This window comes from Methylobacterium radiodurans, assembly GCF_003173735.1.
GTDB lineage: Bacteria > Pseudomonadota > Alphaproteobacteria > Rhizobiales > Beijerinckiaceae > Methylobacterium > Methylobacterium radiodurans.
This window is the reverse complement of record NZ_CP029551.1, coordinates 5112767-5170437: the sequence shown is the minus strand read 5'-3', so window position 1 is coordinate 5170437 and position 57671 is coordinate 5112767. Positions and strand designations below refer to the sequence as shown.

Here is a 57671-nt window from a genome sequence, read left to right as displayed (position 1 = left end):
GACAAAAGTCGAAGATGGCCGCGCTGCCCTCGCTACGTCACCCAATTGGAAGCGGAACGATTAGCCTCCGACCTCCCGACCGGACTTCGCCAAGCCGAGAGTACTTAATAGTTGCATGCGCGACGGCTTTTCCCCTTCTGCGTGCATTGCGGCGTAGACCGACGCGCCGTCCCCGCACCGGATGTGGATAGTTCCCGCGAAGCTGCGGGCTGCATGCATCCGGCACGGCGCAGGAGCGTTGCCGCTCGCCACACCCACATCCTCTCACCAGACGGAACTCTCTCGATGAACCGCCACGTCCTGCTCACGGCGCTGCTGCTCGCCGGTTCGCCCGCCCTGGCCCAGGCCCCCAACGCCGTGCCGGCGGCACCGGCGACCCTGAACGACGATCTCAAGGCGAAGTTCGTGGCGCAGGCGCCCGAGGATGTCGTCGCCTCGAAGCTCATCGGCACCAGCATCCGCAACGGCGCGAACGATACGATCGGCTCGGTCGCCGACGTGGTGTTCGACGAGAAGCGCGCGATCAAGTCCTACGTGGTCAGCGTCGGCGGCTTCCTCGGGCTCAATGCGAAGTACGTGGCAGTGGCCCCCGAGACCCTGCGGCTGACCCGCAAGGAGGGCGGCGCGCTCGACGCCGTCATCGAGACCGACAAGGACCAGCTGCGCGCCGCGCCGGAATACGTCTATCTCGGATCGGAGCCGAAGAAGTAACGCGGTCGGTTCCGCGGGCGGCCGCGCGCACCCGTGGTCGGACGGGCGCCGGGGATCTGCGCGGCCCTGAGATGGAAAAAACGCCGATACTGGTACGTCCGTCTCATAACGCCGGACCGACCTCAACCCACATCAGGGAAACGCGGGCCGGCATGAATTTGCGCGGCCCGCCACCGTTCCGAGGTTGTGCCGGGTTCTTCGCCCAATCAGGGCCCGGCACGGCCGCGAGGCCGGGCGCATGTGTCACTCCGGGCACGCGTCCGGCCCGTTGCCCTTTTCCGTCGCGACACAGAGGAAAGCCCATGGCCGGCGCACATCTGCCGGATGCTCCGGCGAACCTGCCCGACCCCGCGGATGCGCCGCCCGACCCGCAGCCCCGTCCCGCCGAACGGCCGCTCGGCCCGGACGAGCCTTCGGCACCTGTCGACATCCCGGCCGAGCAGCCGGTGCCGGGCATCGGTCCGGACGCGCCGCCGGGCGACCCCGCGGGCTCCGACCTCCGTGACTGATCCGGGCCACGTCCGAATGAGGCCGCACGACGGGACGGTCTCTCTCGCCGAGCGAGCGCTTGATGAGGCAATCGAGGCCGGCCTCACCCCCGCCGAGCTGCGTGCACTGCTGCGCGGCCGCACGGTCGTCGACCTCATCCCGCCGCTGCCGGGCGAGAGCCCTGCGGCCTACGCGGACCGGGCCACGAGCGAGCTTCTGGTCCGCTACCTCGCCGGAGACGCGGGCGAAGTCCCGCCTTCGGACTGACTGACGACGCAAACTTGAGGAGACTATGATCCGCCTTCCCGAACTGGCGCTTGCGCCGGCCCTCTTGCTCGTTGCCGTCCCGGCGCAGGCGATCGCCGCGCCGCTCGAGAACCGGTTCGACGGGACATGGTCCGTTGTGGCGATGACGGAGACCGGGAGCTGCCGCGGCCCCTACCACTACCCCATCGTCATCCGTGGCGGGACCGTGGACGAGGCAAGCGGCAACGCTGCCGACGCGTCGGGCCGGGCCGGTTCCGACGGCCGCATCGCCGGCACCATCCGGCAGGGACCCGCCACGATCGCCGTCAGTGGACGCCTCCGCGGCTCTGCCGGCAAGGGACGGTGGATCCTCGACGGCCTCGCCTCCTGCGCGGGTCGCTGGACCGCCCGGAGAACCGGCTGAGCGGCTGGACCGGCCCGAATTGGCCAACAGATCCCGTGCCGCCGGGCGTTCGGGAACCCGTATGGTGCCCTTATATCGCGACGACGTAAACCGCACGCGCGCGTCTCGTGGAATTTTACTATTAAAGATGCGCCAAGACGGTCGGGAAAATCAGTATCTTTACAGTACAGAAAACATTAAAATTTCGTCATCCTGAAACGGTATCGGACCGCTGGCGTTTCATGACCTCATCCACATGGAGGAAGAGGATGCGAATGAAACTCGCAGGCGCGGCCCTTCTCGCGCTCGGTACCCTGGCGGGCACGGCGAATGTCGCGGAGGCCGCACAGGGATGCGGACCCGGCTTCCATCGCGGCTATTATGGCTGGTGCCGCCCGCATTGGCGGCCCTACGCCTATCGGCCGGCCTACTACGCGCGCCCGGTCGTCTACGGCTACGGCTGGCGCCGTCCATGGGGCTGGCGACATGCGGGCTGGCATCACCGCCACTGGGGCTGGCGGCATGCCGGCTGGCACCGCCGCTGGTGACGTTTCAGGGGTCGGCGCGCGAGCGCCGGCCCATCCGGTTCGGTGACCGAATCCTGATGGGCCTTCCGCATGCCGCGTTCTCAGATGAGCCGCAGGCGCTGCAGGATCCGTGCGAGACGCGGCCTAAGGGGAAGCGACGCACGATAAAGGAACTCGGCGACCCGCAGCATGGGTTGGCCGCTCGCGAAGCGAAACGTGATCAGGCGCCCGAGCCAGCGCCAGCCCGGCAGGAGCGTCCATAACCGAGCGAAGGCCGCGGCACCGGAGATGAGTTGCCCATCGCGATCGCGCAGGTGGAAACGCCGAAGCGCAGCCTCCTGCGAGAGATCGGGGCCCAGTTGCTCCACGGTATCGCATCGGGAGACATCCACGAACGCGATCCGTTCCGCGCCCCTGCTGCGGCGATAATGGTCGATCTCGGCCCGACATAGCGGGCAAGCACCATCGAAGTAGACCGTGGATTCGTTTCCGCACTCCGAGTGCTCAGGTCCGCGCCCGTCCAGTTCTGATCTCACGGGCGGCCCGATACGGTGCTCGTGGGCTGGACCGTTCTGCTGTCGGCGCGTGCTTGGTCGCGTGTCGGGCCCGTCCGCATGAAGAGCGCGACGATGACCACGCCGACCGCCGCCACACCGGCCACGTAGAGCATGAAGTGCTTGTTGGTCGCGCGCATCCGTTCGTGTGCCTGTTCCTAGCGCCCCAGCCTCGCAACCGGTGCAAGCCACGGGAACGGCGTCGTTAAGCGCACGATCCGCACAGTCACGATCACGTTCGCGTGGATATAGAGCTGTCGCGTAATCTTCTCACGTGCGACGAGGTGCCCTGTGCAGTTTTGCCGCCGGGATACGCTGAAGACCCGCCGGATCGTCGCAGGCGAGAACCGCGAAGTGCGAGCCGCGTTGAGCGTCGTTCGCCGATTCTACGCGGGCCATCTGGCGTCGCCACGATCGCGGGTGATTGAAGCCATACGCGAGCGAGAGCGCGACGCGAACGGAAACGACGAGCCGAGCATGCCCCTCTTTCGCTCCGAAACCCCACCGCCGCCGGCCAACCTCGATTTCGGCCAACCGCCACCGTCGGATGAGCCGACCTCGGCCCAGCTCAAGGCCGACATCGACAGCGGCCTGACCGGAGACAAGGCTCCGCACGGCGATGTGGGCGCGGCGCCGCTCGGGACATGCGAAGAGGCCGGTGGCGCGGCGCCCAGTGTCCGCGATCTGCGCATCGCGCGTCGTACCGCGGCGGCCCCGCCACGGGTGCGGAGCGCTGCCGACCCGCACGGCCAGCGATGGTTCGTCGTACCGCTTTTCCTCTCCGTGACGACCGCCATCGGCGGCGCGATCTGTCTCGGCCTCCTGTACCTGTAGGCACTGGGCTCGGAGATCAGGGCGAAGGATGCGGCTCGAACCGATGACGCGGCGCCGGTCGTTCGAAGAGATCGCCCTTCGATAGGGCGGCGCGTGTCGCGAGTGGCATTCGCAGGACCAGACAGGCGGAAAGGACTAGAATTTTCGGCTGTTTCTGTACGTTGATACAACCTGAGTTTGTATTCGCCGACGCTTCCCCAAATGCCACAGACGCAGCAATTTAGTTGCGCGTCATTGACCTGCAACATCCTTGCTGCGCTACGGTGCAGGTTCCCTATGACCTGCCCTGCCACGTGCCGTGTCGACCCAAGAAGCTGACCGCCTCGCCGCTCTTCGGGCCCTCGCCCTGACGGGCACGGCACCGGAGCCCCACTACGACGCCGTTTGCAGGACGGCGAGGGCGCTGTTCGGCGTGCCGATCAGCCTCGTCTCGATCGTCGACGAGCACGAACAATGGTTCAAGGCCAAGTGCGGCCTGAGCGTAGATGGCACCTCACGCGCGGTGTCATTCTGTGCTCACGCCATTCTCTCGGACGACGTGCTCGTCGTGGAGGACGCCGGCCTCGACCCGGGCTTTGCGGAAAATCCGCTGGTCACCGGGGATCCGCATATTCGCTTCTATGCCGGCGCTCCCCTGATCCTCAAGCCGGGCCTTCGGGTGGGCACGCTGTGTCTCATCGACACGCGGCCGCGGCTTTTCTCCGCCGAGGAGCGCCGGCGCCTGCAGGATCTCGCCCTGATCGTCGTCGCGCACCTGCAGTTGCACGCGGCGTCCCGGGCGAACGCGGCGCTGGCATTCGAGCGCCAGCGTGCCGAGACCGCGCTCAACCACATGCGTCAGGCGCTGGTCATGCTCGCCGCGGACCAGACCATCCTGTTCTTCAACGCCCGCGCGCCGGAACTTCTGGACCTGCCCGCCTCCGTGCTCCGTCCCGGCGCGGCGTTCGCCGACATCCGGGCCTTCCAGCGCGCGCGGGGCGACTTCGCCCTAGTCGACGCTCAGATCAACGAGCGGGTGTCGGGCGGTGACCTGAACCGCCTGCCGCCTGTCTACGAGTGGCCGCGGCCCGACGGGAAGATTCTGGAGGTGCGGGGCTCGCCCCTGCCGGACGGTCAGTTCGTCTACACCTTCACCGATGTGACCGCCCGCAATGAGGCTCAGGCGGCGCTCCGGACGAGCGAGGCCAACTATCGCCTCCTCGTCGACGGGGTCGGTGACCACGCCATCTACATGCTCAGCCCCTGCGGGCAGGTGAGAAACTGGAGCCTGGGGGCGCAGCGCATCACGGGCTACAGTGCCGAGGAGATCCTCGGCCAGCACGTCTCGCGCTTCTATCCCGAGCAGGATCGGTGCGCCGGCCTCCCGGAGGGCGCGCTTCGGACGGCGGAGCGGTTGGGCGTGTTCCGCGACGAGGGCTGGCGGCTCAGGAAGGGCGGCGAGCGCTTCTGGGCCAGCGTCGTGATCCAACCCGTCCGCGACGCCGGCGGCACGCTCCTCGGCTTCACGGAGATCACCCGCGACGCGACGCAGCAGCACGCGGCCGAGCACGCCCTGCGGACCAGCGAGGCCCGCTACCGCCTGCTCGCCGAGAACACGTCCGACGTGATCATCCAGAGCGATCTCGACACGACGCGCCGCTACATCTCGCCCGCCGTCGCGGCGGTCCTCGGCTACACCCCCGACACCCTCGTCGGCACCAAGCCGCTTGATTTCGTGCATCCCGACGACATCCCCGCCTATCAGGCAGTGCTCGGGGACATCACCGAGGAACGCTCCGAGCGCGTCGTAACTCAGCAGCGCTACCGCCACCGCGACGGTTTCTGGGTCTGGATCGAGGTGTCCTTCGCACTCACCCGCGATCCCGTGAGCGGCCAGGCGACCGGCTACGTAGCGACCTTGCGCGACATCAGCGCCCGCCGGGCGGCCGAGCAGGCGGCGGCCGAGAGCGAGGCGCGCTACCGCGAGTTGAAGGACGCCGCCCACGACGCCATCCTGGCGCAGCTCGCCGAGGGCGTGATCGTCACCGACACGGCCGGCCGCATCACCCTCGTCAACGATGCTTCCGCGGCCATCCACGGCGTGGCGCGGCTCGACGTCGAGCCCGCCGCCTACAGCGACACCTACCACCTCTTCACCGAGGACGGCCTGCCCTATCCCTCGCAGGACCTTCCGCTGGCCCGGGCGGTGGGCGGCGAGACGGTGGAGGATGCCCGCTGGCGGGTCCAGCGCCCGGACGGCACGGAGGTTCTGGCGATCGGAAACGCCCGTCCCTTACGCGGACACGGGGGGCGGCAGATCGGCGCCGTCCTGACCCTGCGAGACGACACCGCCCGCGACGCGGCCGAACGGTCGCTGCGGGCGAGCGAGGCGGAGCTGCGCGACCTCAACGCGACCCTCAGCGAGCGGGTCGCCGCGCGCACCCGCGAGGCGGAGGCGGCGCGGTGCGAAGCCGAGCGGGCGAGCGCGGCCAAGACCGAGTTTCTGGCCTCGATGAGCCACGAGATCCGCACGCCGCTCAACGGCGTCATCGGTTTCAACGACCTCCTGCTCGACGAGCCCGGACTGCCGCCGGCCGCGCGCCGTTACGCCGAGCGGATCCAGTCGGCCGGCGCGACGCTGCTCACGGTCGTCAACGACATCCTGGACTTCTCCAAGATCGAGGCGGGACAGATCGAGCTCGTGCGAGCGCCGTTCCCGCTCTGCCGGCTTATCGAGGAGACTGCGGCGATCGTCCGGCAGGCGGCCGAGCGGAAGGGATTGTCCCTGCGCGTCGCCGTACCGCCCGTGCCGCTCCGGCTCATCGGGGATGAGACGCGCCTGCGGCAGGTCCTGCTCAACCTGCTCAACAACGCGGTGAAGTTCACGGCGGCCGGCGGCGTCGTGGTGGAGGCCGCAGAGGTCGCAACGACTGCGCGGCCGGACGGTGCCCACCGGATCCGGGTCGCGGTACGCGACACCGGACGTGGCATTTCGGTGGACGTCCAGCCCCGCCTGTTCCAGCGCTTCCAGCAGGCCGACGCCTGCGTGCAGCGGGACTTCGGCGGAACCGGGCTCGGACTCGCGATATCGAAGCAGCTGGTCGAGCTGATGGGCGGCACGATCGGCGTCGAGAGTCGGCCCGGTGCCGGGTCCACGTTCTGGTTCGAGGTCGATCTGCCGGCCGCCCCTGAGGCGCGCAGCGGCTCATCGACTGAGAGCTCGCCGCCGGGGCCGGGGGCGCGGCGCCTGCTCCTCGTGGACGACGTTCCGATGAACCAGGAACTGGCGCGCGCTGTGCTGACGATCGGCGGCCACAGCGTGGACGTCGTGGGGAGCGGCGCCGAGGCCGTCAGAGCCGTGCAGGCGGCCTCCTACGACCTCGTGCTGATGGACGTGCAGATGCCGGGCATGGACGGGATGACGGCCACGCGCCTGATCCGCAGCCTCGCCCATCCGGCCGCCTCCGTTCCGATCGTCGCCATGACGGCCAATGTCCTGCCGCACCAGATCGAGGCCGTGCGGGCGGCCGGCATGCAGGGCCATGTCGGCAAGCCGTTCCAGCGCGCCGAGCTGCTCGCGGTCATCGCCGCGCACACCGCGGATACGCCGGGTCCGGCCGCCGCGAGCGAGCCCGGATTTGACCGCCAGGCCTTCGCCGAGGTCAGGGAGATGATGGGAGCGAAGGGCGCGAACCGCCTGCTGACTTGGCTCGCCCGCGAGCTTCGCGACCGGCTGGGCGCCGACGGTGCGGTGCCGGACCGCGCGCGCCTCGCCCGCGAGGCCCACGCCCTCGCGTCCGCAAGCGGCCTCCTCGGGTTCGCGGCCCTGTCAGATCTCTGCCGCGAGGTCGAGGCCGCCTGCGATTCCGGGAACGACTACGACCCGCTCGTTCCACGCCTCTACGGGCTCAGGCAAGCCTGCCTGCGCACGATCGAGGAGCTGCTCGCGGCCTGACCGCGCGGCTCGAGGGCGGTTGCCGCGATACCGGAGCCGGCCGCTTCCCGCGGTCGGCTCCGGTATCGCCCGCGCCGATCGGCTCAGGCGTGAATCCGCGCAGTCGCGTCGTGGGGTTCGGCCCGAAGGCGCCTTTCGGCTTCCTGCGCCGTCGATGCGGCACGTGTCCGGACCTGGTCGAGCAGGCCGACGAACGCGTGCTGCCCCACTCGGTTCACATCCGCCTCGGTGCAGGCTTCCAGAGCCCGGCAATCGGCCTCCATCGCCGTGAAGCCGAGCGAGCCTGCGGGCGAGATGAGGCTGTGCGCCTCGAAGCGCAGCTCGTCCCGCCCCTTGGCCGTCGCGGCCGAGGCGGAGAAGCTTGCCCGCAGTTCCTGCACCAGGGTCGCGAGGAGCGCGGCGGCGCGGGCCTCTCCGACCCCCTTGACGATGGCGCCGTAGGCCGCCTCGTCGAAGGTGTCCTGGTGCTCGGCTCGGGCAGGGCCCTCGACCGGCCCGGCCGCGGCGCCCCCGGGCAGCCACCGATCGATCATGGCGTAGAGCTCGGACCGGTTGAACGGCTTGCCGACATGGTCGTCCATGCCGGCCTCGTGGAACATCCGAACTTGGTCCGGCAGGACATTGGCCGTCATGGCGATGATCGGCAGGCGCGCGCCGGACGTCCCCAGGCTGCGGATCAGGCGCGTGGCCGTCATCCCGTCCATGCCCGGCATCTGCACGTCCATCAGCACGAGGTCGTACCGGCCCTCATCGACGGCCGTGACAGCGGCCGCGCCGTCGCTCACGATGTCCACCGCATGGCCGGCGGCCTCCAGGACGGCGCGCGCCAGTTCCTGGTTGATCTCGACATCCTCCACGAGCAGCAGGTGCCCCCGTTTACGCGCGGCGGCGGGATCGGGTGCCGCGGAGAGCCTCGGCTGGACCGCGGCCTGCGGCAGGGGCAGCGTGAACCAGAAGGTCGAACCGAGCCCGTCCTCAGAGCTGAAGCCGACCTCGCCGCCCATGAGGTCGACCAGCCGCTTGCAGATCGCCAGACCCAGGCCGCTCCCGCCGAAATCCCGCTGAATGGTCCCGTCGACCTGGCTGAACCGCTCGAACAGGCGATGCTGCTTGGCCTTCGGGATGCCGATGCCGGTATCCTGGACCGAGAAGCGCAGGCAGTCGTCCGAGAGACCGCCGCCCGCGCGCCGGACCGCGAGCGTTACCGTGCCGGCGCGGGTGAACTTCACGGCGTTGTTGAGCAGGTTGAGCAGGACCTGTCGCAGCCGCCCCTGGTCTCCGACCACGAGGGCGGGCAGGCCGGCCTCCATCTCCACGGCGAGGGCGAGCCCCTTCTGCTCGGCGACGACGCCAACCATCGCGGCGGCTCCGTCGATCAGCCGGGGCAGGTCGAACGTTTCGGGGTGGAGCTCGATGGCCCCGGCCTCGATGCGCGAGAAGTCGAGGATGTCGTTGACGACTGTGAGAAGGGCCGAACCGGCCGCCCGGATGCGCCGCACGTGCTGCCGGGCCGGCTCGGGCAATCCGCGCTCTTCCAGGAGCAGGTCGGCGTAGCCGATGACGCCGTTGAGCGGCGTGCGGATCTCGTGGCTCATCGCGGCCAGGAAATCCGTTTTCGCCGCGCTCGCTCGCTCGGCCGAGAGCTTCGCCTCCTCAAGGGCTCGGGCCTGTTCGCGCCGCTCCGAGATGTCCCGGAAGCTCGCCACGATCGTGGGTGCGTCGGGCCCCGCCCCGGGAATGCGCCGGAAAATCCCCTCGACCCAGACCCAGCCCCGCTCTTTGTGCCGCGCGCGGTACTCGAGGCTCGCCTCGTCGCGGGCATCCCGCGAGAGGCTGCGCGTCGCCGCGAACAGCCTCGGGAGGTCGTCCGGGTGCACGTAGTCCCGCAGGGACAGGGCGGCGAGTTCGTCCGGCGTGAGGCCGAGCAGGCGCTCGGAAGCCGGCGAGATGTAGGATCGGCGCCCGTCGTCGTGACCGAGCATGATCAGCTCGCTCGTGTTCTCGGCCAGCAGGCGGAAGCGCGCCTCGCTCTCGATCGCGGCGCGCTCGGTCCGGCGCAACTCGGTCACGTCCATGATCGTGCCGAAGACCGCTGTGGTGGTGCCGGCGGCATCCGTTTCGCACAGGCCCCTGCACACGACGTCGCGCTGCCCGTCCTCGGCGTGGACGATGCGGGCCGAGAGGGCGAAGCTCGCGCCCGTCTCAATAGCCGCCGCGATGCAGCGCGCGACCTCCTCCCGGTCGTCCGGATGATAGCAGGCGATGGCCTCATCGAGCGGCGGCTCGCCCGCTTCCGGCTTCCGGCCGTGGATCGCGAAGACCTCCTCGGACCAGAACAGACCGTTGCCGGGCAGATCGATGCGCCAGTGGCCGATATGCGCGATCTGCACCGCCAGGGTGAGCAGTCGGTTGGCCTCACGCGCCTTCGCCTCGGCAGCGCTCGCGGCCGCTTCCTTCACGGCGAGTGTGCTGCCCTGCCGCCGCGCCTTCTCGAGACCGCGCGCGAGGGCGAGCAGCGTGAGGCAGAGCGCCAGCGTGACGCCGGCCCCGGCGAGATACGCCCGGCGGCGCTCGGCGACGAGCGGCGCCATGGTCTCCTCCAGCGACTTGCCGACGTTCACGACCAGCGGGAGCGCGCCGACCCTGCGGTATCCGTAGGCTCGGCGCACGCCGTCGTAGGGGCTCGTGAAATCGAATGTGCCGGCCTCGCGCTCCGCCAGCTGGTCGAAGAGATCGCCCCTCTGGGCGAGGTCGCGCGTGTTGATCTCGTACATGCCCGGGACCTGCGGGGCCCGCGCGCGCAGGCCGCCATCCTGCCCGATGAGCGCGATGCTGCCCTTCTCCCCAACATCGACGGCCCGGAACTGGTCCGTCAGGTAGTCCGGGCTGATCGAGGTCACGATCACGCCCGCGAAGCCGCCGTCGCGGTCGTTGAGTCGGCGCGCGGTCTGCATCACGTGGCGGCCGGTGATGCGCCCCAGCAGGGTGCGGTCGATATAGAGGCCGCGCTCCGCGCTGGCCTGCAGGGCGAGGAAGTAATCGCGGTCGCGGACATTGAAGCGCGGCATGCCCGGCACCCGGGGCGTCCGCGACGCGACGAGTTCGCCGTTCCGGTCAAACAGTGAGATCTGATGCGCGACGCCCTGAAGAGAGGTCGAGCGTTGCAGCCACGCGGCGAAGTCGAAACCGTCCGGATCGCGCGTGAAGTCGTCGGCGATGAAGCGCATGACCTGATCGACGCCGACCAGCAGGCGCTCGACGTGCTTCTCGACGCCGATGGACAGGTTCGCGACGTCGTGATGGACCTGCTCGCGCACCGCGGTCTCGCGCAGGTGCAGGTGGTAGAGCAGCCCGCCCCACACGAGGCTGACGAGGACGAGCCCGACCGCGAGGACGAGCCCCTGCAGCCGGTCCGTGCCCCGGTCCCGCGAGCCCGCGGCAGGCACCGCCGCCTGTCGAGAAAGCCTGACCATCAGGCGTCTCGATCGCACGGCGGCGCGACACCCGCGGCAGGTCTCCGGATGCTCATCGGCTCGCCGCTCGCAGGATGCATGGGAATAGCTCGGTTGACGTCTCGCGCCCGCCGGCCGGGCCAGGGCGCCCTCGCGGTACGCAGTAAGCGCTCGCGTGCGGATGAGATCTCTGGATTACAGCATCGAAGCCCGGTCCAGCGATATGATCAGCGCGATCCGGATCCTGCAGGTTCGGATCGGGTGAGAGGTGCGCGAATCGCCGCGCTGAAAATCAGTCGAAATCTTCCGGTTCAGTGCTCGTCCCGGATCGGCTCCTTGCCGCGTACAGTCGCGCAAAGCCTTTAATCGCGGGTAAGCGCGACGCTTGCGCACCTTTTTGTGATGCCCATGCCCGCGGCGGGGGGAGGATGCGGCCGCGCCATCGACGGGGGCCCGCGAGCTGCCGCTTCCCGAGTCAACCGCCTCGGACGATCGCGGCGTTGATTTATGCACAGCCGCGTCGTTGTCGCCGGGATTCACAAAGCGTGCGCCATCCGCCACGGTGCCCACATGATCCACACGCCGCCCGCCGGCCCGTGAGCACGTCCCGTCCGCTCCGTTCGCACCAGCGCGCCCTTCAGGCGCTCGTCGCGGCCATCGCCCGCGGCGAGGCGACGGGTGTCAGCGACGTCCTGGCCGCCGTCACGCCCGGTGGCGGCAAGTCGCTGCTGCCGGTGATCGCCGCAGCCGAACTGATCGCGGCAGGTCGGATCGACCGCGTCGTCTGGGTCGTGCCGCGCGATTCGCTCCGCCTCCAGGCGGAGGAGGCCTTCGCCGACCCGACCTGGCGCGCGAGCCTCCGGCACGATCTCAGCGTGCGCGCCGCCGACAACGAGCCGGACCCGGCGCGAGGTCTCGGCGGTTACGTCACGACCTATCAGGCGGTCGCCGCCGCGCCGGCCCTCCACCTCGCAGAGGCGCGGGCGCACCGCACGCTGCTCGTGGTGGACGAGGTCCACCATCTGCCCGTGCCGAACGCCGCCCGCGGCGGGGACGGAGACCACACCGACGCGGAGGCCGAGGCCGGCGCCTGGAGCCGGGCCATGCTGCCGTTGTTCCGGGCCGCGACCCTGCGCCTCTTCCTCTCCGGCACCCTGGACCGGGCCGACGGGCGCCGCATCCTCGGGCTTCCCTATCGCCCGGCGCGCGCGGGCAGCGGGCCGGAGGTCGACCTCGAAGCGCCGGGCCTGGCGGTCATCGGCTACTCACGGGTGCAGGCGCTCGCCGAGCGCGCGGTGCTCCCGGTGAATTTCGGCGCTCTCGACGGCGAGGCGAGCTGGCTGGAAGCGGGGCAGGCGGCGGGCGCCGCCCCCCGGGTCGGCCCGCACCGGATCGGCGGAGGTGTGCGCGTCACCACGCGGCCGGCACTGTTCACGGCGCTGCGCACGGGCTTCGCCCGCGACCTCCTCGGCGAGGCCTTCCACGCCACCCGCCGACTCCGGGCCCGGCGCCGAGCCGAGCGCGGCCTGGGGCCGTCCGAGCCGGCGCTCGGCCTCGGTAAGCTCCTGGTGGTCGCCCCCGACCAGGAGAGTGCCCGGCGCTACCAGGCGATGATCCAGGGCTGGATGCCGGCCGACCAGGCCGAGCGGGACGTGCGGATCGCCACCTCCTCGGCGCAGGACGCCCACGCGGCGCTCGCGGCCTTTCGGCTGCTGCCCGAACCCGCCATCCTCGTGACCGTGGCGATGGCCTACGAGGGCCTCGACGCGCCCGAGGTCGCTGTGGTGGCGGCCCTCACTCATATCCGATCCCGGCCCTGGCTGGAGCAGATGCTGGCCCGCGCCACGCGCGTCGATCCGAATGCGGGCGCCTACGAGAGCCAGCAGGCGCTGGTCTTTCACCCCGACGACCCGCTCTTCGCGAAGTTCCGGGCGGAGCTGGAGACCGAGCAGGGCAGCGCCCCGCGCCCGCGCGAGACGCCGCGCCTCACCGCCGTGACGCCGGAGCCTGTGCGCTGGCGTGATGACACGCCGCGCGGCATCACCCCGCTGGAGAGCAACGCCCTCGGCATCCGCTATGCCATGCTGCGCCCCCGCACCCCGGCGCCGGACGCGCCCGTCCGGCAGGCCGCGCCCGCACCGCAGGGGCCGCCTTCCCTGACGGAGCGCGCCCTGCGCCAGCGCCTCGCCGCCCAAGTCGTGGCGCAGGCGGTCGAGGACGAGGCGGCTTGGCGCGCGCCCCGCGGCGGCAACCTAGCCCACCGATACAACGCCGTCCTGAAACGGGTGACCGGCAAGGACCGCGCCTCCATGACGCTCGCGGAATTGGAGGCCGCCCTGGCTTGGCTGGAGCGCAACCGGCTCTCCGACCACGCCCACCTGCTCGACGGGGATGCCCGTTACGCCTGGTCGGTCCGACAGCGCCGCCGCGGCTGGTCCCCGGCAGGTCGCCGGGCGGAGGGGTGAGGGATATCGCCTCCTTGGATAGGAGCGCGTCGTCGAAGCCCGATCGGCACTGCGTGCCGTTCTGCAACCTCCTGTCCCCCACCATGAGCGCCGGGACCCGCGCCTCTCGGGGCATTTGGTCCGCTCAGGCCGGCACCCGCACCGTCGCCCGTAGGCCGCCCAGCGGGCTGTCGTGGAGCGAGACGTCGCCGCCATGCGCCCGGGCGATGTCCCGCGCGATGGCGAGGCCGAGCCCCGAACCGCCCGCGTCCTGGCGCGCGTCGTCCAGCCGCACGAAGGGCTTGAACACCTCCTCGCGGCTCTCCGGCGGGATACCGGGCCCGTCGTCGTCGATGGAGACCAGGAAGCTGCGCCCCTCGCGCCTGCCTGAGATCGCCACCGTCTCGCCGTAGCGGGCGGCGTTGGCCGCGAGGTTGAACAGGCAGCGCCGGAAGGCGTCGGGCCGCACCGTCGCGGTCGGCGGCCCGTCGAGATCCACCCGGTCAACGTGGGCGCCGAGCCGCTCAAGGTCGGTGCGCAGATCCTCAAGCATCGCCCGCATGTCGGTCGGTGCCGCCGCTTCCGCCGAATCGCCCCGGGCGAAGGCGAGATAGCCCTCCAGCATCCGGCTCATCTCGTCCACGTCCCGCTGCAGGTCGTCGATCTCGGGCGTCTGCTCGATCAGCGCCAGCGAGAGCCGGAAGCGCGTGATGATGGTGCGCAGGTCGTGGCTCACCCCGTTGAGCATCGTGGTGCGCTGCTCCATTGCCCGCTCGATGCGCCGCTTCATCTCGATGAAGGCGTGGCCGGCCTGCCGGACCTCGCGCGCGCCGCGGGGCCGGAACTCGATCTCGCGGCCCTTGCCGAAGCCCTCCGCCACCGCCGCGAGCCTGAGGATTGGCTTGATCTGGTTGCGCAGGAACAGGATCGCGACGCCGAGCAGCACCATCGAGGAGCCGCCCATCCAGACCAGGAAGATGTGCGAGTTCGAGGCGTAGGCCTGGCTGCGCCGCGCGGTGATCCGCATCACCCCCTCGGGGATCGCCACGCGGATCTCGATGAGGTTCGAGCGCCCCACCGTGTCGATCCAGAAGGGGCGCCCGATCTGCCGCTTGATCTCGTCCGACAGGGCCTCGTCGAGGATGGAGAAGAACGGGCGCGGTCCGGCGGGCGGGATCCTGGCCCCCTTGAGGATGTCGAGGTCGAGGCTCAGGCGCTCGCCCGCGATCCGCGCGAGCGTCTCGGCGTCCTTGTCCTGCGGGTAGCTCTCGTAGATGTCGATGAGTGCCGCGATGTCGGAGGTGACCGCCGAGGACAGGCGCTTCGTCACGAGCTGCCAGTGGCGCTCCATGAAGGTGTAGGCGATCACCGATTGCAGCAGCACCACGGGCGCGATGATGATGATCAGCGAGCGCGCGTAGAGGCCCTTCGGCAGGGCATCGCCGATCGCCCGCGCGATCCGCTTCCAAGCGGTGCGCAGGGCGGCGAGCGGCGCCGTGACCCGAGGGGGACGGTGCGGCTCGGCGAGGTGCGTGGTCTCTGTCCCGTCCATCGGCGTGGGGTCGGCCCGGTGAGGTTGCCCTTATGGCACCGCGCGGCGGCGCGACCAAGGAAGGCGGCGGAACGGGCGCCGCGCTTGTCGCGGCGCACGCTTCGGTCTAACGCTCGCGGCCCCGAACACCGGCGCGGGCCGCCGGTGACGGCGCGGCGCTCACGCCCCATCTCACCGCTTCGGGTCCAGGCGACATGGTTGCACACAGCCGGGCGGCTACGGCCCCCACCAAGATCCCGGGCGCGCGGGTCCTCGTGATCGAGGCGCGCTTCTACGACGACCTCGCGGACGCGTTGCTGGCGGGGGCCACCCAGGCGATCGCGGCGGCGGAGGCGGAGGCGACGGTCGTCACCGTGCCGGGCGCGCTGGAGATCCCGGCGACCGCCGCGATCCTGCTCGACGTGGCCGAGCGGCGCGGGCGGCCCTACGACGCCGTCGTGGCCCTCGGCTGCGTCATCCGCGGCGAGACCGGGCACTACGATATCGTGGCGGGCGAGAGCTCGCGCGGGCTGATGGACCTGTCGATCACCCGCGGGCTGCCGCTGGGCAACGGCATCCTGACGGTCGAGAACGACGCGCAGGCCTGGGCCCGCGCCCGGGTCTCCGAGATGAACAAGGGCGGCGGCGCGGCCGAGGCCGCGCTCGCCGTCCTCGCCCTGAAACGCGCCGCCGAGGGAGAGTGAGGCCGTGACGAAGATTGAAGGGCGCGCCGGCGCGCGGCTCGCCGTGGTGCAGGCCCTCTACGACATGGACATCTCCGGCAAGGGCGTGCTCGACGCGCTGGCGGAGTTCGAGGCCCACTGGATCGGCCGCGAGATCGACGGGGTCGCCCATCCGCCGGCCGAGACCGCCTTCTTCCGCGACTTGCTGCGCGGCGCGGTGGAGGAGCAGCGCGCCATCGATCCGCAGATCGACCAGGCGCTGACGCAGGGCTGGCCGCTCCGCCGGATCGAGGCGGTGCTGCGCGCGATCCTGCGCGCCGGCACCTACGAGCTGATGTTCCGCCGCGACGTGCCCGCCCGCGCCGCGATCTCGCAGTACGTGGACGTGGCCCACAGCTTCTACACCGGCGACGAGCCCGGCCTCGTCAACGCGGTGCTCGACCGGATCGCCCGCCAGACCCGGGCCGACGAACTGGCCCAGCAGAAGCGCGGGTGAGCGGGGACGGCCCCCGCCTCTCCGAGGAGGGGCTGATCGCGCGCCATTTCGCGCCGCTGGCGGGTCCCGGCGCGGACGGCCTGCGGGACGACGCCGCGAGCCTCTCGCCCACCCCCGGCCACGATCTCGTCGTCACGGTCGACGCCGTGGTGGCTGGCGTGCACTACTTCCCCGACGACCCGCCGGCCTCGGTCGCCGCCAAGGCGCTCGGCGTCAACCTCTCGGACCTTGCCGCCAAGGGCGCCGCCCCGCGCGGCTTCCTGCTGACCCTGGCGCTCGCCCCCGACTGGACGGAGGACTGGCTTGCCGCCTTCGCGCGCGGTCTCGGCGAGGCCGCGGCGCTGCATGGCTGCCCGCTTCTCGGCGGGGACACCGTGCGGGCGGCGGGGCCAACGCTGATCAGCGTCACCGCCTTCGGCGAGGTGCCGGCGGGCGGCATCGTCCGGCGCGGCACAGCCCGGGCCGGTGACCTGATCTGCGTCAGCGGCACGATCGGCGACGCGGCCATCGGCCTCCGGCTGCGCCTCGAATCGAAGACGGCTTGGGCCCGCGCGCTCCGGCCCGAGGACCGGGCGCACCTCGCCGACCGCTACCTGCATCCGCGTCCCCGTCTGGCTCTGGCCTCCGCGATCCGGCGCTTCGCCACCGCCGCCATGGACGTCTCGGACGGACTGGCCGGCGACCTCGCCAAGATGCTGCCGGGGCTGATGGGCAGGATCGAGACCGCGGCCGTGCCGCTCTCGGCGGCGGCCTGCGCCGCGATCCGGCTGGAGCCGGCCCTCATGGAGCCGGCGCTGACCGGCGGGGACGATTACGAGATTCTCTGCACGGTGGCGCCCGACGATCTCGACGCCTTCCGGGCGCAGGCCGCGGCGGCCGGGGTGCCGGTTACCTCGATCGGCACCGTCGCCGCGGGGGAGGGCGCGCCGGTGTTTCGCGGACCGGACGGGGCCGAGCGCCGCTTCCCGCGCGGGTCCTTCAGCCACTTCTGAGTCCGAACCTGGGGCCGCCCGAGACGGGCGGCCCCTTCGGGATCACACCGGCACCCACTTGAGACCGCCGCCTCCACGGGGGAGGCAGATTCCGGGTGAGGGGGGACGCTCTCACAGGTCGCCGCAGGTCACCGACGCGCGGGCCGTCCCGCCCTCCGCGATCAACGTGCCTGAGCCGAGAGGCAGGGAGGCCGGTCTCGGCTCTCCTCAGACGGTTGCGAATAGATCCAAGCTTTCGCAGCGCAAAAGACCGCCCGTCTGCTCGACGCAGCGCAGCAAAGTCATGTGTTATCTGCCAAAAGTCAGTTTGCTCTGTGCCGCGAAGTTTGGCAAGCATGGCGGGCATCTCTGGGAAGGAATGCCCGTACTGCAGCGAACGTCCCCGAAACACGTCCAGAGCACACGTCCCGTGGCCGGACCCGGCCAAGCTCCACGATCACAAGCCCACGCCAGGCATCGAATTCAAGGACGGTAGAATGACACCATTGCTGCTGATCATCCTGGGCGGGCTCTGCGCCGTCGCCTACGGAATCGTCACGATCACCGACGTCATGAAGCGCGATCCCGGCACCCAGCGGATGCAGGAGATCGCGGGCGCCATCGCGGAGGGCGCTCAGGCCTATCTGCGGCGGCAATACGCGACGATCGGCGTCGTCGGAATCGTGCTCTTCGTGGTGCTCGCCGTCTTCCTGGGGATCAAGGTGGCGGTCGGGTTCCTGATCGGCGCGGTGCTCTCGGGCGTCGCAGGGTTCATCGGCATGAACGTCTCGGTGCGTGCCAACGTCCGCACCGCGCAGGCGGCCTCGACCTCGCTCGGCGGCGGCTTGGAGGTGGCGTTCAAGTCGGGCGCCGTCACCGGCATGCTGGTGGCCGGCCTCGCGCTGCTGGGCGTCGCGCTCTACTATCTCTACCTGACCCGCGGGGCGGGGCTCGCGCCCTCCAGCCGCGAGGTGATCGATGCGCTGGTGGCGCTCGGCTTCGGCGCCTCGCTGATCTCGATCTTCGCGCGTCTCGGCGGCGGCATCTTCACCAAGGGTGCCGATGTCGGCGGCGATCTCGTCGGCAAGGTCGAGGCCGGCATTCCCGAGGACGATCCGCGCAACCCCGCCACCATCGCCGACAACGTGGGCGACAATGTCGGCGACTGCGCCGGCATGGCGGCCGACCTGTTCGAGACCTACGCGGTGACCGTCGTCGCCACCATGGTGCTCGCCGCGATCTTCTTCTCCGGGCCGACGGGCAGCGGCGGCGCGGTGCTTGAGGCCATGATGCTCTATCCCCTCGCCATCGGTGCGGCCTGCATCATCACGTCGATCGCCGGCACCTATGCGGTGCGGCTCGGCTCGAACCAGTCGATCATGGGCGCGCTCTACAAGGGCCTGATCACCGCGGGCGTCCTCTCGGTCGCGGCCATCGCGATCGTGAACTTCACGCTCCTGGGCGGCTTCTCGACGCGCTTCACCACCTCGACCGGGCAGAGCTTCACCTCGGCCGGCTTGTTCGGCTGCGCGGTGATCGGCCTCGTGATCACGGCGCTGATCGTGGTGATCACCGAGTACTACACCGGCACGAACTTCCGGCCGGTGAAGTCGATCGCCGACGCGTCCGTCACCGGTCACGGCACCAACGTGATTCAGGGTCTGGCGATCTCGCTTGAATCGACCGCGTTGCCAGCCATCGTCATCGTGGCCGGCATCATCGCCACCTACGCGCTGGCGGGCCTCTTCGGCATCGCCATCGCGGTGACCGCGATGCTGGCGCTCGCGGGCTTCATCGTGGCGCTCGACGCCTTCGGGCCGGTCACCGACAACGCGGGCGGCATCGCCGAGATGGCGGGCTTGCCGCCGGACGTGCGCAAGTCGACCGACGCCCTCGACGCGGTCGGCAATACGACGAAAGCGGTGACCAAGGGCTACGCCATCGGCTCGGCCGGCCTCGGCGCGCTGGTCCTGTTCGCGGCCTACACCTCGGACCTGAACTACTTCATCGCCAATGCCAGCGACACGCAGTACCGCTTCTTCAAGGGCGTGGTCGTCGATTTCTCGCTCTCGAATCCCTACGTCGTGGTGGGCCTGCTGCTCGGCGGTCTGATCCCCTACCTGTTCGGCGGCATCGCCATGACGGCGGTCGGCCGCGCGGCCGGCGCGGTGGTCGAGGAGGTGCGGCGGCAGTTCCGCGAGAAGCCCGGCATCATGCAGGGGACCGACCGGCCCGATTACGGCCGCGCCGTCGACATGCTGACCCGTGCAGCGATCCGCGAGATGATCGTGCCCTCGCTGCTGCCGGTGCTCTCGCCGGTGGTGCTGTTCTTCGTGATCCAGGCGATCGCCGGACGCTCGCAGGCTTTCGCCACGGTGGGCGCGATGCTCCTCGGCGTCATCATCACCGGCCTCTACGTCGCGGTCTCGATGACCTCGGGCGGCGGCGCCTGGGACAATGCCAAGAAGTACATCGAGGACGGCCACCACGGTGGCAAGGGCTCGGACGCACACAAGGCGGCGGTGACAGGCGACACGGTCGGCGACCCCTACAAGGACACGGCCGGACCCGCCGTGAACCCGGCGATCAAGATCACCAACATCATCGCTCTACTGCTGCTGGCCGTGCTGGCGCATAGCTGAGCTGCACCATCGACGGAGCAGGCGGGCCGGCCCCTGGGCCGGCCCGACCCGTGTGCGGTGCCGCACTGGCCGTGCCGGATCGATCGCCCATGTGAACGATCATCTGCAGATCGCAGCTCACGCACGGGATTAGAATGCCCTCACTGCTCGACCCGATTCGCATCGGTGCCATCGAGGCGCCGAACCGCATCTTCATGGCCCCGCTGACCCGCGGGCGCGCCGACCGGGCGCATGTCCCGACCCCGCTGATGGCCGAGTATTATGCCCAGCGAGGAAGCGCAGGCCTGATCCTCACGGAGGCGACCGGCATCAGCCAGGAGGGGCTTGGCTGGCCCTTCGCACCGGGCATCTGGTCCGATGAGCAGGCGGAGGCCTGGAAGCCGGTAGTGAAGGCGGTGCACGACCAGGGTGGGCGCATCGTCTGCCAGCTCTGGCATATGGGCCGTCTGGTCCATCCGGACTTTCTCGGCGGCGAGAAGCCGGTCTCGTCCTCCGCCACCACGGCGCCGGATCAGGCCCACACCTACGCCGGCAAGAAGCCCTACGCGGAGGCGCGTGCGTTGGAGATCGACGAGATCCCGCGCCTGCTCGCCGACTACGAGCGCGCCACCCGCAACGCGCTGGCGGCCGGCTTCGACGGCGTGCAGATCCACGCGGCGAACGGCTACCTGATCGACGAGTTCCTGCGCGATGGCCCGAACCGGCGCACCGACGCCTATGGCGGCCCGATTGAGAACCGGATCCGTCTCCTGCGCGAGGTGACGGAGGCCGTCGCCAAGGTCGCGGGCGCCGACCGCACCGGCGTGCGCCTCTCGCCGAACGGCGAGATTCAGGGCGTCAACGAATCCGACCCGCACGCCCTGTTCGGTGCCGCGGCCGCGGCCCTCGACCAGATCGGCATCGCCTTCCTGGAAATGCGCGAGCCGGGTCCGAACGGCACCTTCGGCAAGGCCGACGTGCCGCCCGTCGCGCCTGTGATTCGAGAGCGCTTCCGCAACCCGCTGATCCTGAACTCCGACTACGACGGCCGCAGCGGGCAGGCCGCGCTCGATTCGGGCGTCTGCGACGCGATCGCCTTCGGCCGCACCTTCATCGCCAATCCGGACCTGCCCGCCCGCATCGCTGCGGACGCGCCGCTCCAGAAGGACGACGCCAAGACCTGGTACAGCCAAGGGCCGGAGGGCTACGTCGACTATCCGACGCTTACCCAGAAGGCGGCCTGAGGCACCCCGAGACGTCAGCTTGAGCTTGGCCGGCGGGGTGGCGCGTGCTTCAAGGTGCGCGCCGCCCGAAATCTCGCACCCGCCGTGACGCCAAGCTCAATCCCGACCCGCGCGGCCCCGCCGGGCCGCTGGCACCTCGTCGTCCTCGACTTCGACGGGACGCTCGCCGACAGCTTCGACTGGTTCTGCGGCGTCCTCGACGGTGTCGCGGACTGTTACGGCTTCCGCCGGGTCCTGCCCGAGGAGGCCGACACGCTGCGCGGCATGAGCGCGGCGGCAATCGTGCGGCACCTCGATGTGCCGCTCTGGAAGCTGCCGCTGATCAGCCGACACATGCACGCCCTGATGGCCCGGGACATCGCGGCGATCCGCCCGTTCCCGGGCGTTCCGGAGATGCTGGCCGCTCTCGCGGCGGACGGGCGGGCGCTGGCCGTGCTCAGCTCGAACAGCCGGGCTAACGTCGAGCGCGTGCTGGGCCCCGAGAGTGCGGGCCGCGTCGCGCACTATGCCTGCGGCGCCTCGGTGTTCGGCAAGGCCGGGCGGCTGCGCAAGCTCCTGCGGCGCGCGGGCGTGGCGGCCGCGGAAACCCTCTGCATCGGCGACGAGCTGCGCGACCTGGAGGCTGCCCGCGCGGTCGGCTGCGCCTTCGGGGCTGTCGGCTGGGGCTACACCACGGCCGAGGCGCTCCGTGCCGCCGGGCCGGATCTGCTGTTCATGCGGCCAGCGGAAATCCGGGCCGCTATCGCCAGCCGTTCTGTTATCGCCGGCTGAGTTCGCTCCGGCCGTCGAGCACGGCCGGAGCAACGCGGCGCCTATCTCGAGTACGCGTAGATGGCGGCGGCGGAGGAGACTGGCCCGGTGACGGTTGAGAAGACGCCCAGCACCTTCTGCAGCTCGGTGAAGGGTGCGTTGGAGACGTAGATCAGGTCGCGGTTGCGCATGCGGAAGGCCTGGGTGGTGAACAGGCTGTTGGGGTCGCGCATGTTGATCCGGTAGACCACCGGCACCAGCGGCGTGGCGAGCAGCCGCGAGCCTGGATTGAGCTTGCGCACCACGGCGGCCGGCTCGAAGCGGAACACGAAGGTGCCTTCCGGGTCCGCCTGGAAGTCGGACAGGCCGCGCGACTTGGCCAGCGCCTGCGCCAGGGTGATGCCGTCGGCGCCGAACGGGACCTCGGTGGCGCTGCCGAGCGCGCCCACTGCCAGGAAGGTCTGCGGATCGCGCACGAGGGTGAGCGTGTCGCCCGGGCGCAGGTAGATGTTCTCGCGCGGGTTCGAGACGATCGTGGTCAGCGGCACGGTGGCGGTGGTCTGCCCGCGCGAGAGGCGCACGAAGGTCTCGTTGACGGCCGAGCGCACGCCGCCGGCGGTGGCGATGATGTCGAGCAGGCGGTCGCCGCGGGTGGAGAGCGGGATGCGGGCGCCCGCCGCGCCCTCGCCGGTGACGGTGACGGCCTGCGAGACCGGCTTGGCGACGGTGACCAGCACCTGGGGCTGGATGGCCTTGCCGGCGAGTTCGTTCTCGATGAGCGCCTGCACGTCCTGGGGCCGGCGGCCGAGCACCTGGATGCGGCCGGCATAGGGCACCGAGATGGCGCCGTCGCGGGTGACGGTCTGCTCGGGGATCAGCGCGGACTTGGATCCGGCGGAGAAGCGGTCGGCGACGAGCGGGCCGGAGAACAGGCCGCCGGAGCCGGCCTCCCAGATCGAGACGGCGACGCTGTCGCCCACGCCGATGACCGGCTCGACCGAGGGGCGGTGGTCGCCGAAGGAGGCGAGCAGGCTGTCGAGCGGGCGGGTGCGCAGCGCCTCGACCACGGCGGGCGTGATGTCGATGATCTCGTAGCGCGCAAACAGTCCGTCCGACGTCTCGACCTCCGCGCCGGCCACGACCGCGCGCGCGGTCGGTCCCGCCGCGGGCAGGACCGAGCAGCCGGCCAGGAAGCCGGAGGATCCAGCCACGAGGCCGGCCGTCAGCGCGGCGAGCGCTGCTTTACGCACCATTACACACTCCCATCCGGGTCCCCGGCCACGGGCCGGCCGTCGGTCTGGCATCGAACGTTGCTCCCACATGGCCGATATCGCTTTAACGGAGCGTTCAGCCACACGGCGTCAGTCCGAGCGTTGCCAGTCATGTCGCCGAGTGTCGGCATCGGCCTGCATTACGTCACCAGAGTGGCACGGTCACGCTTGAGCGGGGCTCGACGCGGAGGGCGGCGTCGGATCGGTGTGAAGCGTGGCTCGCAGGTGACGGCCTAGGGCGTCGGCCGTGCGGTCGATCCGCCTCGGCTCGGAGGCCGGGCCGCCGAACCGGAACAGGGCGTAGTCGGTGCTCGTCTCGCCGAAGCCGGGCCGGCAGGTCGGCAGGGCAGGGGCGTGATCCCCGAACACGCAGAGCGTCGCCCGCTCGTCCGCGAGACCTGCGACGAGTTCCTCGACCATCCGGCCCGTATTGGCGACGTGGTGGAGGTACTGCGCCAGCGGGTCGTCCACCCCCGGCAGCCGGCCGGGTTTCCAGGGCCCGTGATTCTCCATGGTCACGCTGAACAGGAAGAGCGGCCCGCGCCGCGCCCGCACCTCCGCGAGGATGCGCCGGCCGAGCGCCACGTCGCTTACGTAGGGTCCGACGCGCTGCGCGTCGGCGAAGTCCTCGCCCATCACGAGGCGGCGGAAGCCGAAACGCTGCATCACCCGGGCGCGCTGGAAGAAGTCGCGGTGGAAGGGGTGGACGAAGAGCGTCTCGTAGCCGTTCGCCGCGGCGCGTCGGGGCAGGCTTTCCGGCTCTTCGCCGCCATTCGCGAGATAGGGGTCGTAGACGCCGAAGCCGAGGTCGGACGGTTCGGAGCCGGTGAGGACGGCGTGCTCACTGCGCATCGTGTAGGCGCCGTGCGCCGGCACGCGCAGGCGGCCGTACTCGGCCGCGCGGGACCGGATCAGCTCCAGGGCGGGCAGCGGCGGGCCGCCCAGCCGCTCTGGATCGATGAACGATTCGAGTTGGATGACGATCACTACCGGATCACCAGGCGCAGCCGCCCCGGCCGGCATCGCGGCGCGGGCGGGCTCGGCGCGGCGGCGCAGCGCGTAGGCCATGAGCGTCGCCGGCAGGCCGATGCGGGCGATGTCCGAATCGAGGTCCGGCCTCGGGAAGCGCTGGGCGAGAGCCCGGGCGAGGGGGCCCCGCGCCGCCGCGGCGGCGAGCGCCAGCAGGGCGAGCGGCAACGCCAGGATCGCGGCGAGGCTCAGCCACAGGCTGGCGGGCAGCAGGCTCGGCTCCAACCAGTACCAGAGCCCGACACCCGCGACGGCGACGAGGGCCGGACCGGCGACGCGCGGGCTCGTCACAGGCGGGATGTAGTAGAGCTGGGGGTGGCGCGGCACCTGCGGCAGCAGGGCGAAATCGCTGAAGACCAGCGGCTCGCCGATCACCGCCCGCTTGGCCCGGCTGATCAGCACGAGCGCCGCGACGGTGGTCACGGTGCTGCTGGCAGCCAGCCAGGGGCGCCAGGAGAAGCTGAACCAGAACAGGGTGAGCAACGCGTAGGCGCCGAGCCGCAGGACGATGTCGCCCGGGCGCCGACCGAAGGGCGCTCGCGCGGCGCCACCCCAGGCCTCGATCGCGGAGGAGAGCGCGAGGGCGCAGGCCATGGGCGCGAGGAAGCCCGTGAGCAAGCTCATGCGTCCGGTCCCTGGCCCTGGCGGATGCCCCGGCGGGCGCGCAGGAGCCGGACGATCGGGTTGAGCAGCCCGTAGCGCGCCCGCATGGTCAGGTGCGCGAGGCGGGAGAGGGCGAGCGCGCTGCGCGGCGCCGTCTCGCGGGCGGCGCTGAGCCGGTCGAGGAGCTGCTCCGGCTCGCAGGGCTTCATCGCCACAGGGTCGAGATAGCGCGGGTAGAGGATGAGCGCCCCGGCGACGAGCTCGTCGAGTGCGAGGCGCCGGCCCCTGTCGGCCCCGGGTGCGAGATCCTCGCTGAGGCCCCAGCCCGAGTAGAACGGGCGTCCGTGCGTCGCCACGGTGAGCCCGCGGATCAGCGCCTCGAAACCGGCGAGCGAGGTCATGGTCTCGACGTGCTGCACGCGGTCGAGCAGGTCCACGATGCTGATCCCGGAGACGACCCGGTCGGCGAGCGCTAGTGCCTCCGCCTCCGGGATCGCGCCGGGCCGGAAACCGGCTTCGACGTCGGGATGAGGCTTGTAGAGCAGGAAGGCGTCGGGGTTGCGCGCGCGCGCGGCCGCCAGCAGGGCCCGGTTCGAGCGCACATTCGGCGAGCCGTACTGCACCGAGGCGTCGTCCTCGACCTGCCCCGGCACCAGCACGACACGGCGATCGCTGGGCCAATCGGCCGTGCCGGCATCGAGCCCGACATTGTACTTGCTGAGGCGCCGCGCCACGACCTCTTCGCGCAGGCGCCGCGCCCGGGCGACCAGCGGCGCGGGGAACTCCGCCGTCTTCAGGATCAAAGCGAGCCGGCTGTCGCGGCGGGGATCGTAGTAGATGCCGGCATCGTCCACGACGATCGAGGCGCCCGGCCGCAGGCTCGCGCCGAGCCCGACCGAGCGCAGGAAGCCGTCCTCGATCCGGGCGAGCGGCAGCCCGGCCTCGGCGCAGGCCGCTTCCAGAGCCTCCGGCGCCCGGGTCGCCCAGGCCTGCACCTGACCACCGTGGCGCCGTCCGGCCGCGACCGCATCCGCCGCATTCATGGTGTGGATCGGCGGCCCTGCGGGCCCGGCGGCGAAGACGTCGAGCGCCGGGCGCTTCCACTTCGAGATGCCGACATAGACGACGCGCCGGTGGTTCTCGGCGAAGCGGGCGGCCAGCCACGCGACCTTCTCGGCGCAGTCCTCGGGCGAGACCGGACGCCGCGTCCAGGGATCGAAATGGTGCACCCGCTCGCCCTCCGGATGCCGGATGCGCAGCGAGGCGAGGCCGGTCGCGGGGGTGTCGTAGGGACTCAGCAACGGGCCGGGCCCGACCACGAGCACGTTCAGCCCGAATCTCCCGACCATTCTGGCGGACAGCGAGCCGCCACCCCACACGGCGGCCAGCGCGCTGGGCCGCCCGAACCGGACGCAGGTGCCGCCGGTCGCCGCCTCGATCTCGGCGCGAAGGAGGTGGATCGTCGGTCCGATGGCGAAGAAGTCAGTCGATGCGGCGGCCATGTCCTCCGCCCTGTTCGGGCTCCATATCCGGTCCTGCCCAGGTCGAATGCTCGAGGGCTCGCCCGCCTGTAGCGCATTTTCAAGCGCGCGGGGCTGATCCTACGCGAAACGTGGGCAGCGGGGACAAGCCCCGGCCCGGCGGGAGCGGACATACCGCCGCCGTGATTGCTGCTTAACCCCGCTGAACCGGAGCAGTACCCCGCGTTGCGGCGCGGTCACAGCCCACAGGATTCACAGGAAGCGCCCCCGGCAGCGGATTGCTGAGAACCGGGCGTCGTGCAACCCCATGGTCGACTGCCGGAAATTCCTCACGGTTTCCGGCGCGGTGAAGGACGGAAGCGCCTCAGAATGCTGCAGTCTCGCCCAGATACCGCGACCACCGAGACCGCCGCCAGGCTTCCGCCGCGGCCAGAGGTTCGAGCAGCCTCTCTCGACATGCTGACCCGCGAGAGCGCCGGCCGCGACCGTCCCGCAACCTTCCTGTTCTTGCAGGGCATCGCCTCCCCCTTCTTCTCCGACCTCGGCCAGGCCCTGCGCGCGCGCGGCCACAACGTGCGGCGCATCAACTTCTGCTCGGGCGATTGGCTGTTCTGGGGCGGCGAGTCCGACCATTACCGCGGCCCCCGCACCGGTTGGGAGGCGTTCCTCGACGCCTACGTGGCCGAGCACGGCGTGACCGACATCGTGCTGTTCGGCGATTGCCGTCCCTTCCACGTGGTCGCCCGCGAGTTGGCAGCGCGAGAGGGCTTGCGCGTCCACGTCTTCGAGGAAGGCTATATCCGGCCGAACTGGATCACCTGCGAGCTCGGCGGCGTGAACGGCTACTCGTCACTGCCGCGAACCGCCGAGGCGGTGCGCGCTCTCGCCCGCCGCCTGCCGCAGCCGGCCCGGGCCATGCCGTCGACCGGCGACATGGCGCGCCGCAGCCTCTGGGACGTGAGCTACAACCTCGCCAACGTCCTGTTCCCCTACCTCTACCCGCGCTTCCGCAGCCACCGGCCGACGCACATCGCGATGGAGTATGCGGGCTGGATCAAGAAGTTCGCCCGCCGCGGCCGGACTCGGCGCGAGGCAGCGCGTTGCGACGAGATCTACCGCGCGGTCGGCTGCGACTACTTCCTGCTGCCGCTCCAACTCGACAGCGACTACCAGATCCGCGTGCACTCCCCCTTCCTCGGGGTCGAGGGCTTCATGGACCGGGTGATCAAGTCCTTCGCCGAGACCTCGAAGGCGCCGACGCGCCTCCTGGTAAAGCTGCATCCGCTCGACAGCGGCCTGATGAACTGGCGCCGCTTCGCCCGCGCGTCGGCCCGGCGCCACGGGGTGAGCGACCGGCTCGACTTCATCGACGGCGGCGACCTGCCGGCCCTGATCGCGGGCGCGCGCGGGGTGGTGATCGTGAACTCCACCGTCGGCATGCTGTCGCTGGAGATGGGCCGCCCGACCCACGCGGTCGGCACCGCGATCTACAACATGGCCGGCCTGACCCATCAGGGCGACCTCGACAGCTTCTGGACCGACCCGATCGCGCCCGACATGGATCTGGTCGCCGATTTTCGCCGCGTCGTCCTCAACCGGACCCAGGTGAACGGCGGCTTCTTCTCGCAGGAGGCGATAGCCCGTGCGGTCGCGGGCTCGGTGCCGCGGATGGAATCGGCCCTGCCGGACGCCACGCTTGCCGCCGCCCGCGCCATCCGCGAGCGCGCGGAGGAGGACGGCCGGCTCGCACCGGTCTACTGACATCCCCGGTTTCGAAAGGCCCGAGGCCTTTCGCGGGTGCAGGGCGGAGCCCTTCCGGTTCGGCGGAGGCGATCGCGACGCGCTTGATCCGCCGGAGCCTCGCGGGGTAGCACCGCCCCCATGCCCTGCATCCTGATCACCGGCGCGTCGAGCGGCATCGGCGCGGCGCTCGCCCGCCACTATGCCGGCCCCGGCACCACCCTCGTCCTCGTCGCCCGCGACCCTGCCCGGCTGGAGGCTGTCGCGGAAGCGTGCCGGGGGCAGGGCGCCGCGGTCGAGACGGAGCGCCTCGACGTGCGCGACCGCGCAGCCGTGCGCGCCTTCTTGGAAACCGTGCACGCGCGGCAGCCGCTCGACCTCGTAATCGTCAACGCGGCGATCAACGGCGGCCACCCGACCGGGGACGTCGAGACCGAAGCGGTAGCCTTCGAGACCGCGGACATCAACCTCGGCGGCGCCCTCAACGTGATGCTGCCCTGCGTCGGCCTGATGCTCGCCCGCGGACAGGGCCAGATCGCCCTGATGTCCTCGCTCGCGGCCTTCGCGCCCCTGCCCGACGCGCCCGCCTATAGCGGCGCCAAGGCGGCGCTCCTCGCCCACGGCTTGGCGCTGCGCGAGAAGGTCCGGGCCCGCGGCGTGAAGATCAACGTGGTGACGCCGGGCTACGTGAAGACCCCGATGGGCGGCGACTACAAGGGCTGGCGTCCGCTGGAGATGAGCGCCGAGGAGGCCGCCCGGCGGATCGCCCGGGGGCTGGAGCGGGACAGGGACATCGTGGCCTTCCCGACGCTGCTCGCGGTGCTCGCCCGCGGGGCCGGGCTTCTGCCCGAATCCTTGCGGCGCCTCGGCATGCACGGCTTCCGCTTCCAGATCCGGAAGCGGCGCTGATGGCGCGCGCCCGCATCGCGCTCTTCGTTCTGGAGGCGCTCCCGAACGCGCGCGCGGTGCGCCGGTTCGTGGCCGACCACGCGCTGGAGATCGCCTTCGTCGGGCTCTCGAACGCCGAGCGGCCGGCGGCCGGCGGGCTGGTGGGCCAGGTACGGCGGCATCTCGCCCGCTCCGGCCCCGCCATCCTGCCCTATCTCGGCATCAATTTCGGCCTGCCGGACCTGCTGCGCCCGCTGGCGCCCCTGACGCAAGCGCTCGGGCGCAGCCGCGACCTAAGCGAGACGACGCCGCTGGCCGAACTCTGTGCCCGGCACGGCGTCCCGACGCTGACGGTCGACGACGTGAACGGCCCGGAGGTCGCCCATGCCCTGCAGGAATACGCGCCGGACCTGATCCTCACCTACCATTTCGACCAGATCCTGACGCCGGAGACCATCGCGGCGGCTCGGCTCGGCGGGATCAACGCCCATCCGGGGCTGCTGCCGCGCCACCGCGGCCCGGTGCCGACGATCCACGCGCTTGCGGAAGGCCCGGACGCCTTCGGCATGACCCTGCACCGGCTCGCCCCGCAGATCGATGCGGGCGCGATCCTGGCGCAGGAGCGCTTCCGCCTCTCGCCGAGCGTGACCGCGACGCGGGCCTCGGTTCAGCTGCACCAGCACGGTCTGCTGATGCTGCAGGCCCTGCTCGACCGGATCGCGCGCGAGGGCGCGGTCCCGGAGGGCGAGCGCGTGCCGGTGCTGCCCTACTGCCCGTTCCCCGATCGGGCGATGCTGCGGGCGATGCGCACCCGCGGGCAGAAGCTGACGGATGCGCGGGATTTGGCGGAGGCGCTGGCGCTGAACGCGCGGGGATAGCGCTGCAGGTTCTCCCTCCACCCTCTGCGGGGGAGGGAGGCTAGGTGGCAGTCGACAAAAAAAGCTCTTCCGCCACACGGCGGAAGAGCCCGGATACTCGGCAGCGTTACCGCCTCAGCGCGAGAACTTCTTGTACTTCAGCTTCTTCGGGATGATCGAGTCGAGCCCGAGGCGGCGCTTCTTGTCGGCCTCGTAGTCCGAGAAGTTGCCCTCGAACCACTCGACGTGGCTGTCGCCCTCGAAGGCCAGGATGTGGGTCGCGATGCGGTTCAGGAACCAGCGATCGTGGCTGATGATCACCGCGCAGCCCGCGTAATCCTCCAGGCCCTCCTCGAGCGCCCGCAGGGTCTCCATGTCGAGGTCGTTGGTCGGCTCGTCGAGGAGCAGCACGTTGCCGCCCTTGCGCAGGGTCGCGGCGAGGTGGACGCGATTGCGCTCACCGCCCGACAGCGTGCCGACCTTCTTCTGCTGGTCGCCGCCCTTGAAGGCGAAGGCCGCGCAGTAGGCGCGCGAATTGATCTCGCGCTTGTTGAAGTAGAGGATGTCGTTGCCGCCCGAGATCTCCTGCCAGACGGTGGCATTCGGGTCGAGCGCGTCGCGCGACTGGTCGACGTAGCCGAGATGCACGCTCTCGCCGACCTTGATCTCGCCGGCATCCGGCTTCTCGGTGCCGGTGATCATCTTGAACAGCGTGGTCTTGCCGGCGCCGTTCGGGCCGATCACGCCGACGATGCCACCCGGCGGCAGCTTGAAGGAGAGGTCCTCGATCAGCAGGCGGTCACCGTAGGCCTTCGACAAGCCGTTGAACTCGATGACGTTCTGGCCGAGCCGCTCGGTGATCGGGATGACGATCTGCGCGGTCGCATCGACCTTCTGCTGCTGCTTGGCGACCAGCTCCTCGTAGCGCGTGATGCGCGCCTTGGACTTGGTCTGCCGCGCCTTTGGCGACGCCGAGATCCACTCTGTCTCGCGCGCGATCGAGCGCTGGCGGGCCATGTCCTCGCGGCCCTCCTGCTCCAGGCGCTTCTGCTTCTGCACCAGCCAGGAGGAGTAGTTGCCCTCGTAGGGGATGCCCCGGCCGCGATCGAGCTCGAGGATCCAGCTCGTGACGTTGTCGAGGAAGTAGCGGTCGTGGGTCACGATCAGGATCGCGCCCGGATACTGGCGCAGGTGGCCTTCGAGCCAGTTCACCGTCTCGGCGTCGAGGTGGTTGGTCGGCTCGTCGAGAAGGAGGAGCTCGGGCTCCCAGAGCAGCAGCTTGCAGAGCGCCACGCGGCGGCGCTCGCCGCCCGACAGCGTGGCGACCGGCTGCTCGTCGCCCGGGCAGCCCAGGGCCTCCATGGCCTGATCGACCTTCGAATCGAGTTCCCAGAGATTCTGTGCCTCGATCTGGTCCTGGAGGGCGGTCATCTCGTCCGCCGTCTCCTCGGAGTAGTTCATCGCGAGTTCGTTGTAGCGGTCGAGCATCGCCTGCTTCTCGGCCACGCCCTCCATCACGTTCTCGCGGACCGACTTGCTGGTATCGAGCTGCGGCTCCTGCGGCAGGTAGCCGACGCGCGCGCCCTGCGCGACGAAGCCCTCGCCGGTCCAGTCCGTGTCGATGCCGGCCATGATCTTCAGGAGCGTCGACTTGCCGGCGCCGTTGATGCCGAGCACGCCGATCTTCGCGTCCGGGTAGAACGAGAGGTTGACGTTCTCTAGGACCTTCTTGCCACCCGTGTAGGTCTTGGTCAGACCCCGCATGTGGTAGATGAATTCGCGGGCCATCGCGGGTTATCCTCTCAAGCGTTCGTGCCGGCGCGTTCGCGCGCGCCGTGCCGACGCACGGCTGACACGGGGCGGGCGCGGGCCGGTTCGCCCGATCCCCTCGGGTCGCCGGCCCCTGTCGCGGGAAATGATCACGCCCGAGTATCAGGACGCGCCTAGACGGGCAAGGATGACCCCGGGCAAAGGACGGATGCCCGTCAGGCGAAGGGGTTGCGCACCGGCTCCGCGCGCTCGCCGGGCTCGTCCGCCTCGTTGATTCGCTCCGGCAGGTCCTGCGCCTCCAGGGCGGCGACGATCGCCTCGGCAGTGCGCCGCAGCTCGCGCGACAGGGCGAGGCCGGCCCTGTCGCGGGTGATGTTGCAGGTGCCGTGCAGGGCGATGCGGCCGGTCCCGTTCTCGAAGGTGAGCGCGCCGAGCGTGCGCACTGCCGCGTCGTCCGCGAAGGGTTCGAAATCCGGCCTCGCCTCGCGCGGCGTCCGGTCCGTCTTGCGGCCTGTCTTGCCGCCTGTCTTGCGGTCCGGCATCGCCTCGTCCTCGCCTCAGAAGATCGCCCGCAGGGTATCGCGGATCGCCTTGCGCAGGGCCCGGCCCGCCTCGCGCCAGAGCCAGTCCTGCCAGGTCTCCTCGCGGGGACTGCGCCGCTCGGCCTCGTCGCCGCGCGCGAACTCGCGCGGCTCGGGCAGCGGCATGGCCTGCCTCTTCACCGCGTCCGGCAGACCCGGGAAGACGTCGACTCCGGCCGTGCCATTGAGGCCGGCGATCGAGACCGCCTGCCACGCAGCCCCCGCCCTGTTCGGTGCCAGATAGGCGCCGGCCTCCCCGCGCGCGGGGTCGTAGAGCGCCTTGTAGAGCTGCGTCGGCACCAGGACCCGGCTCTTCAGCGCGTCAACGGAACCGCCGGTAAAGACGACGCCGGTCACGACGTATAGCGTGCCTCGCTCGCTCGCGAGACGCCGCACGCTCTCCTCGATGCCGGCCCAGAGGCCGCGGTTGAAGGCGCGGTTCTGCGGGACGATGTTGGCGAGGCTGAACGACTGACCCTGCGCAGTCGGGGTGGGCATGTCGCCGGCTGGCGCCAGATGGCCGCGGTCGAAGCCCGAATGGACGTAGTCTTCCAGCTCCGAGCGGTCGACCGCGGGCAGCCGATCCTCCTCGTGGAAGCTGTCGTCGCGCGCGACCGCCCGCGCCGCGGTGACGCTCTCCCGCGTCAGCCGCTCGGCAGCGTAGAGGGGTGTGCGCGAGGCACCCGAGTGCAGCAGCGCGAAGGCCTCGAAGCACAGCGGCAGGGTACGCGCCGCGAGCTTCGGGTTTGTGAGCGCCGGGACGCGCCCGTCGGCGAAGTGTTCGGGACAGGCCGTCTCTGCCGCGGCCGGTGTAGCCGCGAGGAGGAGCGCGACGGCGATGGCGCGCCTCAGTAGCACATCCGCACCCTCCGCGGTCCCTGCAGGGTCGGGCGCTCGCGCCAGCCGCAGGGGCGTCCCAGGCTGCTGCGGAACGGCTGGACGGCACGGTCCGGCCCGCCTGGCACTGTCCGGGGCGGGCAATCGCCGAGGAAGCCGCACGCGAATGTGAGATTGCCGTCGACAGGACCCGGTGCGGCCGATGCCTGACTCAGCCAAGCTTGGCTCCAGAGGAGGCCCGAGAACAGCGTGATTCCGCATGAACGAACGGACTTCAAGGGCGGACCTCATGTTGCCGCAGGGGCACGAAATCGCAAAAAATCGCGCCCCAACATTGATCGGGGGCCCGATCATCCGTAACTGGCACTATCATGACAGCGGTTGTGTCTGCTGTCCCCCCGGAGTTCACGGCCCCGCTGGGGCAGCCGCGTGGACCACGCCCGAGATGGCCGGAGAGGGACGTGGCGCGATCCGGCACAGCTTCAAGAACGGAAGAGTTCCCCTTGGCCGAGAACGAGAGCGTGACGTCGATCCTTGAGGGTCTGGAGGAGCCGGCGGCCCTGCGCCGCCTGCCGGAGAGCCGCCTTCAGGCTGTGGCCGACGCCGTGCGCGCCGAGATGATCGACGCGGTCTCCGTTACCGGCGGCCATCTCGGCTCCGGGCTCGGCGTCGTCGAGCTCACGGTCGCGCTGCACCACGTCTTCGACACGCCCGACGACCGCATCATCTGGGACGTCGGCCACCAGGCCTACCCGCACAAGATCCTCACCGGACGCCGCGACCGCATCCGCACGCTCCGCCAGGGCGGCGGCCTGTCGGGCTTCACCAAGCGGAGCGAGAGCGTCTACGACCCCTTCGGCGCGGCCCACTCCTCCACCTCGATCTCCGCCGGCCTCGGCATGGCGGTCGCCCGCGACCTCGACGTGGCCGAGGCCAAGGCCGCCGGCCGCGAGAGTCCGAAGCGCCGCAACGTCATCGCGGTGATCGGCGACGGCTCGATGTCGGCCGGCATGGCCTACGAGGCCATGAACAATGCCGGCGCCCTGCACTCGCGCCTCATCGTCATCCTCAACGACAACGACATGTCGATCGCGCCGCCTGTCGGCGCCATGTCGGCCTACTTCGCCCGGCTGGCCTCCGGCGGCACCTACCGCTCGCTCCGCGAGACCGCCAAGCAGCTCGGCCAGCTCCTGCCGAAAGCCATCTACCAGCGCGCGGCGGCGGCCGAGGAGTATGCCCGCTCGCTCGTGGTGGGCGGGGGCACCATGTTCGAGGAGATGGGCTTCCACTACGTGGGACCGGTCGACGGGCACAACCTCGACCACCTCCTGCCCATCCTCAAGAACGTGCGCGACGCCGAGCACGGGCCCATCCTGCTCCACGTCGTCACCCAGAAGGGCAAGGGCTACGCGCCGGCCGAGGCCAGCGCCGACCGCTACCACGGCGTGGTCAAGTTCGACGTGGTCTCAGGCGTCCAGGCCAAGGCCAAGCCGAACGCCCCGGCCTATACCCGCGTCTTCGGCGAGAGCCTGATCAAGGCGGCCGACGCCGACCCGAAGGTGGTGGCGATCACCGCGGCGATGCCGGGCGGCACCGGCATCGACCTGTTCGGCAAGGCGCATCCGAGCCGCACCTTCGACGTCGGCATCGCCGAGCAGCACGCGGTCACCTTCGCGGGCGGTCTGGCGACCGAGGGCTACCGGCCGTTCGTGGCGATCTACTCGACCTTCCTGCAGCGCGCCTACGATCAGGTCGTGCACGACGTGGCCCTGCAGAACCTGCCCGTGCGCTTCTGCCTGGACCGGGCGGGACTGGTGGGGGCGGATGGCGCCACGCATGCGGGCGCCTTCGATCTGGCCTACCTCTGCTGCCTGCCGAACATGACGGTGATGGCGGCCGCCGACGAGGCCGAGCTGGTGCACATGGTGGCGACCTGTCACACGCACGACTCAGGGCCGATCGCGCTGCGCTACCCGCGCGGCGAGGGCGTGGGGGTTGAGCTTCCCGAGCGGGGCGAGGCGCTTGCGATCGGGCGCGGGCGGATCCTGCGGCGTCCCGAGGGTGCGCGGGTGGCGCTCTTGTCGCTCGGCACGCGTCTCTCTGAGGCGCTGAAGGCGGCCGACCAGCTGGAGGAGGCGGGGGTCGCCGTGACGGTGGCGGATGCGCGCTTTGCCAAGCCGCTGGACGAGGGGATGATCCTGGACCTGGCGGCGAGCCACGAGGTTCTGATCACGCTGGAGGAGGGCTCGCGCGGCGGCTTCGGCGCGATGGTGCTGCATCTCCTGTCGGAGCGGGGCGTGCTGGACGCGATGCGGGTCCGGGTCCGCACGATGACGCTGCCGGACGCCTACCAGGACCACGACACGCCGGACCGGATGTACGCCGAGGCCGGGCTCGATGCAGCCGCCATCGTCGCCAAGGTGAACGAGGTCCTGCCCGAGCGGAAGGCGCGGGCCTCCAACGTGGTCAGCGTCGCCCGCCGCCAGCGCTGAGGTTTCTCCTCTCTCCCCACACGGTGGGGAGGGAGGATCTCTGGCGGGGCAGCGAGGTTCGAACCGCGGCCTACTCCGCCTCGCCCTTCAGCGGCCGCGCCATCAGCCGCGTCACCACCGCGTCGACCCGCGTTGCGCCCGACACGATGTCGGCCACCGCCTCGGCGATCGGCATCTCGACCCCTCGCGCCCGAGCGAGCGCCACCAGCGCCGCGGCCGTGAAGGCGCCCTCCGCCAGCTTGCCGCCCGCGGCGGCCTCCGGCGAGGCGCCGGCACCCAACCGCTCGCCGAAGGCGAAGTTGCGGGATTGCGGCGAGGAAGCAGTGAGCACGAGGTCTCCGAGGCCCGACAAGCCCATCAGCGTCTCGGGCCGCCCGCCATAGGCCCGGGCGAAGCGCATCAGCTCCGCGAAAGCCCGGGCAATCAGCGCGGCGCGCGCGCTCTCGCCGAGACCGCTGCCCGCCACGATGCCGCAGGCGATCGCCAGCACGTTCTTGCCCGCCCCGCCGATCTCGACGCCGCGCACGTCGTCGGTGTGGTAGAGGCGCAAGGTCGGCCCGGAGAGGCGGTGCGCGAGGTCGGCCGCGAGGCCGGCCTCCGCTGCGGCGAGCGTCACGGCGGTCGGCAGGTTGCGGGCGACGTCCGCCGCGAAGCTCGGGCCGGAGAGCACCGCGACCGGTGTGCCCGCTGGCAGGCAATCGGCCGCGACCGCGCTCATGAAGGCGTCCGTGCCGCGCTCGATGCCCTTCGCGCAGAGCACGACGGGCGCGCCCGGCGGCAGGTGGCCCCCGAGCTGCCCGATCACCGCGCGGGCGGTCTGGGCCGGGGTGACGAGGAGCACCGTGACGGCCTCGCGCAGGCGGCCCGCATCCGCGGTCGCCCGGATCGCCGGGTGAAGCGGCACGCCCGGCAGGTAGCGGGCGTTCTCGCGGGCCTCCTCGATCCGCGTGGCGGCCTCCGCGTCGCGCAGCCACAGGGTCACCGGATGGCGGCCCGCCACAGCGTTGGCGAGCGCCGTGCCCCAGGCGCCGCCGCCGATCACCGCGACCGATCCGTTCTGGCTCATGCGCTCTCTCCGGGGCGATGCCGCGCCGCCAAGCGATACAGGATATGGCGGCTCAAGGGATGATCCGCCGCGATGGCCGGATGGGCGAAGGCGCCATCCGGGCGCATCCCCAGCCGCTCCATCACCCGGCGCGAGGCGAGATTCCCCTCCGCCGTGTAGGCCACGACCGCGGGCACGCCGCAGCGTCCGAACAGGTCGGCGAGCGCGGCGCGGGCCGCGCGCGTGGCGATGCCCCGTCCCCAGGCCTCGCGGGCGAGCCGCCAGCCGATCTCGACGCCCTCGCCCGGCCGCTCGCCGTCCGGAAAGGGCATCGGCCGCATCATCCGCAAGGCTCCGACGAAGCCGACGAAGCGGCCCGCCTCCTCGACCGCCCAGGGGCCGAACCCGTCCGCCTCGAAGCGGCGATCGAAGGCGCGCGCCTCGTTCAGGCTCTCGGCGCGGCTGCGCAGGCTGGGGAAGTGCGCCATCACGGCCGGATCGGCGTTCAGCGCGGCGAAGGGCGCGTCGTCGCCCCGCCGCCAGCGCCGCAGCAGGAGGCCGCCCGGCTCGACGATCTCGTCGGGCGCCGGCGGCGCGCGCTCCTTGCCGCGCCAGAGCAGCGAGCGGCGGTTCAGGAGGTGCAGATCCGCGCGTCCCGAGAGCAGGGCCTCGCCGAGTTCGGTCGCCAGGGCGAGGCGCTCCGGCGGCATGTTGGCCCAGGCGGGCGCGCACACGCTCTCGCGCCAGGGACCGCCGCAGGCGTTGTCGAGAAGAACGCGGGCGAAGCCGTGGTCGCGACGCACGGGCCAGTCCGGACGGGCGCGGGCGGCTTCCGGCAGCCGCCGGTCCACAAGGTCGCGCCAGCGCGCCTGCGGGTCCGCCACGCTCGCCGCCGCGAGGGGCTGGGCGGTCACTGCCGCGCGGTTGTCCGAGAAATTGCCGCGCGGCAGGACGAGGCGGGGCGCCCTCACACCGCGACCGCGGCGGCGGGCTTCTCGGCGAAGGGCCAGCGGGCGCGGGCCGGCACGGTGAGGTCGTCGGTCAGCCCGAGGCGCAGGCGCTCCAGGCCGGCCCAGGCGATCATCGCGCCGTTGTCGCCGCAGAGCTGGAGGGGCGGCGCCACGAAGGCGAGGCCGGCCTCGCCCGCGAGCGCCGCGAGCGCCCGGCGGATCGCGCCGTTGGCCGAAACGCCGCCGGCCGCCACCAGGGCGGTCGGGTGACCCGCCACGCCCGAGAAGGCGCGCAGAGCCACGCGCGCCCGGTCCACGACCACGTCGGTGATCGCCGCCTGGAAGCTCGCGCAGAGGTCGGCGACGTCGCGCTCGGCCAGCGGCGCGATCCGCTCGGCCTCGATGCGGAGCGCCGTCTTGAGGCCGGAGAGCGAAAAATCCGCCTCGCGCCGTCCGAGCATGGGGCGGGGCAGGGCGAAGCGCTCGGGATCGCCGGATTCGGCCATGCGCTCGACTTCCGGACCGCCCGGGTAGCCGAGTCCGAGGAGCTTGGCGACCTTGTCGAACGCCTCGCCGATCGCGTCGTCGATGGTGCCGCCGAGGCGCACGTACTGGCCGACACCCTTCACGGCGACGAGCTGGGTGTGGCCGCCCGAGGCCAGCAGCAGCAGGTAGGGGAAGGCCAGCCCGTCCGTGAGGCGCGCGGTCAGCGCGTGCGCCTCCAGGTGGTTGACCGCCAGCAGCGGCTTGCGGGTGACGAGGGCGAGCGTCTTGGCGGTGACGAGGCCGATCAGCACGCCGCCGATCAGGCCGGGCCCGGCCGCCACCGCGATGCCGTCGAGATCGCGCAGCCCGATTCCCGCCCGGTCGAGGGCGCGGTCGATGAGTCGGTCGAGCACCTCGACATGGGCGCGCGCGGCGATCTCCGGCACGACCCCGCCATAGGCCGCGTGCTCGGCGATCTGGCTCAGCACCTCGTTGGCGAGGATGGAGGCGCCGCCCGCCTCGTCGTGCGCGACGATGGCGGCGGCGGTCTCGTCGCAGGTGGTCTCGATGCCGAGGATCTTCATCGATGGATTGTCCGGGGGGCGCCTTCGGGCGTCCCTTCTACCCGCGCGGCCCGGCCCGTCGCAACGCGCCGCGTGGGCGATCCCCGCCTTCGCTCAGTCCACCGCCACCATGACGTCGGAGGCCTTCACCACCGCGTAGGCGTCGGAGCCCACCGCGAGCTGCAGCGCCTCGACCGAATCGTTGGTGATCGCCGAGGTCACAACCTGACCGGGCGCGATCTCGATCTTCACGTGTGCCGTGGTGGCGCCCTTCTCCACCGAGACGACCTTGCCCTTGAGCACATTGCGCGCACTGATCTTCATGGCACTCTGAATCCTTGGTTGGTTGAAGCCGCAGGGTCTCTAGCAGGCTCGCGTGACGGCGCGCCTCACAATTCGGCAGGATCCTCGCCCGCGTCCGGCGCGTCCTCAGGAATCGGCGCGGCGCCCCATCCGGTGAGCACCGCGTTCAACTCGTCGAGCACGAAGTGCCGGGCGCTGTCGCGGTCGTAGCCGTCGGCGAGCAGGTCGTCGTACTCCGTGAAGACGTGGCGCGCGTAGGCGAGCAGCGCGAGCCGGGCGGCGGTCTCGGGAGCGGCGTTGCGCAGGCCGGGGCTCAGGAGCGCCCGATCGACCGTGGCCTCGCTCTCGAATTCGGGCAGGCGCGGGGCGAGGCGCCGCAGGGCGTCGGCGACCCGGGTGCGCCTGTCCGTCGCCGGTCCGGACCCAACAGGTCTCACGGGCACCCCCTCTGTTACCTTCCAAGCACGGCGGCGCTGTCATACTCTCGGCGGGCGCGCGTCCGATCCTGCGCGCCCAGGAACGAGGGGCCCCGCCCGGGTCCCGGGAGATTCTCGTCCATGCGCCGTCTCACGTGCCATCTCGTGCCGCGCGCCGCCACCGCGCTGCTGGCCCTGACCCTCGGCGCCGCACCGGTGCTGGCGCAGCCCGGTGCCGACCCCGGCGCGCCCCGTGCGGGGCGCAGCCTGACCGCGACGGGTCAGACCAAGCCGCCCGGCATGGTCGCCGGTGCGCCCATGAAACCGACGAACGAGGCCGCCATGATCAAGGCGCAGAAGGCCGCCGAAGCCCGCAACAAGGCGTGGGACACCAAGATGCGCTCGACCCTGGGCTCGATCTGCCGGGGCTGCTGAGGGGCCCGGGGGCTCAATCGTCGTCGGCCTCGTCGGCGCCGTTGCCGACATGCGATCCGTTGATGCGGGCTTTCAGGACGTTCGAGGGCTTGAACACCATCACCTGCCGGGGCTCGATCTCGACCTCGACGCCGGTTTTGGGGTTGCGCCCAACCCGGCGGCCCTTGCTGCGCACCACGAAGGAACCGAAGGAGGACAGCTTCACGGTCTCGCCCTCGGCGAGGCAGGTGCAGATCTCGGAGAGGACGGTCTCGACGAGCGCCGCGGATTCCGCCCGCGACAGACCGACCTGCTGGTAGACGGCCTCGCTCAGATCGGCGCGTGTGACCGTCTTGCCCGTCATGCCTACCCCCCTCGGAGATTGTCCGGAACGGCGCCGGCTGCGACGTATCCCTATGATCCGGCACGCTAATCGGCGCCTCGGCCGGGGTCAACCACGCGCCCGCGCCTCGCCCGCGGAAATCTCGGCGGCCTACCAGCGGATCAGCGCAGCGCCCCAGCTGAAGCCGCCGCCGATCGCCTCGATCATCACGAGGTCGCCCTCGCGGATGCGCCCGTCCCGGCGGGCGACGTCGAGGGCCAGCGGGATCGAGGCGGCCGAGGTGTTGCCGTGCCGGTCGACGGTGAGCACGATCTTGTCGCGGGCGATGCCGATCTTGTCGGCCGAGGCCTCGATGATGCGGCGGTTGGCCTGGTGCGGCACAAACCAGTCGAGGTCGGCGGCCGTCGTCCCGGCGCGCTCCAGCGCTTCCACGATCACGTCGGTGACGGAGCCCACCGCGAAGCGGAAGACCTCGCGGCCCTCCATGCGCAGGTGCCCCGTGGTGCCGGTGGAGCCCGGACCGCCGTCCACGTAGAGCTTGTCCCGGTGCCGTCCGTCCGAACGCAGACTGGAGGAGAGCACGCCGCGCCCCTCCGCCGCCTCGGCCTCGCGCGCCTCCAGCACGATCGCGCCCGCGCCGTCGCCGAACAGCACGCAGGTGGTGCGGTCCTCCCAGTCGACGATGCGCGAGAAGGTCTCGGCGCCGATCACGAGGGCGCGCCGCGCGCCGCCGGTCGTCAGGAACTTGTCGGCTGTGGTGACCGCGAAGACGAAGCCCGCGCAGACCGCCTGCAGGTCGAAGGCCGCGCCCTGCCGGATGCCGAGCGCCGCCTGGATCTGTGTCGCGGTCGACGGAAAGGTGTGGTCGGGCGTCGAGGTGGCGCAGATCACGAGGTCGATGTCGTCGGCCGACAACCCGGCATCGTCGAGCGCGGCCTGCGCGGCGCGGGTACCGAGAACCGAGGTGGTCTCCTCGGGGGCCGCGAGGTAGCGCTGCCGGATGCCGGTGCGCTGAACGATCCACTCGTCGGAGGTGTCGACCCGCTCTGTGAGCTCGGCATTGGTCACCACCCGGGCGGGCAGGCTCGATCCGGTGCCGACCACGACGGAACGCAGGCTTGTCATCGTGTTCCTTCCCGGAGCGCCCGGGCCCTTTCGGCTCGCCGCGCTCCTTCCCTCATCGACCGGAACGCGTTCGAGGCCGTACCCGGTTCCGATCGGAAGCGGCCTCTGAGGTTCCGGGCCCGCAGCGTCGGCGGGCGGTGTCATACGCTCCGGCGCGCCCCTAGACTCGCGCCATCGTGGTCGGCGTCTCGTCCAGCATATCGCGGATCGTGCGCATCAGGTCGTGGCGGGCCATGTCGTGGGCGAGATCGACCGCCGAGGCGAAGCCCGCCGCGTTCTCCGAGCCGTGGCTCTTGATGACGATGCCTTCCAGCCCGAGGAACACGCCGCCGTTGGCCCGGCTCGGGTTCATCTTGTCCTTCAGCGCCCGGAAGGCCTGCCGGGCGAAGAGCGCGCCGATCTTGGCCGAGAGCGTGCGCGTCATGGCCGAGCGCAGGTAGCTGGAGATCTGCTTGGCGGTGCCCTCCGCGGTCTTCAGGGCGATGTTGCCGGTGAAGCCCTCGGTCACCACCACGTCCACGGTGCCGCGGCCGAGATCCGTGCCCTCGACGAAGCCATGGTACGAGAAATTGGCGGCATCGTGCTCGCGCAGCAGGCGGGCGGCCTCCTTCACGGCCTCGTTGCCCTTCATCTCCTCGGTGCCGACGTTCAAGAGGCCGACCGTCGGGCGCTCCAGGTCGAACACGATGCGGGCCATGGCCGAGCCCATCACGGCCATCTCGACGAGGTGCTCGGCATCCGTGCCGATGGTGGCGCCGACATCGAGCACCACGCTCTCGCCGCGGACCGTCGGCCACAGGCAGGCGATGGCCGGGCGCTCGATGCCCGCCATGGTCTTCAGGCAGATCTTCGACATCGCCATGAGGGCGCCGGTATTGCCGGCCGAGACGGCGGCGTCGGCCTCGCCGTCGCGCACCGCCTGGATGGCGCGCCACATCGAGGATTTGCCCCGGCCCTGGCGGACTGCCTGGCTCGGCTTGTCGTCCATCGCGATGGCGTAGGTGGTGTGGCGCAGCTCCACGGCGCCCTTCAGGCGCGGCTCGGCCTCGATCAACGGGCCGACCACGGCCTCGTCGCCGAACATGATGAAGCGCGTCCCGGGATGCCGCTCCAGCGCGATCGCGGCGCCCGGCACGACCGTCGAGGGCCCGTGATCGCCGCCCATGGCGTCGAGCGAGATGCACACGCGTTCTGACATGGTCTCTGGCGATCGCGGCCTTTGCAGCGGCGTCGGACGGGCGTTGGACGCCGGGCCGTTCGCGCGGACGGGAGCAGGTGTGGAGCGGGCGACGCGCACCGCTCCGGCGGCGGGTCCCTCCCGCCATCGGCCGACGCGGCGAGCCTTGCCCGGCGCGCCGGAAAATAGCGATCCAGCCCCAACGGGCAAACGATTTCTGCGGCGTGCGGGTTGCAGCGCCCCCAGCCTCACCCCTTCTCGTCGCGCAAGCGCTCCAGGGCGGCGAAGGGGTTCGGGTCCTCACCGACCTGGACCGGCTCGAACGCGACGCCGGGTTTGCGCGGATAGGGATCGAGCCCGAGCGCCAGGAACTCGGCGGTCAGCGCGCCGAAATCGACGCGTCCGCCGACGATCGGGTCCGGCACGTCGGCCTCCTCGGCGTCGGTGCCCGCGAACTGGTCGGTGTCGGTGAACTCGACCTCGACGGGCTCGCTCACCCGCGACTCGAAGGGTTCCAACGTCACGCTGCAGACCTGCGTGACCTCAGCCTCCACCGTCCCGGTCACCCGCAGGCGGTTCATCGAGCCCGCGATGTCGAAGCGGCCGACGAGGTCGCGGATCGCCGGAATCTTGAAGTCCCGGGCCAGCGCCTCGGCCTCCGCCGGGCTTGCCTCGACGGTTACGCTGCCGCGCCCCTGGGGCAGGCGGTCGACGTTCACCACCCGCGAGAGCGGGCCGGGCTTGTCGGCGTTTCTCATGCACTCACTCCTGAATCCTTGAAGGCGGCCGGCTCGGGAAAGCGTGGCCCAGCCTCCAGCAGCCCGTCGAGGTCGCTGCCCTCGAGCGCCTCGGCCGCTGCCCGCACGTAGGCCGCGAGCCCGGCGGCGTCGGCGGGCGCGTGCTCCGCGCCGTCCTGGCCGAGTACGTTGCGGGCGAGCGCCGCGCGCAGGGCCGCCATATCGCCCGCGTCGAGCGCCGCGTCGTAGCCCTCCGCCCGGCCGTAGAAGGCCGCGCCGAGCTTCTTCATGCGCTTGGGCACGCCGAAATCCCCGACGCCGAGTTCGCGCAGAGCCGCGTCGAGCTGCAGGAAGACTGAGTTGACGAGATCCTGCGCCACGTCGGAGGCGGGATCGGGCAAGCCTCGCATCCGGCGCAGCACGAGGATGACGTGCAGGCACAGGGCCTCGAACCGCCCCTCGACGCTGTCGGGCACGCCGAGGTCTGCGTAGAGGGCCGGGGCCCGCGAGGCCTCGTTGATGCGCAGGTGCAGCGTCTCGATCAGGCGCCGCCGGGCATCCTCGCGGCGGAAGAATCGGGCGATCATCTCACGTCCTCGCCGGTGCGGCCGGCTTCTCCCCGGCCCTGTGGCCGAGCTTGCCTTGTCAAAGCCATAACCCCGCGGTACGGCAACCCACCGTCAAGGTGCAAGCGTGGCGGGCGTCGTTTCCGGGCGCGTGCACGCCTTCCAACACAGCGACTGCAAGGGGGGCCGATGCGGCGCCGTCTCGTCTCGTCACTGGCGCGTGCCGCCCTTCTCGGCGGCCTCGGCGTCGCCCTCTCGGGCTGTATCGGCGAGGAAATCCGCCACGGCTATCAGATCGACCAGACCGCGCTCGCCGCGGTGAAGCCCGGCATGAGCGCCGAGCAGGTGCTGCAGACCCTCGGCACGCCCTCGACGGTGTCCACGGTCGGCAACAAGTCCTGGTACTACATCTCGCAGAACACCAGCCGCACGGTGATGTTCCTGGGCGAGCGCGTGGACGACCAGAAGGTGACGGCGGTCTACTTCACCCCCGCCTTCAAGGTGGAGCGCGTGGCCCTCTACGGGCTGCAGGACGGCAAGGTGTTCGACTTCATCGAGCGCACCACGCCGACCAGCGGCCAGGACCGCGCCTTCCTCAGCCAGCTCTTCCGCGGCCTGACCCGCTACGAGCCCTTCGGCAGCGGCTCCGGCACCAGCATCGTCCCGGGCGCCAACCGCGGCCTGTGAGGCGAAGGGGAGGGGCGAAAGGCCTCTCCCGCACCGCGCGGCCGAGGCGTCGCGGTGTGCCCATTCGGCTTCTACAGGACGCCCGGATGCGGCGCGGATCGGATCCGACGCGGATTTCCAGCTTCGCGGAGCGTGTGCGGAACCCGCCACGCTCTCTCTCCCTCGCACAGGGGGGAGTGGATGCGCGTCGGCTAGAGCGGATTGACGGGAAGCGATTGCGCGCGTCTCAGGCGTTCACGCACGCGCGCAACATGGTGCGGCCGAGCAGGCCGCACCGTCGATAGCGGCTCAGGCGCGCTTCGCCAGCAACTGCTCGATCAGCGAGCCGCCCTGCTCGATCGCCGCGAGCTCCTCCGCCACCGCCGCGACGGTGTCGCGGATCTGGTCGGCTTCGTGCTCTGAGGTCATGAAGAAGCGCAGCCGCGAGGCCCGCTCCGGCACGGCCGGGTGGATGATCGGCTGCACGTTGATGCCGCGCTTGTACAGGCGGTGGGAGAGCGTCACCGACTTCAGAGAGTCGCCCACGATCACCGGGATCACCGCGAGCCCCAAGCTGAAGCCGGTGTCGAGCCCGTGCTTCCTGGCGCAGTCGAGGAAGAGGCGGCCGTTCTGGCGCAGGCGCTCGACCCGCTCAGGCTCGGCCTGCATCACGGCAAGCGACGCCTCCGCCGCGGCGGCGAGCGGCGGCGACATGCCGACGCTGTAGACGAAGCCGCCGGCCGTGCACTTCAGGTACTCGACGAGCGCCGCCGGACCGCAGATGTAGCCGCCGCAGCCGGAGAGCGTCTTCGAGAAGGTGCCCATCCAGATATCGACCGCCTTCGGGTCGATCCCGGCATGCTCGAACAGGCCCGCGCCGGTCCGGCCGAGAACGCCGAGCCCGTGGGCGTCGTCCACCATCAGCCACGCGTTGTAGCGCTCTTTCAGCGCGACGAGGCCGGCGAGGTCCGGCGCGTCGCCGTCCATGCTGTAGAGGCCCTCGACCACGATCAGCGCCCGGCGGTGCTCGTGGCGGGTCGCCTGGAGCAGGGTTTCCAGCGCGTCGAGATCGTTGTGGGCGAAGGAGCGCCGCTGCGCGCCCGAGAGCTGGGCGCCGGTGACGATCGAGTTGTGGCTGAGCGCGTCGTGGTAGATCACGTCGCCCGCCTCGAGCAACGCGCCGATCGTGGTCACGTTGGTGGCGTGCCCGCTCACCATCACCACGCAGGCATCGACGCGGTAATGAGCGGCCAGCGCCTTCTCCAGACTGATATGGCCCGGGCGCTCGCCCGCCACCACGCGGCTCGCAGAGGACGAGGTGCCGAAGGCGTCGATGGCCGCTTTGGCCGCCGCGCTCACCTTCGGGTGCCCGTTGAGCCCAAGATAGTCATAGGACGAGAAGTTGACGAAGGGACGGCCCTCGATGCGGGTCGTCGCGCCGGCCTTCGTCTCGTGGACGTGGAAGAACGGGTTGCCGAGCCCGATCAGGTCGGCGGCCGAGCGCTGCAGTTTCAACTCGCGGTAGCCCGGCAGCGACTCGAAGCTGAGGATCGCGGGATCCTGCGCGGGCTCCGGGGCCCGGACCGGCTGCGGCCGGGTCGGCGCGCGACCCAGCCGGTTCGTCACAAAACCTGCCAGAGCGGCGCGCCCCCCGTCCGGCTTCGGATTGCTCATGGAAGGATCTCTTTGATCTCGCGACTGTTCTGCTCGACGAGGTCCTGGAACGGCGCGATCGCGGCCGCGTCGACCTCGCTGCCGACATGCTTCGAGGCGAGGCTGAGCGCGACGCCGGCGGCCTCGTCCATGGGCGCCGAAACCGCCTGAATTAAGGTCTCGGACAGCTCGTTCACCGTGAGACCCGAGGACAGGCCGGCCGGGGGCGAGTCGAGACCGAAGCGCTCCTGCAGGCTGGCGCCGAGTTCCACGCCCATCAGCGAGTCGAGGCCGATCTCCGAGAGCTGGCGCACGCGGCTGATATCGTCCTTCGGCAGGCGCAGGATGCGGGCGATATCCTCGACGATCGCGTCGGCCACGGTCTTGCGAACCGTGTCGAGATCGCCGCCCTTGAGCAGCGCGGCGATGTTGATCGTCGCGACGGTGCCGGCCTCCGCCTGCTGATCGGAGCCGAGGTCGCTGTAGCTCGGCGACTTCAGCGTGGCGAGGCGCTCGCGCGCCTTGCCCCAATGCATCGCCGCGATGGCGACCACCGCCTCGTCCGGGCTCTCGCCCTGGGCCTGCAGCGCCTCTTCCATCAGGTCGAGGCAGCGGCGCGCCTCCATCGGCGTGACGCCGACGCGGGAAGCGAGGGTCTCCATGACCGCCTTGTTCCGGGCGAGCATGCCGACATCGCCGATAGCGCCCCAGGCGACCGCGAGCGCCGGCAGCCCCCGGCGGCGGCGCTGACGGGCCAGTCCCTCCATGAAACCGTTGGCGGCGACGTACGCACCCTGGCCCGGGTTGCCGATGAAGGTGGTGGCCGAGGAGAACACCACGAAGTAGTCGAGCTGACGGTCGCGGGTCGCCGCGTCGAGGTGCTGGGCGCCGATCACCTTCGGGCCGATCACCGCGTCGAGATTGGCCGCATCGATGTTGGCGATCAGGCCGTCCTGCAGCACGGCCGCCGCGTGGATCACGCCCGCGAGCCGGCCGCCCCTGGCCTCGATGCCCGCGATCAGCCGGTCGACCGCGGCGCGGCTGGTTATGTCCACCGCCGGCGCCTCGACGGTGACGCCGCGGGCCGCGAGTTCGGCCACCGCCGCCTTCGCCTCCTCGCTCGCCGCGCCCTTGCGGCCGCAGAGCACGATGTGCCGAGCGCCGCGATCCGCGAGCCAGCGCGCCGCCTCTAGGCCGAAGCCGCCGAGGCCGCCGGTGACGAGGTGCGCACCCCGGTCCGAGATCGCGAAGCTGGAGCGCTGCGCGGCCGGCACGCGGCCGGCCTTTGGCGGGCTGATGACGATCTTCCCGATATGGCCGGATTGCTGCATCAGCCGGAAGGCGTCGGAGGTCTCCTCCGCCGTGAAGGGCTGGAAGGGCAGGGGCTTCAGCCCACCCTCGCCGAACAGCGCCATGACCTCGCGGAACAGCCGCGCCCCGTCCTCGCCCTGATGCTGGAGCACCTGATCGAGATCGACGCCGAAGTAGGAGAGATTCCGGCGGAACGGGCGCAGGCCGATATGGGTGTTGGCGACGTAGTCGCGCTTGCCCAGCTCCACGAAGCGGCCGAAGGGCTTGAGCGCGTTGAGCGAGCGCTCCATCGCCTCGCCGAACAGGCTGTTGAGCACCACGTCGACGCCGGAACCCGTGATCGCCCGGATCTCGTCCACGAAGGCGAGCGAGCGCGAATCCAGCACGTGCTCGGCGCCGAGCGCCTTCACCAGCGCCCGCTTCTCGCGCGAGCCGGCCGTCGCGATGACGCGCGCGCCCTTCAGCTTGGCGATCTGGAGCGCGGCGAGGCCGACGCCGCCCGCGCCGCCATGGACCAGCACCCACTCGCCGCGCCGCAGGCGGGCCAGCGAGACGAGCCCGTAATAGGCGGTGAGGAAGGCCACCGGCACGGTCGCCGCCGCCATCGGGTCGAGCCCATCGGGAGCAGGTGCCACCACGAGGTCCGGCACGACGATGTGGGTGGCGAAGCCCGACTGGGCGAAGGCCACGACCGGATCGCCGACCTTGAAGGTCGCGACGCCCGGGCCCACCGCCGCGACGCGGCCGGCGCATTCAAGGCCCAGGCGGGGACCGGCGAAGCCGTCCTCCAGGATCTCCTCCGGGAGCATCGAGAGCGCCCAGAGTACGTCGCGGAAGTTGAGGCCGGTCGCCTCGACGGCGATCTCGACCTCGCCGGGCCCGGGCTTGCGGCGCTCGGCCGGGCCCCAGACCATCTCGTTGAGGCCGCCGGTGTTGCTGCGCTCCAGACGCGCGGCCTCCGCCGGCACGGTGTCCGCGGCGCGGCGGCGCGCGGCGCCCGGGTGGAAGCGGACCACCTGCGTGCGGTCCTCGTCCAGCACGATCTCGGTCTCGGGGGTCCCCGAGAGGATGAGGTCGCGCAGGCGCTCGGAGGCGCGCTTGGAGGACATCTCGGGCGCGAGATCGATGCGGCGCACGTCGAGGTTCTGCACCTCGTTGGCGAGGGTGCGCGAGAAGGCCCAGACGCCGGCCTCGACGTTGGTGGCCTGTCCGCCGCGCTCGCGCGTGGCACCCGGGGCCACGACCCAGAGCCGGGTCTGGCGCGCGCCCAGATGTTCGATGCAGCGCTTCAGGCTGAGGCAGCGGTCGCGCAGGCGCTCGGCCGCCTCGCCGCCACGTGTGAAGGCGCCGGCCAGGAACACCACCGTGTCGGGGGTCTCCCGCTCCAGCTCCATCAGGGAGGCGTCGGAATCGAGGATGATCGAGACGTGGACGCCGCTCGCCACCAGCAGGGTGGCGAGCGAGGAGGCGGTCTCGGCCGCGAACTCGTCGTCCGAGCCGATGACGAAGGCGAAGGTCTGGGCCGGCGCCGGGGCCGGGCGGGCCGGCGCCTCGGCGACGAGGAGTAGGTCGTCGCCGTTGGCCGAGGCCGCGCGCTCCGCCGAGACGCTGACGAGGCCGGTGGCGCTGAGGGTGCGCTGCCAGCCCGCGATGTCGTCGAGCCGGCCCACGGGGAGGTCGCCGACGCCCGCCTCGAACCAGCCGGGGGTGAGGCCGAAGACGAGATCGCGGAACAGCGAGGCGCCGGGCTCGACCGCAACCAAGAGGCCGCCGGTGGCGAGCGCGTCGGCGAGCTGGCGGGGCAGCTCGCGAGCGCCGCGGTGCAGGGCGCCGCTCGTCAGCACGAGGTCGAAGCCCGCCGCCGGCAGTTCCTCGGCGGTCTCCGCCACGGTGACGCCGCGCGGCAGGGCGAGGCGGGCGCGCTCGGCTAGACGCCGGTCGGTGTCGAACACGGTGAGCCGCGCCTCGACCTCGTCCGCGAAGGTCGCGACCTGGGCAGAGAGCGGACCGAAGCCCACCTGGAGGATGCGCAGCGCCCGGTCCTTCGGCAGGCGCTCGCGCGCCGCCTCGGTGATGCGGGCGACCACGTCCGCGGCGTGGCGGGCGGTGGCGCTGCGCAGCGTGAAGGCGTCGAGCGCGTTCTGCGGCAGGGCCGGGGCCTCGGTGAGCTGGCCTGCGAGCAGGCGCTCGACCAGGGCGCCGACGTCGGCGACGAGCACCAGCTCGGCCGAGAGTTCCGGATGGTCGGCCGCGATCCAGCGCACGATCTCGTCCGGCGCGGGGAGCGCCGAGCCGTCGTTGAGCGTCCAGGCGGAGCCCGCCTGCTCGGCGAGACCGCTGCTCTCCAGCGCCAGCAGCGCGTTGACGAGCCACGGGCGCAGCTCGTCCGGTACGCGGGTGTCGGCCGCGACCTTACCAGCCTGGGCGAGGCCGGAGGCCAGCCGGTAGGCCAGCGAGGTAGCCCAACCTTCCAGCAGGAGGTGGCCCGGCGAGAGGGCGGCATCGGCTTCGGCACTCGCCGCATCAACGGCCGGCTTCAGGCGCGCCGCGATGGTCGGGCGCCTTTCCATCGGCACGGCGGTCGGCTCGGTGGCGAGTTCCGTGGTCTGGGTGATCGCGTAGGCTGCGAGATCGTCGCCGCCCTTGGCGCGCAGTGCCTGGAACCGGCCCTCGCGGATCGTGGCGACGACCTCACCGTCGGCATCCAGAACTGTGAAGTCAGCCAGGATGCTGCGCTCGTTGCAGCGGCGGGTGCGGATCACCGCGCGGGCGATCGACACGCCGGGCTTCACGAGGCGGATCTCGCCGAAGCGGACCGGGATGTAGGCCTTGCCGGCATTCTCGCCGAGGAGATCCGCGAAGAGCAGGATCAGGCCGTGGAAGCAGGCGTCGAGCCGCGCCGGCACGAGGCCGTAGCGGGCGTCAGCCTCCGCCGGCACGAGGTCGGAGACGATGGTCTGATCGTCGAGGCGGGCCGAGAGCGCGACCTGCCGGAAGCTCGGGCCGAAGCCGAGCCCGGCGGCGAGCGCCTGGGCGTAGAGCGCCTCGCCCGTGACCGCGCGGTCCTCGGGCATCTCGACGTCGGGTGCGACGGCCGGGGAGAAATGGCCCTCGACCACCTTGGCGGAGGCGTGGAGCTGCCAGGGCGTCTGCGCGAGGCGCGGGCGGCTCAGCACCTGGATGCCGTTGCCCGACCCTGAGAGACGCACCGCGACCTCGCGCAGCGCCTCCTCGTTGAACACCATCGGCGCGTGGATCTCGAAGTCGGCGAGCACGATCTCGTCGCTGCGCAGGGCCTCGCGGGCGCAGGCCAGTGCCATCTCGACGAAGCCGGCGCCGGGCATGATCGCCTGGCCCTCGATGCGGTGGTCGTCGAGCTCGGGCACCGTCACGGTGTCCACGAAGCCGTTCCACTCAAGCCCGTCGGGCGTGGTGCGCGAGCCGATCAGCGGGTGGTAGTGCCGCGCCGAGGTCGCGCCGACGCTTTCGGTGGTCTCGGCCAGCCGGAAGGAGCGGCGCTGCCAGGGATAGGTCGGCAGGCTGATCGCGCCCTTCGGCGCCGCGCCGAACAGCAGGGCCTCGTCCACGGCCGCGCCCTGGACCAGGGCGGCGCTGACCGCCTTGGCGATCGGGTCGCCGCCGGCATCCTTGCGGTGCATCACGCCGACCACGGCGTTGTCGATGCCGAGCGGCTCGATCGCGTCGCCCACATGGGACATCAGGGTCGCGCGGGGTCCGACCTCGACGAAGATGCGGGCGCCCTGGCGGGTCGCCTCCTGCACCGCGTCGCAGAAGCGGACCGGCTCGCGGATGTTGCGCCACCAGTAGGTCGCGCCGAATTCCTCGCCCGCCAGAACCTTGCCGGTAACGGTCGAGACCATGCGGGTGGTGCCGGACGACGGCTTCAACCCCGCGAGGTCGCGCAGCAGCGGCTTCTCGGTCGGATCCATGATCCGGCCGTGGAAGGGGTAGTCGAGGTCGAGCTTGCGCCCGCGGCGGCGCTTGCGCGAGAGCGCCTTCAGCGCCGCGTCGATGTCGGCCACCGGCCCCGCGACGGTCACGGCCTTCGGGCTGTTGTAGGCGGCGATGTCGAGGGCGGGGAACTCCTTCAACGCGCCCGGCACCTCCTCGACGGGCATGAGCAGCACCGCCATGGTGCCTTGGCCGCGCGTCGTCTCCTGGTGGTGGCTGCGGTAGAAGATGACCCGCACGGCCTGCTCGAGGCTGAGGATGCCGGCGGCCTCGGCGGCTGCGATCTCGCCGACGCTGTGGCCGAGCACGTAGGCCGGGTTCAGGCCGCGGGCGCGCAGCGCCGTGGTCGAGGCGCTCTGGATCGCGAAGATCAGCGGCTGCGAGACGCTGGTGAGCGCGAGGCGCTGGTCGAGATCCTCGACCTCCAGCGCCTCCTTCAGCGACCATTTGGCGTAGGGCTGGAACAGTGCGTCGATGCGGTCGAAGGCGGCCCGGAACGTGGCGTTCTCGGCGTAGGCCTCCCGGCCCATGCCGGCCCACTGGCTGCCGTTGCCGGAGTAGATGAAGGCGACCTCAGCGGCGCGGTCGATCGCCGTGCCGGTCACGGCGTCCGCCGTGTCCTCGCCCTCGCCGACGGCGCGCAAGGTCGCGGCGATGTCGGTCTTGCCGTCCAGCGGGATCGCGAGCCGCGCGTTCAGGCGCTCGCGGCGGTGGGCGGCGCCGGCCGCGATCCGGGTGGCTTCCTTGGCGTCGGCTCGCTCGAAGCGCTCGGCGTAATCGAGCGCGAGGTCGTTGAGCGCCGCGCGGCTCTGGGCCGAGAGAAGCAGCACTTCGGGGCCGTGGTCCGTTGGACCCGCCATCGCGACGCGGGCGGTCGGCTCCGCGTCGCTCAGCACGACGTGGGCGTTGGTGCCGCCGAAGCCGAAGGAGTTGACGCCCGCGAAGCGCTCGGCCGCGCCGCGCGCGATCGGGCGGGCTTTCCGCACCACGTCGAGGTTCAGCTCGCCGAACGGGATGTCGGGGTTGAGCTCGGCGGAGTGGAGCGAGGCCGGGACGAGGTCGTGCTCCAGCGCGAGGCTGGCCTTGAGCAGGCCGGCGAGGCCCGACGTCGGCTCGGTATGGCCGATATTGGTCTTGATCGAGCCGATCGGCAGCGGCGCCTTGCGCAGCCGGCCGAGCTTGCCGCCGATGGCCGAGGCCTCGATCGGGTCGCCGACCGGTGTGCCGGTGCCGTGCGCCTCCACGAAGGCGATCCGGTCGAGGTCGATCTCGGCCTCGCGGTAGACCTTCTCCAGCAGCGCGCCCTGGGCGTAGCCGGAGGGCAGCGAGATGCCGGTGGTGCGCCCGTCCGAGTTGACGCCGGAGGCGACGATGCGGCCGCGCACGGTCGCCTCGTCGCGCATGGCGGCCTCGGCCGATTGCAACACGAGGACGACGCCGCCCTCCGAGCGCACGTAGCCGTCGGCGTTGGCCGAGAAGGCCTGGCACAGGCCGGTGCGCGAGAGCATCTGCGCGTTCGAGAAGCAGATGAAGTTGAACGGGCTCGCCAGCACGTTCACGCCCGCGACCACCGCCGTGTCGATGCGGCCGGACTGGATCGCCTGCACGGCGTTGTCGAGCGCGACCAGCGAGGACGAGCAGGCGGTGTCGACCGTGAAGCTCGGGCCCTTCAGGTCGAAGATGTAGGAGATGCGGTTGGAGAGGATCGAGAGCGTGTTGCCGGTGGCCGCGTAGGCGTCGCCCGACGAGGCGTCGAGGATGCGCAGGTTCCCGTAATCGAGCGAGGAGGCGCCCACGAAGACGCCGATCTGCGAGCCGGCGACCGCGGAGGGACGAAGCCCCGCATCCTCCAGCGCTTCCCAGGTCAGTTCGAGCAGCAGGCGCTGCTGCGGGTCCATCTGCTCGGCCTCGCGTGGCGAGATGCCGAACACGGCCGGGTCGAACGACCAGACGTCGTCGAGCACGCCCGCCGCCCAGGTGTAGCTCTTGCCGCGCTCCTGCGCGCGCGGGTGGCCGAAGCGGTCGAGCGACCAGCGGTCGTCGGGCACGCGGCTCACCGCGCAGCGCGGCTCGGTCAGAAGCTGCCAGAGGCCATCCACGCTGGGGGCGCCGGGAAGGCGGCAGGCGCGACCGACGATGGCGATATCTGTACGTTGAGTCACGTTCGGTTCGCACACGCTCGTTACGGGAGCCGATTCGTCCGCCGGCCACGGGGCATTCCCTTGATCCCTTAGTATGGCTCCAATGCGGAGGCAAACCGGCGAGAGCTGGGAAGATGTGGGCCGTGACTCGAATGCATCGGCCTGTGATATGTATTCATCGGTGAAGCGGCAGGCATTTCTGGACTGCGGCATTGACGAAGATCACACCACTGATCCCGCTTGCTGTGATTTCGCAGCATAATGGCCTCAATTCGGCCGCAGTGCGGGTCCGCGACCGCCGATATGGGCCCGCGCCGGCGCAACCCGACTTGAGCCGCTGGGCGCGAAGATCGACCTCCCTGGCACCTGGTTCGCAGCGGTCACGCTCGGTCTGCCGGGAACACGTGCTGTAAGGCTCCAGATTCCCCCCTGTTCCCGTATCGAAGCCATGCCGTGCTCGCATGGCGCGGATCGTCAGGCGGCCTCGCCGTCGGGACGACCGACGCTCACGTAGCGAAAACCGTGCCGCTGCACGCTGGCCCGATCGTAGACGTTGCGCAGATCGACCAGAACACGGTCCGCCATGATCTGTCCGAGACGGGCGAGGTCGAGGGCCCGGAAGGCGTTCCACTCGGTCACGATCACCAGGGCGTCGGCGCCCTCGGCGCAGTCGTAGGCGTCGCGCGCGTAGGCGACCTCGCCGAGCAGGGGCTTGGCGGCCTCCATGCCCTCCGGATCGTAGGCGCGCACCCGCGCGCCCGCATCCTGCAGGCCGGTGATGATCGAGAGGGCGGGCGCGTCGCGCATGTCGTCGGTGTTTGGCTTGAAGGTCAGGCCGAGCACCGCCACCGTCTTGCCGCGGACCGAGCCGCCGCAGGCCTGCACCACCTTGCGGGCCATGGCGCGCTTGCGGCTGTCGTTGACCGCCACCACCGTCTCGACGAGCCGCACCGGCGTGCCGGCGTCCTGGGCGGTCTTGACCAGCGCCAGCGTGTCCTTCGGAAAGCAGGAGCCGCCGTAGCCGGGCCCCGCGTGCAGGAACTTCGCGCCGATGCGGTTGTCGAGCCCGATGCCGCGGGCGACCTGCTGCACGTCGGCGCCGACCTGCTCGCAGAGATCGGCGATCTCGTTGATGAAGGTGATCTTCGTCGCCAGAAAGGCGTTGGCAGCGTACTTGGTCAGCTCCGCCGTTCGCCGGCCGGTGACAAGAATCGGCGCCTGGTTGAGGAAGAGCGGGCGGTAGATCTCGCGCAAGCTCTCCTCGGCGCGCGGGTCCTCGGCCCCGACGACGATGCGGTCGGGGCGCTTGAAGTCACCGATCGCCGCGCCCTCGCGCAGGAACTCGGGATTGGAGGCGACCGAGATCTCGGCGTCCGGCCGGATCTCGCGGATGATGCGCTCGACCTCGTCGCCGGTGCCGACGGGCACGGTCGATTTGGTGACGACGACCGTGAACCCGTCCACCGCCTCGGCGATCTCGCGGGCGGCCGCGAACACGAAGGAGAGATCCGCGAAGCCGTCGCCGCGCCGCGACGGCGTGCCGACCGCGATGAACACCGCGTCGGCCTGCGCGACCGCGGGCTTGAGGTCCGTGGTGAAGCTGAGGCGGCCCTGCTGGACGTTCTCGGCCACCAGCGCGTCGAGGCCCGGCTCGTAGATCGGCATGCGGCCGGCGTTGAGGGCCTCGATCTTGGCCGGGTCCTTGTCGACGCAGACCACCTCGTGGCCGAAATCCGCAAAGCAGGTGCCCGAGACGAGGCCCACATAGCCGGAACCGATCATCGCGATACGCATGGGCGACCTTATTCCTTTGGAGCCGGCGACGGACCTCCGGACGGGCCGCCCATCGCCGGGCTTCGCGGTCAGATTGAGGCGCGTCCCCCCGGATGGCCCAGCTTTTGCCGGATCTCCCCGCGGGGTGCCAGTCCCCGAGGGGCGGACCATCATGAAGGGATCAAGAAGCGTCCGTATGACGGGGGAATGCCCGCGGCTTCGCAGGCGCCGACAAGTCCGTTAGAAAGTCCGCCCGCTCGGGTAAGCCGGCCGGGCGCGAGGGAGACCCATGACCGAACTGCCGAACGTGCACGTGCGCGCCGAGGTGCTGGCCCAGGCACTGCCCCACATGCAGCGCTACGATCAGGAGATCGTAGTGATCAAGTACGGCGGCCACGCCATGGGCGACCGGGCGGCGGCGGAGGATTTCGCCGAGGACATCGTGCTCCTCGAGCAGTCCGGGCTGAAGCCGATCGTCGTGCATGGCGGCGGCCCGCAGATCGGGCGGATGCTCGACCGGCTCGGCATCCAGTCGGAGTTCCGCGGCGGCCTGCGCGTCACCGACGAGGCGACCGTCGAAGTGGTCGAGATGGTCCTCGCGGGCTCGATCAACAAGCAGATCGTCGGCTGGATCTCGGCCGAGGGCGGTCGGGCGATCGGCCTGTGCGGCAAGGACGGCAACATGGTCCGCGCCAAGCGCGCGACCAAGACCGTCCGCGACCCCGACAGCATGGTCGAGCAGGTGGTCGATCTCGGCCTCGTCGGCGAGCCGGAGCATGTCGAGCGCGGCGTGCTCGACGCGGTGCTGAAAGCCGAGCTGATCCCGGTTCTGGCCCCCGTTGCCTACGGGGCGGACGGGCAGACCTACAACGTCAACGCCGACACGTTTGCCGGCGCCATCGCGGGCGCGCTCAGGGCCAAGCGCCTGCTCCTGCTCACCGACGTGCCGGGCGTGCTCGACAAGGACAAGAACCTGATCCCCGAACTCACCGTCGAGGATTGCCGGCGGCTTATCGCGGACGGCACCATCACCGGCGGCATGATCCCGAAGATCGAGACCTGCATCTACGCGATCGATCAGGGCGTCGAGGCGGTGGTCATCCTCAACGGCAAGGTCAACCACGCGGTGCTCCTGGAGCTGTTCACCGATTACGGCGCCGGCACCCTGATCCGCCGGTCCTGAACCCCGTCCCAGCGGCCGGGACTCATCCCGGCTGCACCCTTCCGCCGTCGAGAGCCTCGTGTACCTGCCCGGAACCTTGCCCGACGCCTGTCGCCTGACCACACCCGATGCCCGCGGCTTCGACCGCGTCGATACCTGGGTGTTCGACCTCGACAACACCCTCTATCCCAGCGACGCGATGGTCTGGCCGCAGGTGGACGAGCGCATTACGCTCTACGTGATGCGCCTCTACGGGCTCGACGGGATCTCGGCCCGGGCGCTGCAGAAGCACTTCTACCACCGATACGGCACCACCCTGAAGGCGCTGATGATCGAGGAGGGGGTCGACCCCCACGACTTCCTCGATTTCGCCCACGACATCGACCACTCGACGATCAAGCTGGATGCCGCACTCGGCGACGCGATCGAGCGGCTGCCCGGGCGCAAGCTGATCCTCACCAACGGCTCGCGCCGCCACGCCGAGCGGGTGGCGGAGAAGCTCGGCATCCTCGATCATTTCGAGGACGTGTTCGACATCGCGGCGGCCGATTTCGTGCCCAAGCCCGAGCGCTCGACCTACGAGCGCTTCCTCGATCGGCACGACATCGACCCGACGCGCGCGGCCCTGTTCGAGGACATCGCCCGCAACCTCGTGGTGCCGCACGATCTCGGCATGGCGACCGTGCTGGTCGTGCCCAAGATCGCCGACCCTTACCGCGAGGCCTTCGAGCAGGCGGCGGTGCAGGAGCCGCATATCGACCACATCACCGACGACCTCGCGGGCTTCCTGGAGACCTGCGTGCTCCCGGTGAAGGCGCCGTGAGCGCCGAGCCCGATACCGCGGCGCTGGCCGCCGCGAAGGCCCCGAGCCTCGCCGAGATCGAGGCGCTGGCGGACGCGGCCTTCGCGGGCCTGCCGGAGGGGTTCCGCGCGCTCTGCGCAGGGGTCCGCATCGTCGTGGACGACTTCCCCGACGAAGAGACGCTCGCCGAGATGGAATGCGAGTCCGAGTTCGACCTGCTCGGGCTGTTCCGCGGCGTCGGGCTGGCGCAGGCCGGCGAGGTCGTGACCGGGCAGATGCCGAACGCCGTCTGGCTCTACCGCCGCCCGCTGCTCGACTACTGGGCCGAGCACGACGAGACGCTGGGCCACCTCGTCGCCCACGTGCTGGTCCACGAGATCGGCCATCACTTCGGCCTCTCGGACGAGGATATGGCCCGGATCGAGGCGGCGGCGGAAATCGCCTAGCCGGCCTCGCCGTCGCGGATGCGCCGCAGCCGGCTGATCTTCGGGCGGCTGGTGCGGAACTGGCCGCGCTCGATCGCCACGAAAACGAGGATCGTGAGCGCGATCGCGGTGAGCCACCAGACCACGGTGAGGCCGACGCCGATGCACGCGACGGTGAAGGCGCTGGCGAAGGCCGCCATCG

The 57671-nt window shown here is 71.0% G+C and carries 47 protein-coding genes (1 of these 47 cut by a window edge); 23 read left to right on the top strand and 24 right to left on the bottom strand.

Annotation, left to right across the window (positions count from 1 at the left end; translation table 11 throughout):
* The first annotated feature begins 285 nt into the window (after window positions 1-285).
* From DK427_RS24225 to DK427_RS24205, 5 genes are all read left to right on the top strand, one after another.
* A complete protein-coding gene (locus tag DK427_RS24225; RefSeq protein WP_109953610.1) occupies window positions 286-711 on the top strand; it encodes a PRC-barrel domain-containing protein in 426 nt (141 codons plus the stop codon).
* Between the two features lie 302 nt (window positions 712-1013).
* Window positions 1014-1220, top strand: coding sequence for a hypothetical protein (locus tag DK427_RS24220; RefSeq protein WP_109953609.1), 207 nt, complete (start codon window positions 1014-1016; stop codon window positions 1218-1220).
* 16 nt (window positions 1221-1236) lie between these two features.
* On the top strand, window positions 1237-1467 hold the full coding sequence (locus tag DK427_RS24215; protein ID WP_109953608.1) for a hypothetical protein: 231 nt from the start codon (window positions 1237-1239) through the stop codon (window positions 1465-1467).
* A 25-nt stretch (window positions 1468-1492) separates the two neighbouring features.
* On the top strand, window positions 1493-1870 hold the full coding sequence (locus DK427_RS24210) for a hypothetical protein (protein WP_109953607.1): 378 nt from the start codon (window positions 1493-1495) through the stop codon (window positions 1868-1870).
* A 248-nt stretch (window positions 1871-2118) separates the two neighbouring features.
* Window positions 2119-2397: a GCG_CRPN prefix-to-repeats domain-containing protein gene (locus DK427_RS24205; protein WP_109953606.1), complete on the top strand. Its 279-nt coding sequence runs from the start codon at window positions 2119-2121 to the stop codon at window positions 2395-2397.
* 80 nt (window positions 2398-2477) lie between these two features.
* Here the strand turns inward: DK427_RS24205 and DK427_RS24200 are convergent, their stop codons facing one another.
* Both DK427_RS24200 and DK427_RS26550 read right to left on the bottom strand, forming a co-directional pair.
* Complete coding sequence (locus DK427_RS24200) at window positions 2478-2912, bottom strand: thiol-disulfide oxidoreductase DCC family protein (protein ID WP_342772533.1); 435 nt, start codon at window positions 2910-2912, stop codon at window positions 2478-2480.
* A complete protein-coding gene (locus DK427_RS26550) occupies window positions 2909-3070 on the bottom strand; it encodes a hypothetical protein (RefSeq protein WP_162559885.1) in 162 nt (53 codons plus the stop codon). The genes DK427_RS24200 and DK427_RS26550 overlap by 4 nt, the downstream gene beginning before the upstream one ends.
* Before the next feature lie 151 nt (window positions 3071-3221).
* Here DK427_RS26550 and DK427_RS24195 point away from each other — a divergent pair, with 151 nt between their 5' ends.
* Together DK427_RS24195 and DK427_RS24190 are read left to right on the top strand one after the other, a co-directional pair.
* A complete protein-coding gene (locus tag DK427_RS24195; RefSeq protein WP_245930702.1) occupies window positions 3222-3764 on the top strand; it encodes a hypothetical protein in 543 nt (180 codons plus the stop codon).
* A 298-nt stretch (window positions 3765-4062) separates the two neighbouring features.
* The gene (locus DK427_RS24190) at window positions 4063-7698 is read left to right on the top strand and encodes a PAS domain S-box protein (RefSeq protein ID WP_109953604.1); all 3636 of its coding nucleotides are present in this window, start codon (window positions 4063-4065) and stop codon (window positions 7696-7698) included.
* 83 nt (window positions 7699-7781) lie between these two features.
* Here the strand turns inward: DK427_RS24190 and DK427_RS24185 are convergent, their stop codons facing one another.
* Entirely contained in the window at window positions 7782-11171 is a 3390-nt protein-coding gene (locus DK427_RS24185; RefSeq protein ID WP_109953603.1) for an ATP-binding protein, read from the bottom strand.
* A gap of 575 nt (window positions 11172-11746) precedes the next feature.
* Between DK427_RS24185 and DK427_RS24180 the strand changes: the two genes are divergently transcribed.
* Window positions 11747-13615 (top strand): DEAD/DEAH box helicase, encoded by a 1869-nt coding sequence (locus tag DK427_RS24180; protein WP_109953602.1) that lies wholly within the window; start codon window positions 11747-11749, stop codon window positions 13613-13615.
* Window positions 13616-13739: 124 nt separating this feature from the next.
* Here DK427_RS24180 and DK427_RS24175 read toward each other — a convergent pair whose 3' ends face one another.
* Window positions 13740-15146: an ATP-binding protein gene (locus DK427_RS24175; protein WP_245930701.1), complete on the bottom strand. Its 1407-nt coding sequence runs from the start codon at window positions 15144-15146 to the stop codon at window positions 13740-13742.
* Window positions 15147-15340: 194 nt separating this feature from the next.
* On the opposite strand from DK427_RS24175, the gene ribH reads away from it, so the two are divergent.
* From ribH to DK427_RS24145, 6 genes are all read left to right on the top strand, one after another.
* Window positions 15341-15829 (top strand): 6,7-dimethyl-8-ribityllumazine synthase, encoded by a 489-nt coding sequence (ribH, locus tag DK427_RS24170; protein ID WP_109953601.1) that lies wholly within the window; start codon window positions 15341-15343, stop codon window positions 15827-15829.
* 64 nt (window positions 15830-15893) lie between these two features.
* On the top strand, window positions 15894-16304 hold the full coding sequence (gene nusB, locus DK427_RS24165; RefSeq protein WP_245931105.1) for a transcription antitermination factor NusB: 411 nt from the start codon (window positions 15894-15896) through the stop codon (window positions 16302-16304).
* Entirely contained in the window at window positions 16301-17296 is a 996-nt protein-coding gene (thiL, locus tag DK427_RS24160) for a thiamine-phosphate kinase (protein WP_109953599.1), read from the top strand. Before nusB ends, thiL begins: the two co-directional genes overlap by 4 nt.
* A gap of 476 nt (window positions 17297-17772) precedes the next feature.
* A complete protein-coding gene (locus DK427_RS24155; RefSeq protein ID WP_109953598.1) occupies window positions 17773-19917 on the top strand; it encodes a sodium-translocating pyrophosphatase in 2145 nt (714 codons plus the stop codon).
* A gap of 134 nt (window positions 19918-20051) precedes the next feature.
* Window positions 20052-21140: an alkene reductase gene (locus DK427_RS24150; RefSeq protein WP_109953597.1), complete on the top strand. Its 1089-nt coding sequence runs from the start codon at window positions 20052-20054 to the stop codon at window positions 21138-21140.
* Between the two features lie 84 nt (window positions 21141-21224).
* Entirely contained in the window at window positions 21225-21911 is a 687-nt protein-coding gene (locus tag DK427_RS24145; protein ID WP_204165233.1) for an HAD hydrolase-like protein, read from the top strand.
* Between the two features lie 41 nt (window positions 21912-21952).
* Here DK427_RS24145 and DK427_RS24140 read toward each other — a convergent pair whose 3' ends face one another.
* The 3 genes from DK427_RS24140 to DK427_RS24130 form a co-directional block, all read right to left on the bottom strand.
* Window positions 21953-23143, bottom strand: a complete 1191-nt coding sequence (locus tag DK427_RS24140; protein ID WP_109953596.1) for a polysaccharide biosynthesis/export family protein — start codon at window positions 23141-23143, stop codon at window positions 21953-21955.
* 180 nt (window positions 23144-23323) lie between these two features.
* Entirely contained in the window at window positions 23324-24814 is a 1491-nt protein-coding gene (locus DK427_RS24135) for an LTA synthase family protein (protein ID WP_109953595.1), read from the bottom strand.
* Complete coding sequence (locus tag DK427_RS24130; protein ID WP_109953594.1) at window positions 24811-26295, bottom strand: capsular polysaccharide export protein, LipB/KpsS family; 1485 nt, start codon at window positions 26293-26295, stop codon at window positions 24811-24813. The genes DK427_RS24135 and DK427_RS24130 overlap by 4 nt, the downstream gene beginning before the upstream one ends.
* A 435-nt stretch (window positions 26296-26730) precedes the next feature.
* Here DK427_RS24130 and DK427_RS24125 point away from each other — a divergent pair, with 435 nt between their 5' ends.
* The 3 genes from DK427_RS24125 to DK427_RS24115 all read left to right on the top strand — a co-directional run bounded on the left by DK427_RS24125 (window position 26731) and on the right by DK427_RS24115 (window position 29780).
* Window positions 26731-28035, top strand: a complete 1305-nt coding sequence (locus tag DK427_RS24125) for a capsule biosynthesis protein (protein ID WP_109953593.1) — start codon at window positions 26731-26733, stop codon at window positions 28033-28035.
* A 120-nt stretch (window positions 28036-28155) separates the two neighbouring features.
* Window positions 28156-28923, top strand: a complete 768-nt coding sequence (locus DK427_RS24120; RefSeq protein ID WP_109953592.1) for an SDR family NAD(P)-dependent oxidoreductase — start codon at window positions 28156-28158, stop codon at window positions 28921-28923.
* Window positions 28923-29780 carry a formyltransferase family protein gene (locus DK427_RS24115; protein WP_109953591.1) on the top strand — a complete coding sequence of 286 codons (858 nt, stop codon included), beginning with the start codon at window positions 28923-28925 and terminating at the stop codon, window positions 29778-29780. Before DK427_RS24120 ends, DK427_RS24115 begins: the two co-directional genes overlap by 1 nt.
* A gap of 114 nt (window positions 29781-29894) precedes the next feature.
* Here DK427_RS24115 and ettA read toward each other — a convergent pair whose 3' ends face one another.
* From ettA to DK427_RS24100, 3 genes are all read right to left on the bottom strand, one after another.
* Entirely contained in the window at window positions 29895-31547 is a 1653-nt protein-coding gene (ettA, locus tag DK427_RS24110; RefSeq protein WP_109953590.1) for an energy-dependent translational throttle protein EttA, read from the bottom strand.
* Between the two features lie 197 nt (window positions 31548-31744).
* Complete coding sequence (locus DK427_RS24105) at window positions 31745-32071, bottom strand: hypothetical protein (RefSeq protein WP_204165232.1); 327 nt, start codon at window positions 32069-32071, stop codon at window positions 31745-31747.
* A 15-nt stretch (window positions 32072-32086) separates the two neighbouring features.
* A complete protein-coding gene (locus tag DK427_RS24100) occupies window positions 32087-32968 on the bottom strand; it encodes a DNA/RNA non-specific endonuclease (RefSeq protein ID WP_245930700.1) in 882 nt (293 codons plus the stop codon).
* A gap of 482 nt (window positions 32969-33450) precedes the next feature.
* On the opposite strand from DK427_RS24100, the gene dxs reads away from it, so the two are divergent.
* A complete protein-coding gene (gene dxs / locus DK427_RS24095) occupies window positions 33451-35439 on the top strand; it encodes a 1-deoxy-D-xylulose-5-phosphate synthase (RefSeq protein ID WP_109953588.1) in 1989 nt (662 codons plus the stop codon).
* 70 nt (window positions 35440-35509) lie between these two features.
* Here dxs and DK427_RS24090 read toward each other — a convergent pair whose 3' ends face one another.
* From DK427_RS24090 to DK427_RS24070, 5 genes are all read right to left on the bottom strand, one after another.
* Complete coding sequence (locus DK427_RS24090) at window positions 35510-36505, bottom strand: NAD(P)H-dependent glycerol-3-phosphate dehydrogenase (protein WP_109953587.1); 996 nt, start codon at window positions 36503-36505, stop codon at window positions 35510-35512.
* Window positions 36502-37398, bottom strand: a complete 897-nt coding sequence (locus tag DK427_RS24085; protein WP_109954361.1) for a GNAT family N-acetyltransferase — start codon at window positions 37396-37398, stop codon at window positions 36502-36504. The genes DK427_RS24090 and DK427_RS24085 overlap by 4 nt, the downstream gene beginning before the upstream one ends.
* Window positions 37399-37451: 53 nt before the next feature.
* Window positions 37452-38504: a tRNA (adenosine(37)-N6)-threonylcarbamoyltransferase complex transferase subunit TsaD gene (gene tsaD, locus DK427_RS24080; protein WP_109953586.1), complete on the bottom strand. Its 1053-nt coding sequence runs from the start codon at window positions 38502-38504 to the stop codon at window positions 37452-37454.
* A gap of 93 nt (window positions 38505-38597) precedes the next feature.
* On the bottom strand, window positions 38598-38807 hold the full coding sequence (locus tag DK427_RS24075; protein ID WP_109953585.1) for a TOBE domain-containing protein: 210 nt from the start codon (window positions 38805-38807) through the stop codon (window positions 38598-38600).
* 65 nt (window positions 38808-38872) lie between these two features.
* Window positions 38873-39223, bottom strand: a complete 351-nt coding sequence (locus tag DK427_RS24070; RefSeq protein ID WP_245930699.1) for a DUF2293 domain-containing protein — start codon at window positions 39221-39223, stop codon at window positions 38873-38875.
* Between the two features lie 120 nt (window positions 39224-39343).
* Between DK427_RS24070 and DK427_RS24065 the strand changes: the two genes are divergently transcribed.
* On the top strand, window positions 39344-39637 hold the full coding sequence (locus DK427_RS24065; protein WP_109953583.1) for a hypothetical protein: 294 nt from the start codon (window positions 39344-39346) through the stop codon (window positions 39635-39637).
* Window positions 39638-39650: 13 nt separating this feature from the next.
* Here the strand turns inward: DK427_RS24065 and DK427_RS24060 are convergent, their stop codons facing one another.
* From DK427_RS24060 to DK427_RS24040, 5 genes are all read right to left on the bottom strand, one after another.
* Window positions 39651-39980 carry an integration host factor subunit alpha gene (locus DK427_RS24060; RefSeq protein WP_109953582.1) on the bottom strand — a complete coding sequence of 110 codons (330 nt, stop codon included), beginning with the start codon at window positions 39978-39980 and terminating at the stop codon, window positions 39651-39653.
* A 129-nt stretch (window positions 39981-40109) separates the two neighbouring features.
* A complete protein-coding gene (locus tag DK427_RS24055) occupies window positions 40110-41084 on the bottom strand; it encodes a beta-ketoacyl-ACP synthase III (protein WP_109953581.1) in 975 nt (324 codons plus the stop codon).
* Between the two features lie 160 nt (window positions 41085-41244).
* Window positions 41245-42282 carry a phosphate acyltransferase PlsX gene (gene plsX / locus DK427_RS24050; protein ID WP_109953580.1) on the bottom strand — a complete coding sequence of 346 codons (1038 nt, stop codon included), beginning with the start codon at window positions 42280-42282 and terminating at the stop codon, window positions 41245-41247.
* A gap of 227 nt (window positions 42283-42509) precedes the next feature.
* On the bottom strand, window positions 42510-43019 hold the full coding sequence (locus DK427_RS24045) for a YceD family protein (protein ID WP_109953579.1): 510 nt from the start codon (window positions 43017-43019) through the stop codon (window positions 42510-42512).
* Window positions 43016-43585, bottom strand: a complete 570-nt coding sequence (locus tag DK427_RS24040; RefSeq protein WP_109953578.1) for a ubiquinol-cytochrome C chaperone family protein — start codon at window positions 43583-43585, stop codon at window positions 43016-43018. Before DK427_RS24040 ends, DK427_RS24045 begins: the two co-directional genes overlap by 4 nt.
* A 168-nt stretch (window positions 43586-43753) precedes the next feature.
* Between DK427_RS24040 and DK427_RS24035 the strand changes: the two genes are divergently transcribed.
* Window positions 43754-44251, top strand: coding sequence for an outer membrane protein assembly factor BamE (locus DK427_RS24035; protein WP_109953577.1), 498 nt, complete (start codon window positions 43754-43756; stop codon window positions 44249-44251).
* Window positions 44252-44539: 288 nt separating this feature from the next.
* On the opposite strand, the gene DK427_RS24030 is transcribed toward DK427_RS24035, so the two are convergent.
* The 3 genes from DK427_RS24030 to DK427_RS24020 all read right to left on the bottom strand — a co-directional run bounded on the left by DK427_RS24030 (window position 44540) and on the right by DK427_RS24020 (window position 55101).
* Window positions 44540-45904 (bottom strand): aminotransferase class I/II-fold pyridoxal phosphate-dependent enzyme, encoded by a 1365-nt coding sequence (locus DK427_RS24030; RefSeq protein ID WP_109953576.1) that lies wholly within the window; start codon window positions 45902-45904, stop codon window positions 44540-44542.
* Window positions 45901-53328 (bottom strand): type I polyketide synthase, encoded by a 7428-nt coding sequence (locus DK427_RS24025; RefSeq protein WP_245930698.1) that lies wholly within the window; start codon window positions 53326-53328, stop codon window positions 45901-45903. The genes DK427_RS24030 and DK427_RS24025 overlap by 4 nt, the downstream gene beginning before the upstream one ends.
* A gap of 453 nt (window positions 53329-53781) precedes the next feature.
* Window positions 53782-55101, bottom strand: coding sequence for a UDP-glucose dehydrogenase family protein (locus tag DK427_RS24020; RefSeq protein ID WP_109953574.1), 1320 nt, complete (start codon window positions 55099-55101; stop codon window positions 53782-53784).
* 268 nt (window positions 55102-55369) lie between these two features.
* On the opposite strand from DK427_RS24020, the gene argB reads away from it, so the two are divergent.
* From argB to DK427_RS24005, 3 genes are read left to right on the top strand one after another with little or no spacing between them, the layout of a single operon-like run.
* Window positions 55370-56263 (top strand): acetylglutamate kinase, encoded by an 894-nt coding sequence (argB, locus tag DK427_RS24015; protein WP_109953573.1) that lies wholly within the window; start codon window positions 55370-55372, stop codon window positions 56261-56263.
* Window positions 56264-56321: 58 nt separating this feature from the next.
* Entirely contained in the window at window positions 56322-57065 is a 744-nt protein-coding gene (locus DK427_RS24010; protein ID WP_245930697.1) for a pyrimidine 5'-nucleotidase, read from the top strand.
* The gene (locus DK427_RS24005; RefSeq protein WP_245930696.1) at window positions 57062-57490 is read left to right on the top strand and encodes a metallopeptidase family protein; all 429 of its coding nucleotides are present in this window, start codon (window positions 57062-57064) and stop codon (window positions 57488-57490) included. Before DK427_RS24010 ends, DK427_RS24005 begins: the two co-directional genes overlap by 4 nt.
* Here DK427_RS24005 and DK427_RS24000 read toward each other — a convergent pair.
* Window positions 57487-57671: the end of a peptide ABC transporter permease gene (locus DK427_RS24000; protein WP_109953572.1), read on the bottom strand. The gene runs 1054 nt beyond the window's last position; 185 of the gene's 1239 nt are visible here — the last part of the coding sequence; the start codon falls outside the window, past its right edge; its stop codon occupies window positions 57487-57489. The genes DK427_RS24005 and DK427_RS24000 overlap by 4 nt on opposite strands.

Excerpts from the sequence above, each read along its gene's own strand:
- DK427_RS24220 (WP_109953609.1), top strand. The coding sequence starts at position 1,014 with ATGGCCGGCGCACATCTGCCGGATGCTCCGGCGAACCTGCCCGACCCC.
- DK427_RS24135 (WP_109953595.1), bottom strand. The coding sequence starts at position 24,814 with ATGAGCTTGCTCACGGGCTTCCTCGCGCCCATGGCCTGCGCCCTCGCG.
- DK427_RS24205 (WP_109953606.1), top strand. The coding sequence starts at position 2,119 with ATGCGAATGAAACTCGCAGGCGCGGCCCTTCTCGCGCTCGGTACCCTG.
- plsX (WP_109953580.1), bottom strand. The coding sequence starts at position 42,282 with ATGTCAGAACGCGTGTGCATCTCGCTCGACGCCATGGGCGGCGATCAC.
- DK427_RS24020 (WP_109953574.1), bottom strand. The coding sequence starts at position 55,101 with ATGCGTATCGCGATGATCGGTTCCGGCTATGTGGGCCTCGTCTCGGGC.
- DK427_RS24120 (WP_109953592.1), top strand. The coding sequence starts at position 28,156 with ATGCCCTGCATCCTGATCACCGGCGCGTCGAGCGGCATCGGCGCGGCG.
- DK427_RS24065 (WP_109953583.1), top strand. The coding sequence starts at position 39,344 with ATGCGCCGTCTCACGTGCCATCTCGTGCCGCGCGCCGCCACCGCGCTG.
- DK427_RS24105 (WP_204165232.1), bottom strand. The coding sequence starts at position 32,071 with ATGCCGGACCGCAAGACAGGCGGCAAGACAGGCCGCAAGACGGACCGG.
- DK427_RS24055 (WP_109953581.1), bottom strand. The coding sequence starts at position 41,084 with ATGACAAGCCTGCGTTCCGTCGTGGTCGGCACCGGATCGAGCCTGCCC.
- tsaD (WP_109953586.1), bottom strand. The coding sequence starts at position 38,504 with ATGAAGATCCTCGGCATCGAGACCACCTGCGACGAGACCGCCGCCGCC.
- DK427_RS24130 (WP_109953594.1), bottom strand. The coding sequence starts at position 26,295 with ATGGCCGCCGCATCGACTGACTTCTTCGCCATCGGACCGACGATCCAC.
- DK427_RS24140 (WP_109953596.1), bottom strand. The coding sequence starts at position 23,143 with ATGGTGCGTAAAGCAGCGCTCGCCGCGCTGACGGCCGGCCTCGTGGCT.
- DK427_RS24075 (WP_109953585.1), bottom strand. The coding sequence starts at position 38,807 with ATGAAGATCAGTGCGCGCAATGTGCTCAAGGGCAAGGTCGTCTCGGTG.
- DK427_RS24090 (WP_109953587.1), bottom strand. The coding sequence starts at position 36,505 with ATGAGCCAGAACGGATCGGTCGCGGTGATCGGCGGCGGCGCCTGGGGC.
- DK427_RS24185 (WP_109953603.1), bottom strand. The coding sequence starts at position 11,171 with ATGGTCAGGCTTTCTCGACAGGCGGCGGTGCCTGCCGCGGGCTCGCGG.
- DK427_RS24060 (WP_109953582.1), bottom strand. The coding sequence starts at position 39,980 with ATGACGGGCAAGACGGTCACACGCGCCGATCTGAGCGAGGCCGTCTAC.
- DK427_RS24035 (WP_109953577.1), top strand. The coding sequence starts at position 43,754 with ATGCGGCGCCGTCTCGTCTCGTCACTGGCGCGTGCCGCCCTTCTCGGC.
- argB (WP_109953573.1), top strand. The coding sequence starts at position 55,370 with ATGACCGAACTGCCGAACGTGCACGTGCGCGCCGAGGTGCTGGCCCAG.
- DK427_RS24150 (WP_109953597.1), top strand. The coding sequence starts at position 20,052 with ATGCCCTCACTGCTCGACCCGATTCGCATCGGTGCCATCGAGGCGCCG.
- DK427_RS24155 (WP_109953598.1), top strand. The coding sequence starts at position 17,773 with ATGACACCATTGCTGCTGATCATCCTGGGCGGGCTCTGCGCCGTCGCC.
- DK427_RS24030 (WP_109953576.1), bottom strand. The coding sequence starts at position 45,904 with ATGAGCAATCCGAAGCCGGACGGGGGGCGCGCCGCTCTGGCAGGTTTT.
- DK427_RS24125 (WP_109953593.1), top strand. The coding sequence starts at position 26,731 with ATGCTGACCCGCGAGAGCGCCGGCCGCGACCGTCCCGCAACCTTCCTG.
- DK427_RS24225 (WP_109953610.1), top strand. The coding sequence starts at position 286 with ATGAACCGCCACGTCCTGCTCACGGCGCTGCTGCTCGCCGGTTCGCCC.
- DK427_RS26550 (WP_162559885.1), bottom strand. The coding sequence starts at position 3,070 with ATGCGCGCGACCAACAAGCACTTCATGCTCTACGTGGCCGGTGTGGCG.
- DK427_RS24115 (WP_109953591.1), top strand. The coding sequence starts at position 28,923 with ATGGCGCGCGCCCGCATCGCGCTCTTCGTTCTGGAGGCGCTCCCGAAC.
- nusB (WP_245931105.1), top strand. The coding sequence starts at position 15,894 with ATGGACATCTCCGGCAAGGGCGTGCTCGACGCGCTGGCGGAGTTCGAG.
- DK427_RS24175 (WP_245930701.1), bottom strand. The coding sequence starts at position 15,146 with ATGGACGGGACAGAGACCACGCACCTCGCCGAGCCGCACCGTCCCCCT.
- ribH (WP_109953601.1), top strand. The coding sequence starts at position 15,341 with ATGGTTGCACACAGCCGGGCGGCTACGGCCCCCACCAAGATCCCGGGC.
- DK427_RS24210 (WP_109953607.1), top strand. The coding sequence starts at position 1,493 with ATGATCCGCCTTCCCGAACTGGCGCTTGCGCCGGCCCTCTTGCTCGTT.
- DK427_RS24045 (WP_109953579.1), bottom strand. The coding sequence starts at position 43,019 with ATGAGAAACGCCGACAAGCCCGGCCCGCTCTCGCGGGTGGTGAACGTC.
- ettA (WP_109953590.1), bottom strand. The coding sequence starts at position 31,547 with ATGGCCCGCGAATTCATCTACCACATGCGGGGTCTGACCAAGACCTAC.
- DK427_RS24040 (WP_109953578.1), bottom strand. The coding sequence starts at position 43,585 with ATGATCGCCCGATTCTTCCGCCGCGAGGATGCCCGGCGGCGCCTGATC.
- DK427_RS24215 (WP_109953608.1), top strand. The coding sequence starts at position 1,237 with ATGAGGCCGCACGACGGGACGGTCTCTCTCGCCGAGCGAGCGCTTGAT.